Raw genomic sequence first — 56,313 nt, 5'->3', positions numbered from 1 at the left:
CGCGGGACACCGGTTGGTCGATCGTAGTCCGTGCTGGTCGTGATCGGGATGGAACGTGAGCAAGCGTCCACATCCCGGACCGGGGCGCCGACCCTCCCCCGGGTGGTGTTCGCGCGTCCCCTCCCCACTGCGGCGGGTTGCGGCGTACGATCGCTCGTCGGGGACAAACGCGGCGGCGTGCTCGCGGTGTCGTCACCTCCAAGCCTATTGTGGGGATGCGCCAATGTCGCGACGTCTGGTCAGCCTGACCCTCGACACCCTGGAAGACCTGCCCCGCCCGTGCCGGCAGTGCGTCTTCTGGGAACTTGATCCGGTCTCTGCCGACCGTGCGTGTGCCGCCGGCGACCCGGGTCTGGAGAAGGAGGCGTGGGTCTCGCAGACCCTGCTGGAGTGGGGCTCCTGCGGCAAGCTCGTCTACGTCGACGGCATGCCGGCCGGGTTCGTGATGTTCGCCCCGCCGGCGTACGTGCCCCGCTCGATGGCCTTCCCCACCTCTCCGGTCTCCGCCGACGCCGCGCTGCTGATGACCGCGCACGTGGTGCCGTCCTTTGCCGGGGGCGGGCTCGGCCGGATGCTGGTGCAGGGGGTCGCCCGGGACCTCACCAAGCGTGGGATCAAGGCGATCGAGGCGTTCGGGGACGCGAAGTTCGGCGACGTCGACGACCTGACCTCCGGCGGCTGCGTCGCCCCCGCCGACTACTTCCTCTCCGTCGGCTTCAAGACGGTACGGCCGCACCCCCGCTATCCGCGCCTGCGGCTGGAGCTGCGCACCGCGCTGTCCTGGAAGTCCGACGTCGAGTACGCCCTGGAGAAGCTGCTCGGTTCGATGAGCCCGGAAACCCTGCTCCGGCCGGTGCGGCCAGCCACCAGCACCACCACCGGCTGACGCCCCCGACACGGGACGGGCGCGGCTGGCGTGGCGGACGCGCGGCAGGCGGGGGCCTCCGGCACGTCGGGTTCGGCGGTCAGCTCTGGGGAGCGCGGCCGGCGGCCACCACAGCGCGCAACTCGCTGACGTCGATCGATCCGGTCGGCACGTCCCGCTCGATCGGGAAGTACATCCGCTGCACGGCGGCGACGATCGCCTCGACGACCCGGTCCCGGAACCGGGGGTCCACCAGCCGGCGGCGGTCCCCGGGCGAGGTGAGGTAGCCGACCTCGACGCGGACCGCCGGCATCCGGGTGAGCCGGAGCAGGTCCCAGGCCTTGGCGTGGGTACGGCAGTCCCGCAGCCCGGTCCGGGCGACGATCTCCCGTTGCACCAGCCCGGCCAGCCGTTCGCCGGTGGCCGAGGTGACGCCGTTGTTCGTCCCGTAGTGGTAGGTGGCCACCCCCTCGGCGTCCGGGTTGCGGTGACCGTCGAGGTGCAGGGAGATGAACACGTCCGCGCCGAGGGAGTTCGCCAGCTCGGCCCGGTCGGTGTCCGGCAGGCACCGCCGCGGCGACGGCCCCCGGGTGAGCTGCACCCGTACGCCCGCCGCGGCGAGCCGCCCCTCCAGCCGACTGGCCAGATCGTGCACCAGGTCCGCCTCGTTCCAGCGCAGCGGCCCGTCCTGCACCACGACACCGGGGTCGGTGCCCCCGTGCCCGGGGTCGATGACCACCGTCCGGCCGACCAGCGTCGGTCCGGACTGGCGGATCGCGTCGGACTCCCGCAGCCACTGCGGACGACCACCCACCACCTTCCGGCCGAGCCGGCGCAGCGCGTCCAGCGTGTGCGGGCCGCAGGAGCCGTCCGGGGTGAGCCCCACCTCCCGCTGGAACTGGGCCAGTGCGCGAGCCGTCCGCGCGCCGTAGATGGCGTCCGCGCGGCCGACGTCGTACCCCATCTCCAGCAGCCGTTCCTGCAACGACCGCACGTCCTCGCCGGTGATCGGCTCGGGCACGGCGTGGTAGAGCGTGCGGGCGCCGAGCCGCCAGCGGGCCGCGTCCAACGCCCGCCAGGTCTCCGCGCCGACACGCCCGTCCACGCTCAGCCCACGGGACTGCTGGAACGCCCGGACGGCCCGTTCGGTGGGCGGGTCGAACGCGTCGGCGGTCCGCCCGTCCGCCGGGGCGAGCAGGTCGAGGTCGGCCAGGACCCGGCGGATCTCGCGTACGGCGGGTCCCCGGTCACCGGGGCGGATCGGACGCACGGACGACCCCCTTAGCGGCTGCTGACTTCTCGCCACCCACCGCGGTCGTACGCAGGGGCTCTCTTCGTCGAGGATGCTTACGGAGCGTACCGTGGCCGGCGACGCCGCGTTCCCGGTTGACGGAAGCGGTCCCGGCGTACGTCAGCCGGGCCCGGGGGCGGGCACACCGCCCGGGAAAGGGCGGAGCCCCGCACCCGGGACGGGTACGGGGCTCCGGACAGCAGCGTCGGTCAGAGCGCGGCCTGGATCAGCTTGACCAGTTCGCCCTTTGGCTTGGCACCGGCGATCGACTGCACCGGCTCGCCGTTCTTGAAGACGGTGAGGGTCGGCACGGACATCACCCGGTAGGCCCGGGCGGTCTCGGGGTTCTCGTCGATGTTAAGCTTGACGATCCGAACCTGGTCGCCCATCTCGTTGGCGATCTCCTCCAGCAGCGGTGCGACCTTGCGGCACGGCACGCACCACTCGGCCCAGAAGTCCACCAGTACCGGCTTGTCGGACTTCAGTACGTCAGTGGCGAAGTTGGCGTCGGTGACCGCCGTCGTTGTACCCACTATGACCCTCCTCCGGGGATGTCTACAGGGTTGTCAGCTCAGGGTGGCGATGAACCGCTCGGCGTCGAGCGCGGCGGCACAGCCGGTGCCGGCGGCGGTGATCGCCTGCCGGTAGGTGTGGTCGACCAGGTCTCCGGCGGCGAACACACCGGGGATGTTGGTACGGGTGCTCGGCGCCTCGACCTTGACGTAGCCCTCGTCGTCGAGGTCGACCTGCCCCCGGAAGAGTTCACTGCGCGGGTCGTGGCCGATCGCGATGAACACGCCGGTGACGTCGAGCACCTTCGTCTCGCCGGTGTGCACGTTACGCAACCGGACGCCGGTCACCTTGTTGTCCGCGCCGAGGATCTCCTCCACGGTGGTGTTCCACTCGACCTTGATCTTCTCGTTGCTCAGCGCCCGCTCGGCCATGATCTTGCTGGCCCGGAACGAGTCGCGCCGGTGCACGATGGTGACCGACTCGGCGAACCGGGTGAGGAAGCTCGCCTCCTCCATCGCGGAGTCGCCGCCGCCGACCACCACGATGTGCTGGTTGCGGAAGAAGAAGCCGTCGCAGGTGGCACAGGACGACACGCCGTGGCCCAGGTACTCCTGCTCGCCGGGGACGCCCAGTGGCCGCCACGCCGAGCCGGTGGCCAGGATGACGGCACGGGCCCGGTACGCGGTCTCGCCGACCCAGACGGTGCTCGTCGCACCGGAACCCGGCGTGCCGGTGTCGACCAGCTCCACCCGGGTCACGTCGTCGGTGAGGAACTCCGCGCCGAACCGCTCGGCCTGCTTGCGCATGTTGTCCATCAGCTCAGGGCCGAGGATGCCGTCGGCGAAGCCGGGGAAGTTCTCCACCTCGGTGGTCGTCATCAGCGCGCCACCGGACTGCACGCCCTCGATGACCAGTGGCTTGAGGTTGGCGCGCGCCGCGTAGACCGCGGCCGTGTAACCGGTGGGTCCTGAGCCGATGATGATCAGGTTGCGGACCTCGTCCACTGCCGTCTCCCGAGTGTGTGTGTTCGGCACCGGCGCGCGCACCGATGTCGATCCGAGTGCCGACGCCTGGCATCGTCGGCAACTGCCATGCAGAACGTCATCGTACGAAGTGGGGATTCCCGGGCCGGTCGTCCGGTGGGTGACGTCACGTGGATGATCGGACGTCCGGTGACCGCGACCTCACCCTACCTGCGCGCGGTAGCGGGTGTCCGCGCCGGATCCCGGCACCCCGCACTCCGGCCCGGTCACCACGACCCAGCGATCGCCTTCGGCGTCGACGAGGCCGATCACCAGCGCCGGTGCGCCCTGGAACGCCGCGTACTCGACCCGGTCCACGGTGATCCGCCCCCGCCCGTGTGCCGCGCCGACAGCCCCGAGGCAGGTGTCGAGCGCCGTACGGTCGGTGAGCCGGTCCAGGCCGGCGACGGGTGCCTGGACGCGCGGCTCCGACTCGCCGTCGGGCTGCCCGGCGGAGCTGGGGCTGTTGTTGGAGAGCACGCCCGGCCCGCCGGACATCGTGCCGACCGTGTCCGGGGTGTAGCTGGTGCCCGTCCGGGTGGGGTCGGTCGTGAGCCGGAACGCGTCGCGCGGCGCGCTGCCCGCGACCGCGGTGTCCCGGGCCGATCCCGCCTCCTGCTGCCCGACCCCGGACCCGACGAACTGGGTGACGCCGAAGCCGGCCGCGACCATCGCCGCTGCGGCGACCAGCACCGGGGCCGTCCGGCGGGGCCAGCGCCGCCGGCCACGCCCGGCCGGACGTGGGGACGCGCCGACCACGGCCACCGTTCGGCTCGACCCGCCGCCGGAGGTGCTGCTGACGGCGACGGTCGGCGACGGCGACGCCTGGGCGGGCACGGTGGCCGGTGCCGCCGGACCGGCCCCGGCGAGCGCGGCGGTGAGGCGGTCGGCCACCGTCTCCGGCATGGTGGGCGTCGACCCGCCCCAGGCGGCCAGAGCGGCGCCGACCCGGTCCATCGCGGCGGCCAGTTCGTCGTGTGCTCGTGACCAGGCCGGATCCTCCGCCACCAGTCGGGCGACCGTGGTCTCGTCGGATGTGCCGTCCAACGCGCCACCGACGTAGTCGGCGAGCAGGTCGTGGTCGACCTCCCCGAACCGCCCGGCCGTCACGTGTTCTCCCTCTGGTCGGTGGGTTTCCGGGACCGCCCCGGCCCTGATCCGACGTCCCCGGGTGCTCCGGGGTTCCCGCTGGTGATGCCGGGCACGTCCGGCTGGGCCGACCGGGAGGCACCGGCACGGTCCGACGGCCCGTCACCGCCGGTGCGGAGATGCCCGAGCAGGACGGCCAGTCGCGCCCGGCCCCGGGCGCACCGGCTCTTCACCGTGCCCTCGGCCACGTCGAGGATGCGGGCCACCTCGGCCACCGGGTAGCCCTGCACGTCGACCAGGACCAGCGCGGCGCGCTGTTCGACGGGCAGTTGCGCGAGGGCCTGCCGGACCACCAGCGCGGTGTCGTGGTCCGGGGCGGGGGCGGCCGGCTCGACGCCGCCGGTGGCCGCCGGGTCGTCGGACCGGTTGCCGTCCGGCAGCGGGACGGTGGGGTGGGCCTGCCGGCGTCGCATCCGGTCCAGGCAGGCGTTGACCACGATCCGGTGCAGCCAGGTGGTGACCGCCGAGTCGCCCCGGAACCGGGCCGCTGCGCGGTGCGCGGAGAGCAGCGCGTCCTGGAGGGCGTCGGCCGCCTCCTCCCGGTCGCCGATGGTGCGGACCGCCACTGCCCAGAGCCGGTCGCGGTGTCGCCGGAACAGCTCGGTGAAGGCGTCGCGGTCCCCGGCGACGTGGGCGGCGAGCAGGTCGGCGTCGGTGGCGACGGTGTCGGCGGCGAGCAGGGGTGGCGGACCGACCGGCACACCACCCGCGCCCGTGCCACGCCCGGTCATCGCCACGTCCCGTGATCGGAGTGGTTGGATCGCCGTGCGCGCCGGTTCACTGCACCTGGACCGTGATCTCCTGGACGATGAGCTTGAACTTGCCCGCGTCGATCTCCGGCAGGTCGGTGACCCAGAAGAGGAGGTACTGGTACTTCTGGTCGGCCTCGAAGCCGTCGAAGACCATCTTCGCGCCGTGGTTCTCCAGCGTCGGGCCGATCTGCTTGCTCTTGAACGCCTGGACGAGGGCCTTGTCGCCGGCCGAGGTGGACGGGTGGTCGGCGGTGCCGACGTAGATCTTCCCGGTGGCACCCCGGTTGGACAGCAGCGCCTCCACCGACTTCACCGTCTGCGGCTGCTTGAGGTCGATCAGGATCCCCATGCCGCCCTTGAGGTTGCTGAACTTGGCGTTGTAGTAGCTGTCGGTCTGCCACGCCTCGTCCTGGTCCCCGTCGACGACCTTCTCGATGCCGTCGAACTCGTCCCGGGCCTTGCTGTCCGGGTCGATCACGCGGACCTGGTCGGTGCCGAGCTTCAGGGTCCGGACGGCGGCCGGTGCCGGTGCCGGGGCGTCGTCGCTGGCCACCGGGCCGGGCGGGTTCGCGGCCTGACCGCCCGGGTCGTCGTCGCCCCGCAGGGTGGTGACGCCGATGAGGAGGCCGACCAGGGCGACCACGAGCAGGCCGGCGATACCGAGGACCACCTTGCGGCCACCGGCCGGGGAGAGCGGGGTGCGCTCGTCCTCGTTGTCGGCGGTGAACCGGAGCGGGCCGGCCTGTTCGAGGTACTGCTCGTCGGCGGGCACCTCCAGCCGGCCCAGCTCGGCGGCGAGCACGTCCGACGAGGGCGGTGGAATCTGCCGGTCGAGCAGGTCCATGGTCAGGTCGTCCAGGTACGCGGGCACGCCCGCGCGGACCTGCCGGGGGGCGGCGAGGCCGCCGCCCGCGTCGCGGACCGCGTCCGGGATGACGGCCCGGCCGTGCCCGGCGGTGGCGCCGTGCAACGGCGCCTCGCCGTGCGGCCAGTGCCCGGTGAGCGCGTAGTAGAGGACGCCACCGACCGCCCGGAGGTCGCTCTCCTGGCTGTCCGCGCCGTCGGTCCGCGCGTCGGCGAGGACCACCCGGCCGTCGTCGCTGATCATCACGGTGCCCGGGTGCACGTTGCCGTGCACCATGCCGGTGGCGTGCACCGCGGCCAGGGCGCTGGCCACGGAGTGCCCGATGCTGGTGGCCCGCGCCGGGTCCAACGGGCCCTCGGCGGTCAGTTCGCGCAGCGACCGGCCGTCCACCCACTCGCGGACCACGTACGCCCGCTCGGCCTCGTCGATGGCGTCGTAGACGCCGGCCAGGTTGGGGTGGATGACCCGGCTGGCGGCGACCGCGGCCTGGAGCATCTCGGTGGCCGAGTCGCCACCGGGGTGCCGCAGCACGACCGCGACCGGGCGGCGCAGGATGACGTCGACCCCGCGCCAGACCTGCCGGCCCGCACTGTCGTCGTTGATGTGCTCGACCAGTTCGTACCGTTCGGCAAGGATCTCACCGACCGTGGGAGCACCGAAGGTCATGACGGACGGAGCGCTTTCCTCCGCCTCCTGACCCTCGCCGACCTGGGTCACCCGTCCTCCCTCGGTGATCGTGTCGATCGATGGACCCGAACTGCTGGGCATGTGGCTTTCCGCTCTGCCTCGTCAAGGAACCGGCTCGTGTCGTCGACGCGGAGCGCCGCCGGCGGCCGTACCCGTCGAGAGCGACCTTACCTGGGTTGCGTGTCTCCCCGACATGTCATCTTGCCGCCGTACCCGCACAGGCTGCCGGTTACGGGTGGCGTGTCCGGTTACGACCGTTGTCAGCCACGTTGCTGGTACATGTACGTGCCAAATCTAGAGGCTGTCCGCAAGCGGTGACCGGAGGGGCCCGCCGACACCGACCCGAGCAGGTCGACTGCCGCCGGGTTCCCCCCGATCGTCTGGCCATGCTCATCCGTACGGCTGGTTATCCACAGGCCGAACCGGTAGGTGAGCGGCGGCTCGCTGAGTTATCCACAGGTACATCCCCAGGTGGTGATCCACCGTCACGCACTGTCCACAGGCTCGGGATCACCGACCGAGCCGGCGGCGGACCATGCCGACCACCTCGGTGATCTCGCCGATCCGCAGCAGCATGGCCAGCCCGAGGTACGTGCCGGCGATGACCGCTCCGCCGATCACGAGCTGGACGATCGCCTCCAGGCGGCTCGGCGTGTCGTCGCCCGGCAGCAGCCAGACCACCAGCACGCCGACCAGCGCGGCACCGGCGGCGGCGACCAGGACGCGGCCGAGGGTACGGACGATCGCGCCGAGTCCGATCCGCCCCACCCGGGGCCGCAGCAGCCAGGCCGAGCCGATCGCGGCGGCCAGGTACGACACCGCGTTGCCGATCATCATGCCGGCAGCGGCGAAGCTCGCCGAGAACGCGGCGAAGAGGACGACCTGCACCCCGATCCGGAGGGCGACCACCGGGATGTTGATCAAAGCCGGGGTGCGGGTGTCGGGCAGCGCGTAGAAGGCGAAGGTGAAGAGCTGGCTCACCGCGAACGGCACCAGCGCGACGGCGGCGACCATCAACACCAGGGCGGTGGCCTCGACGTTCTTGTCGGTGAACGCGCCGTACCCGAACAGGGTCCTCGCCAGCGGGGTGGCCAGCACCGCGTAGCAGACCGCGATCGGGGCGAGCACCGCCGAGACGGTCCGGGTGGCCCGGGACAGGTCGGCGGCGAGGTCGGCGTACCGGCCGTCGGCGGCGGCGGCGCTCATCCGGGGCATCAGCGCCGTGATGATCGACACGGCGATGATCCCGTGCGCCATCATCAGCAGCAGGAAGACGTTGTTGTAGATCAGCGGACCGGCCTTGTTGCCGCCGCCGGCCCGGTTGAGCAGGTTGAACAGGACGACCAGCCCGATCTGGCTGACCGTCACGTAGCAGAACATCCAGGCACCGAGCCGGCTCAGCTCGGCCAGGCCCAGAGCCCGGAAGTCGAACCGGAGCTTCCACCGGAAGCCGACCTTGCGGAGCGCCGGGAGCAGCCCCAACGACTGGATGACCACCCCGAGCAGGGTGCCGCCGCCGATCAGCAGGATCCGGCCGCCGGTCATCTCGTTCGGTTTGATGATCTCCGCGCCGAAGATGGCGATGTAGAGCCCGGCGGTGGTGATCACTACCAGGTTGTTCAGGATCGGCGCCCACATCGGGGCGGCGAAGTGCCCCCGGGTGTTGAGCACCGCGCTGATCAACGCACTCAGGCCGCTGAAGAAGATCATCGGCAGCATGAGATACGACAGCGTGGTGACCAGTTTCGGATAGCCCTCGCCCGACTGGTCGCCCCCGTAGAGCGCGGCGAGCTGTGCGGCGAAGACCAACGCCAGCAGCACGGCGACGCCGAGCGCGAGCACGGCCAGGGTGAGCAGCCGCTGGGCGTACGCCTGGCCGCCGTCGGCGTCGGACTTGCGGCGGCGGACCAGCACCGGGATCAGGACACTGGTCAGGATGCCGCCGAGCAGGAACTCGTAGACCATCTGGGGGAGGATCTGCGCGGTGGTGTACGCGTCACCGACCAGCGCGCCGCCGAGCGCGGCGGTCAGCGCCAGCGTGCGCAGGAAGCCCGTGCCCCGGCTGACCAGGCTGCCGATCGCCATCACCGCGCTGTTCGTCGCGGCACTGGTCTCGCCGACCTGCTCGGCCGGCGGGGCGGTCGACTCCAGCGCGGGCTGGTTCAGCGGCTCGGCGGAGATGTACGTGGCATCGTCCGGCCGGCGGTCGTCCCCCCAGCCGGCGTTCGCGCTGCGGTAGAGCCCGCCGCTCATCGAGCCTCCCAAGGGGTACGAGATGGCCGGGCACGGGCCCGCACACGACCAAGACCTTAGTCAACGTCTGCCCGAGCCGCGCCCGGCGGACCAGTTCGGACGCCGGACCGCTAGGCTGGCGCTCCGATGTCCGAAGCCTCCGTACCCCACGCCGCCGACCGCCGCCAGCTCACCGCCGCGCAGCGCAACGCCGTCGCCGAACTGCTCCGCGTCTCCCCGGTCGCCGACGAACTGGGCCGCCGGTTCGCCCGTGCCGGCCACGAGCTGCACCTGGTGGGCGGTTCGGTCCGGGACGCCCTGCTCGGCCGGCTCGGCGAGGATCTCGACTTCTGCACCGACGCCCACCCGGACCAGACGCTCAAGGTGCTCAAGGGCTGGGCCGAGTCGATCTGGGAGACCGGACGCGAGTTCGGCACCATCGGCGCGCAGCGCGGCGGCCTCCGGTTGGAGATCACCACCTTCCGCGCCGAGTCGTACGACCAGGTCAGCCGCAACCCGGTGGTGGCGTACGGGACGAACCTGACCGACGACCTGAAGCGGCGCGACTTCACCGTCAACGCGATGGCGGTGAGCCTGCCCGAGCATCGCTTCACCGACCCGTACGGCGGCCTGGACGACCTGGCCGCCCGGGTGATCCGTACCCCGGGGACGCCCCGGGAGTCCTTCGGCGACGACCCGCTGCGGATGCTGCGGGCGGCGCGGTTCGCCGCGCAGCTCCGTTTCGCCGTGCACCCGGACGTCCGCGTGGCGATGACCCGGATGGCCGCCGACCTGGACCGGATCACCGCCGAGCGGATCCGGGACGAGTTCACCAAGCTGCTCAGCGGCGCCGACCCGGTCACCGGGCTGCGGCTGCTGGTCGACACCGGGCTGGCCGAGCGGTTCCTCCCCGAACTGACCGGCCTCAAGCTGGAGATCGACGAGCACGCCCAGCACAAGGACGTCTACGAGCACACGCTCACCGTGGTCAGCAACGCGGTCGCGCTGGAGGAGGACGGCCCCGACTTCATCCTCCGGATGGCCGCCCTCATGCACGACGTGGGCAAGCCGGCGACCAAGGCGATCGGCTCGGACGGCCGGGTGAGCTTCCACCACCACGAGGTGGTCGGCGCGCGGCTGACCAAGGCCCGGATGAAGGCCATGCGCTACCCGAAGGACGTCACCGCCCAGGTCACCAAGCTGGTCGGCCTGCACCTTCGCTTCTACGGGTACGGCCGGGGCGAGTGGACCGACTCGGCCGTCCGCCGGTACGTCACCGACGCCGGTGACCTGCTGCCCCGGCTGCACAAGCTGACCCGCTCGGACTGCACCACCCGCAACCGGCGCAAGGCCGCCCAGCTCGCGTCGGACTACAGCGCGCTGGAGGAGCGGATCGCCCGGATCGCGGCCGAGGAGGACCTGGCCCGGGTCCGTCCCGACCTGGACGGCAACGCGATCATGGAGTTGCTCGGCGTGCCGCCGGGGCCGATCGTCGGGCGGGCCTGGAAACACCTCAAGGACGTACGTTTGGAGCACGGCCCACTCGACCGGGACGCCGCCGAGGCGGAGCTGCTGCGCTGGGCGCGCGCCGGGGGGATCGTCGACTGATGGCGCCGACCTTCGTCTTCGTCCACGGCGCCGGCTGCAACTCGTTCACCTGGGCGCCCATGCAGCGGGAGCTGGCCCTGCACGGTCACCGGTCGCTCGCCGTCGACCTGCCCGGGCACGGGTTCGGCGCGACGTTCCCGGCGGCGTACCAGGCACCACAGGACCTCGCCGCGCTGGCGACCACGCCGAGCGCGATGGCCGGCATCGGCCACGCGGACAACGTGGCGCACGTGCTGGACGTGCTGCGGCGGGTGCGCACGCACGGCCCGGTGATCCTGGTCGGGCACAGCCGGGGCGGCATCACCCTGACCGGGGTCGGCAACGCCGCGCCGGAGCTGGTGGACCGGCTGGTCTACATCTCGGCGTGGTGCTGCGTGAACGACACCCCGGCCGGTTACCAGACCTCGGCCGAGAACGCGTCGAGCGTCCTGCACGGCGTCGGCGGCCTGCTCGCCGCGAACCCGATGGAACTCGGCGCGCTGCGCTTCAACTGGCGTACCGCCGATCCGGAGCTGCTCGCCCTGCTCCGGGAGGCATGCCTGGCCGACGGCACCGACGACGAGTTCTACGGCTACCTGAACACCCTGGAACCGGACGAGAGCCTGGACCCCGGCGAGGAGCGGGCCGACGCGGCGACGTGGGGCACCATTCCCCGCACCTACGTGCGGCTCACCGCCGACCGTTCGATGCCGGTCGCCCTCCAGGACCGGTTCATCGCCGAGGCCGACGCGCTGACTCCCGACAACCCGTTCGACGTCCGGTCGCTGGATGCCAGCCACGTCGGGGTGCTGGTCCGCCCGGCCGAGACCGTGGCCCTGCTCTCATCGCTCGTTCCGGGGTGACGAAGCGGTCCGGCTGGCGGAAGGTCGGACGGGCCGTGCCGTACCGGTGGAGGCGTGCCGTCCCGAGTTGGGGACCCGACGGGGGCGTGGAGCGCTGACCTCGGTCAGCCTTCGCAGCCCCGCCGGCTGTACGAAGATCGACCGTCGGGCCACGGCGTCTCCCTTGGCGTCAAGCTGGTAGCCGTCGAGCCAGATCCACCCGTCGAAGGTGACCCAGTCGAGCACCCGGATCAGCCGGAACACGATCGGCCGGACGGTGAACTGGACGCTCGCCGCTGCGGTGACCTCGAAGAGGTCACCGGCCCTGAGCTGCCGTCCGACTGGTGGCTGGTTGCCGGGGCGGCGGTTCACGGCCTGCGGTAGCGACGCCACGCGATGATCCGGGTCCGGGCCACCGCGACCTCCGGGCACCAGCCGCTATGCGTGCAGCGCGGGCAGTCGTGGTGGCGGTGGTACTCGAGGACGTACCAGGCGGTCTGGACCAGGGACGGCGTCCTTCTCCCAGGCACGGGCGGACCCCCTGTCGGAGCGTTTACCTGCACCTACAGAAGGTAACCCAACCCGTCCATCCTGTATAGGGCGGGTAACTCGTTCATCCTGTTCAACCCGTTCCTGAACCTCCTATCCAGGTTTGTCGTCCATAAGGTCCGGCACATGGTTGACGAGATGTCCCCGGTTGCGTTCTACGTCCAGCTCGCAGACCTTCTCGCCAAGCAGATCGAGGAGGAGAAGCTCAAGCCGCGTCAGCCGGTGCCGAGTGAGAGCCAGCTCCAACAGCAGTACGGCGTCAGTCGCGGCACGGTCCGAGCGGCGATCCGCCTGCTCCGGGAGCGTGGACTGGTCGTGACGTTCACCGGCCGGGGAACGTACGTGGCCGACCGCAAGTAGGTCACTGGCGCGGGCGGTGCTTCGGAACGCTGGGATGGCGGGGCGGGACGCATACCCTCTGTCACCCCGTCCGATCGACACCGCGGCGCAGACCCTCGTTGACGACGAACCGCAGCGGCTCGGGCACCCCGTCGGAGGCCAGCTCGCCGACGGCGGTGTGACCCAGCGCCTCCCGATAGAAGCGGTACGACTCCCGGCGGTCGGCGATCGGCAAAGCGACCACCACGGGCGAGTGGATAAGGTACGGCAGCGTCCATGTCGGGATACGTACCAGACAATTGTGACGAGGCCCCGCCCACCGCGCGGGTGGGCGGGGCCTCGAAGCGGGCTGTGCTACCTGCCGGTCTCGACCGCCGTGGTCGTCACCGGGGCCGTGCCGTCGGTCCGGGCCGCGCCGAGCCGGGCGAGCAGGCCGGGCAGGTCGATACCGGTCAGGTCGGAGCCGAGCTGGAGGCCCTGGGCGACGTTGCCGGCCACCGACTTCGTCAGCGACGACGCGCCGTCGGTGGAGATGACGGTCATCTTGTCGATCGCGCCGATCGGGGCGCTGGCCGCCTCGACCACCTGCGGCAGCACCCGGACCAGCAGGTCCAGCACGGCGGCCTCGCCGTACGCGGCGAACGCCTCGGCCTTGCGGGCCATCGCCTCGGCCTCGGCCTGCCCCTTGGCCAGGATGGCCTCGGCCTCGGCGCGGCCCTCCCGCTCGACCGCCTCGGCGATCGCGCTCCGGCGGCGCTGCTCGGCCTCACCCTCCTTGGCACCCTCGATCGCGTTCGCCTCGGCCAGCGCGGCCCGGCGGGCCCGCTCACCTTCACCGGTCAACCGGGCCTGCTCGGCGGCGGCCTGGGCGGCGGCGATGGTGGCCTGCCGCTGCGCGTCGGCGTTCAGCACCGCCGCGTTGCGCGCCGCCTCGGCCTCCTGCTCGACCTTGTACCGGGCCGCGTCGGCCGGCTTGCGGACCTCGGTGTCGAGCTGACGCTGCTTCAGTTCGGCGTTGCGCTCGGCGACCTTCTGCTGCTCGGTGAGGATCGCCTGGTCCCGCTCGGCCTGGGCGAGCGGCCCGGCCGCCGCCGACTTCGCCTTCGCCGCGTCGATCTCGGCCTGAATGCCGGCCTGCTTCAACGCCAGGTTCCGGTTCGCCTCGGCGATGACCTCCTCGGCGAGCAACCGCTCCTGCTCGGCCTGCTGCCGGGCCCGCGCCTCGGCGATGGAAGCGTCCTTGAGCACCCGCGCCGCCTCCGGCCGGCCCAGGTCCTGGAGGTACGACCCCTCGGCGAGGATGTCCTGGAGCTGGAAGGTGTCCAGCACCAGGCCCTGGTTGGTCATCGAGTGCTCGGCCTCCTCGGCGACCGCGCTGGCGAAGGCCGCCCGGTCCCGGATGACCTCCTCGACGGTGAGCCGGCCGACGATCGAGCGCAGCGCGCCGGCCAGCACCTCACGGGTGAAGTCCTCGATCTCGTCCTGCTGGTGCAGGAACCGCTGGGCGGCGGCCCGGATCGCGTCCTCGGTGCCGCCCACCTTGACGATGGCGACGCCGTGCAGGTCGGTGCGGATGCCCTGCTTGCTCACCGCGCCCTTGATGCCGACGTCGATCCGCCGGCTGGACAGGTCGAGGGACTGGAGCTTCTGCACCACGGGCAGGACGAAGACCGACGCGCCGAGGACGACCTTCTGCCCAGAGTTGTCGGTCAGCCGGCCGCCGTCGGCGGTCTGGGTGGTGCGGCCCTTCCGGCCGGTGACGATGAACGCCTCGTTCGGTCCGGCCACCTTGATCCGGGACAGCACGAAGAGCACCAGGACGAGGAGGAGCAGTACCGCTCCGCCGATGGCGATGAGGAGGGGCATGTAGGGGTCCGTCTCTCTGCGAAAAGGTTCAGTACGGCTCGACGTGCACGCTGGTCTCGCTGAGGGTCTCCACGACGAAGACCTGGGTGCCGCCCGGGAGCGGCCGGTCGGCCCGGGCGTTGAGCTTCACCGGCTGCCCGGCGAGGCGTACCCGGACCTCGCCGTACCCGGTGGTGGGGATCGGGGTGACGACCACGCCGAGCGTGCCGACCAGGTGCTCGCGGGTGGGGGTCGGGTCGGTGCGCATGGTCCGGGCGGCGCGCCCGAGCCGGGCGGCGAACCATGCGGCGGGCACCGCCGCGAGGACGCCGACGCCGGCCGCACCGGCGATCAGGCCAGGGCTGCCGCCCCCGATCAGCTCATTGGCGATGGCCCCGCCGAAGCCGAGGGCACCGGTGAAACCGGCCACCACCTCCAGGGAGACCGGCCCGTCGACAGTGGGGTGGACGACGTGCAGCAGTTCCCCGCCGAGCAGGGCGAACGCCAGCACCACGACGCTCACCGCGCCGACGACGAGGAAGACGAGCGTTCCGGTGGCCACGACCTGCAGGCTAGTTACCTGAGGCAACCTCACGGAACCACCGGTTGGACGACGGCTGAACGCCGGTGATGGCGCGGGTTCCCCGTCGAGGGGCATTCCGCAGCCAGGACGATTGTGCTGGCCCAGCGACACCCCGCCGCCGTGGTTGACGGTGCGGTCGGACCCCCGACGGCGTCGCCGTGCTCGATCGGCGGCAGCAGTATCTGCGGTTCAGGTGGAGATTGGGTGGTGTAGGCGAAGGTCGGGGTCGACGGCGTACATGCGGGCCTGGGCGAGGTCGAAGTACATGCCGGTCAGGTTGAGGCGGCCGGCCGCGACGGCGGCGCTGACGGCGGGATGGGTGCGCAGGTTCGCTAGTTGCTGCGTGACGTTGGCGATGCAGCAGGCTTCTTCGTCGGCCGGGTCCTGGAAATGCACGCCTGACTGGGCGAGCCAGCGGCCCAGTGCCGAGTCAGCGGCAAGTGCGCCGCTCGTCAGGGCTCGCACTGCACTGCAGCCGGAGTGTCCGCAAACGGTGATGGTGGTGATGCCGAGGACGTTGATCGCGTACTCGATCGCCGCGCTGACCGAGGTGTCGGGGGCACCCTTCGGAGGCACGATGTTGCCGATGTTGCGAACGCAGAACAGGTCACCCGGGCCGCTGCCGGTGATCAGGTTGGGTACCAGGCGGGAGTCAGCGCACGTGATGAACAGCTGGTCGGGGGCCTGGCCGGTGTGGGCCAGGTCTGCGAGTTCGGGCCGGACCAGCGGCGCTACGCTGCGCTCGAACTCTTGGATGCCGACTGTCATGGCATCCTGGCGGTCGCGGTCGGCACCCTGCCAACGTGACCACGAGCCGAGGAGGCGGGGGATGCGTTTGCCGATGCCGAGCCCGTCGGATGCCGCACGGTGGAACCAAGAGTCGTTTATCTCGCTGATGTGGACCTGACCGCCGGCTCGCGTGTAGGACTCCTGCCAGTCGCGGATGGTTTCGTAGGCGCCGTGATCGAGATAATCAAGGTGCAGTTCGAGTTCGACGTACTGAGCGGGGGGTAGCGCGGCAAGTCGGCGGGTGAGCCGCTCGGAGGCGATGAAGGCGAGGGTTCCGGTGATCGACACGAGCCAGGTGCCGGATGCCGGTTGGGTGGTCCAAATTTCGCACCGGGCCAACCGCCACAGCATGAAGAGCACTGCCGTCGCCATGCCCAGCCCGACCCCGGTGAGCAGATCCGTCGCGGTCACGCCGACCGCGGTGATCAGATAGATGGGCAGTTCCCGGTGCCGGGCATACGTGCGGATCTGAGCGAGGCTCACCAGCCGCAAGCCGACCAAGACGAGGACGGCGGCGAGCGCGGCCATCGGGATCATTTCCAACCATGCGGCGCAGACCAATACGAACCCGGCGATCCAGACGCCGTGCAGGATGGCGGAGGCGCGGGTGCGGGCGCCGGCCGCGACATTGGTCGAGCTTCGCACGATGACGCCGGTGACTGGGAGACCGCCGAGCGTGCCGGAGACGGCGTTCGCGGTGCCCTGAGCGATGAGTTCACGGTTGAGGTTGGCGCGGGGGCCGTCGTGCATCCGGTCAACGGCTACCGCTGAAAGCAGGGATTCCACGCTCGCCACCAGTGCGATGGTGATGACAGCCACGGTGATTTCCCGCAGCGGCGCGTCCGGCCAGCGGGCGAGGGTCAGTTCGCTCAGCGGCTCGGCGGGCAGGTCCACCCGCTCCACGTCGGCGCCCAGGGCCGCCGCGACCACAGTGGCGGCAACCACGGCGATTAGCGCCGCCGGCAGTAGGGTGGTTTTGACTAGACGTGGCCAGATCAGCATCAGCGCGATGGTCAGGGTGCCGAGCATCACGGACACACCGTGGTGACCGACGATCTGGCCGGGCAGGTCACGCAGATTCGCCCACGCAGAGCTTTGTGGCGCACCGCCGAGTACCACGTGGATCTGGCTCAGCGCGATGACCAGACCGATGCCGGCGAGCATGCCGTGCACGACTGCTGGCGACAGAGCGAGCGCTGCCCGGCCGAGGCGGGTGATGCCCAGCAGGATCTGCATCAGGCCGGCGACGGCCACGATCGCGGCGGTGCCGGCGAAGCCGAATTCGACGATGGTGCCCGCGACGATCACGGTGAGGCCGGCCGCCGGCCCGCTGACCTGTAGCGGGGCGCCGCTGAGCGCGCCAGCGACAATACCGCCCACGACGGCGGCGACCAGCCCGGCCAGCAGCGGCGCCCCGGAGGCCGCGGCGATACCCAGGGATAACGGGATCGCGATCAGAAAGACCACGATCGACGCAGGGAAATCGTGCCGAAGCAACTTAAAGACCGGCATCTTCGAAATGTACTCATCCAGTATTAACACATGATTACGACTGATTTCTTCCCGTTAAGCCGCACCAACCGGAGGCCCAGACGCGGTCGGCGTACCGGGCCTGTCAGGTGCCCGGCCTGCCTGGATTCCCGCCACGGTTGGGTGGGGGCAAGGCCGCTTTGCCCCCACCGCCGGCCCTGAACGTGCGAACCCACAAGACGTGCGAACCACCGGGACCCCCGTAGACCCGGAGGGCCGCCCGACCGTGACCCGTCAGTGACCCCGGCCAGCCCCTCAGGCAGGCGTGAGCCAATGGGAGACCGCGTCGGTCAGGACGCGGTGTAGGTGCCCGGGTACGGGCGCCAGCCGGCTTCCTGGCTGCTCACTGTCCCACTCCCGAAGTTCCCGCGATCGCTCCTGCTGATACTTGAACAAACCGTGCCACCTGATCACCGGTTGCGGCCATCGCTGGGGCAGCGGCGGATCCTGTCGCCGCGAGCTGGACAATGAGGTCATGCGCTGGACCGTGCTCGACACCCCGATCGGCGAACTCTCCGTGGCCGTGGACGACACGGCGGTCTGCGGCGTGCACTTCGGACGGGTGGAGTCGGCCGGCCCGGCCCGGAGCGAGCTGTCCCGGCGGACCGTGGCGGAGTTGGACACGTACTTCGCGGGGGAGCTGGTCGAGTTCACCGTGCCGGTGGTCGCGCGCCGGGGTTCGGAGTTCGAGCGGGCGGTGTGGCGGGAGATGACCCGCATCCCGTACGGGGAGACGGTAACCTACGGCGAGGTGGCGAAGGCGGTCGGCGATCCCGGTGCGGCGCGGGCGGTCGGGGTGGCCTGCAACCGGAACCCGCTCCCGGTGATCGTGCCGTGCCACCGGATCGTCGGGGCGGGCGGGAAGCTGGTCGGTTTCGGTGGCGGCCTGCCCCGCAAGGTGCACCTGCTGGAGCTGGAGGCCCGGGTGGCACTCCAACGCGCCTGGTCCTGACCTCCAGTTCCAGCAGCTGCCCCGCGATCAGACCGTGGCAGGAGGCGATGTCTCTACGGCTGTCTCAGATCCACGGCAACCGACGACCCGCCGGGCGGCCGGTGCCGGGTCCGTCAGGAGGGTGATTCCCCGCCCGCACGTAGACCGGCGACGAAGGCCGTCCAGGCAGTCGCGGAGTAGACCAGGACCGGCCCGCTGCGGTCCTTGCTGTCGCGTACGGCGACCCGCCGGCTGCCGTCGAGCACCGGCCCGGCCTCTACGCAGTTACCACCGCCGTTGCCACTGCGGGTGCTCACGTGCCAGGCCACCTCGCCCAGTTCCTGCGCTCCGGGCCGGTCGACACTCGCCATGCGTTCACTCCAGACGTGCTTCCAGATCGAAGAGGAACCGTTGCGCGGCACCGTTATGCAGGGCCGCACGCCGTAGCCGATCGTAGCGCTGGATGAGCGAAGCGGCCTTCTCTCCTTCCACCACTACCGTGCCGACGGCGGTGGAGATGCAGCCGGCGGGTGGGTAGGGCCGGCGCATCCGGAAGACGTCGAAGGGCCCGTCCGGGCTGGCGTGCGCGCCCGCGACGGACGGCAGAACCGTGATCTCCACGTTGGGCCACCCGGCCACGCTCCGCAGATGGGCGAGTTGCGCACGCATCACCTCGGGGCCGCCGACCAGCCGGCGCAGTGCTCACCCGCGCGTGGCGGTGGCGGCTCGGGCTGGCGATGAGCTGATGCGGCTCACGTTCGACCCGGCGGACCCGCCCGCCGAACCGCCGGTCGAGTGCGTGTCACCGACCGTCTGGCGGTTGAGCCACCGGCTGCACCGCAGCCACCGGCTCGCGGACGCCGGCCGCTGCGTGTGTGGCGACCCGTTTCCGTGCCCGTACCGACGGCTGGCAGAGCGTGGCTTCCTGGCGGCGCTCGGCATGAACGTCGGAGCCGTTCAACAGGATCTGCTCGACCGACTCACCAAGGAGGAGCAGTAGTGCCGAGCGTGGTTGACGTACAGCGAGACTATCCAACCGTGCTGCTGGGGACGTTGGCCTGAGCCAGACGGCGAGGGCCGGGTCCGATACGGACCCGGCCCTCGACGGTGTGCGGTGGTCAGCGCGTCAGCGCTCGACCTCGCCGGCGATGAACGCCTCGACGGCGGCGTGCGCGTCGTGGTCGGCGTACTGCACCGGCGGGGACTTCATGAAGTACGACGAGGCCGACAGGATCGGGCCGCCGATCTTCCGGTCCAGCGCGATCTTCGCGGCCCGGACGGCGTCGATGATGACACCGGCCGAGTTCGGCGAGTCCCACACCTCGAGCTTCAGCTCGGCGTTCAGCGGGGTGTCACCGAAGGAGCGGCCCTCCAGGCGGATGTACGCCCACTTGCGGTCGTCGAGCCACGGTACGTGGTCGGACGGGCCGATGTGCACGTCGCTCTTGGCCATCTCGTGCGGCACCTGGGAGGTGACCGACTGGGTCTTCGAGATCTTCTTCGAGACCAGCCGGTTGCGCTCCAGCATGTTCATGAAGTCCATGTTGCCGCCGAAGTTGAGCTGGTACGTGCGCAGCAGCTCGACCCCACGGTCCTCGAACAGCTTCGCCAGCGCCCGGTGCACGATGGTGGCACCGACCTGGCTCTTGATGTCGTCACCGACGATCGGCAGGCCCGCGTCCTCGAACTTCTTGGCCCACTCGGGGTCCGAGGCGATGAAGACCGGCAGGGCGTTCACGAACGCGCAGCCGGCGTCGATGGCCGCCTGGGCGTAGAACTTGTCGGCCTGCTCGGAACCGACCGGCAGGTAGGAGACCACCACGTCGACCTGCGCGTCGCGCAGTGCCTGCACGACGTCGACCGGCTCGGCGTCCGACTCCTCGATGATCTCGCGGTAGTACTGGCCCAGGCCGTCGAAGGTCGGGCCGCGCTGCACGGTGATGCCGGTCGGCGGCACGTCGCACAGCTTGATCGTGTTGTTCTCGCTGGCCACGATCGCCTCGGCGAGGTCCATGCCCACCTTCTTGGCGTCCACGTCGAACGCCGCGACGAACTGCACGTCCGAGACGTGGTAGTCGCCGAAGGTGACGTGCATGAGACCCGGGACGCGATCGTTCGGGTCGGCGTTCCGGTAGTACTCCACGCCCTGTACGAGGGACGAGGCGCAGTTACCCACACCGACGATGGCGACGCGGACGGAGCCCATAGCGTCTGCCTCCTTCTTCTTCATCACGGCCGCTCATTCCTGGACTCTCCAGGCGGAGGCGGGCTGGTGTCTTCTCGTGGACCGTCGACCGTCCCGGTGCCCGGGGCGGTCGGGGCCCGGCCGGAGCGCTCGTTGGCGATGAGCTCCTCCAGCCAGCGGACCTCGCGCTCACAGGCGTCGAGGCCGTGGCGCTGGAGTTCCAGGGTGTACGCGTCGAGACGCTCGGCCGCCCGGGCCAGCACGTCGCGCAGACCCTCGCGGCGCTCCTCGATCTTGCGTCGCCGACCTTCCAGGATCCGCAGGCGGGTGGCCTGGTCGGTGCGGGCGAAGAACGCGAAGTGCACGCCGAAGCCGGTGTCGTCGTAGGTCTCCGGACCGGCCTGGGCGATCAGCTGGGCGAAGCGTTCCTTGCCCTCGGCAGTGATCTTGTAGACCACCCGACCGCGTCGGCTGGTCAGCGCGGGAACCTCCTCGGCGGTCGCCGGTGTCTCGTCGGCTTCGGTGATCCATCCCGCCGCCTGGAGCCGGCGCAGCGTGGGGTAGAGCGAGCCGTAGCTGATGGCCGCCCGGATCGCGCCCAGCTTGGCGGCGAGCTCCTTGCGCAGCTCGTAGCCGTGCATCGGGGACTCCTGAAGCAGGCCGAGGATGGCTAGCTCGAGCACGGGCCATCCTCTCTCTTCCCTGACCACGGACCGGTGGCCGACGCGATGTATCGGACCGATACATCGCAACTTAGCGGCTCGCCCTCAGCGGGGCAAACCCCTTGGGGGATTCGTGTCGTGACCGAACGTGAGCGTTGTCGCCCGGTCCGGCCGGAGCGCGTACCCTTTGCCGCATGCGTACGCAGCGCCAGGTGGTCGACTACTCGCTCCAGAAGCGGGCGGTGCTGCGTGAGGTCCTGTCCGGCCGGGTCGGCACGTACGACGTCTGCGACGCGTCGCCGTACCTGAAGAACGCGGCCCGGTTCCATGGCGAACCGACCGACCAACGGTGCCCGATCTGCCGACGGGAGAACCTGACTCACGTCCACTACATTTACGGGGACGAACTGAAGCAGTCCGCCGGCCAGGCGCGCACCCGGGACGAACTCCCGGTCCTGGCGCTGACTCTGCGTGAGTTCCAGGTCTTCGTGGTGGAGGTGTGCCTCGGCTGTGACTGGAACCATCTCGTCGAGCAGTTCCAGCTCGGCCGGGACGGCCTGGTCGCGGGCATGGACGACGGGCAGGAACAGGACGCGGTCGGTGGTCCGGCCGTGCGACGGAGGCGAGAGGCGCAACGGTGAACCCCGCGCCTCGGCGGCCGCCGACAACGACGACGAGCGGGACGATCGGCAGCCATTCCGGCGGATCGCCCCGGTCGGCGCAGATACCGCGGCTCCCGTCCCGAGATTCTCGGGCGGAGAGACCACGTGGCACAGCTCACGGCAAACCGGTGGTGGCGTGTTCGCGTCCCACCGCGACCGGCAGGGTGTGAGGAATGAACTCGTACGGCGATCCCAGTTCCCCGCATGGGCGGGCCCGGATTCCGGGCTCGGACGGTGACCCCGGGCCGGGGGCGGACGACGCGTACCGCCGCCCCGGCGCGGAGAGCCGGGGAACCGGATGGTCTTCCGGGCGCGATGGCGCGACACCCAGCGGCCGGGCCACCCCGACACCCCGGGCGGCCGGGTCGAGCGGACGCGCGTCGGTGTCCGGTTCCGCCTCCGTGCCGCGTCCCGGCATGGCCCCCCCGATCAGCCCGCCCCCGTCCGGCTCGGCCTCGGTCGGTCGGGCCGGTTCGGGTCGGGCGTCGGTGCCGGTGCCGCCCGCGGCCGGCGGTGCCCCGGCCGGTCGGGCCCCGGTGGGGAACGGCTCCAGCGGCCGGGCCTCGGTCGGCTCGGCGCGCCCGGTCAGCCCCGCTTCGGCCGGTCGCGCCTCGGTCGGCGGCTCCAGCGGTCGCGCCTCGGTCGGCTCGGCCGCAGTCGGTGGTGCGGCAGCCGGCGGGATGGCCGGCCGGGCCACCGTCGCCCGGGCCAGCGTTTCCCCGCCGGGAGGATCCGGCCCGGACCTGGACGGCCCCGGCGGGCCGACCGGCCCCGGCCGGCGCAGCCGCAGCCAGGACCCGGACACCCGGCGGCGGGCGAAGAAGCGCAGGCGAGTGAACATCCTGATCGCCAGCTTCGCGGTCCTCATCATGCTCGTCGGTGGAGGCGTGGTCGGCTTCACCTACTACTCAACCAACGTGGTCCTCCCCAACGAGGTGCCGCTGCCCCTGGCGACGACCGTCCTCATGAAGGACAAGAAGGGCGTCGTCGCCAAGCTCGGCAGCGAGAACCGCGAGTTCGTCACGATCAAGGACATCCCGCCCTACGTGCAGCACGCCGTGGCCGCCGCCGAGGACCGCAACTTCTACGAGCACTCGGGGGTCGACTACAAGGGCATCGCCCGCGCCGCCTGGAACAACTTCACCGGCGGTACCAAGCAGGGCGCCTCGACGATCACCCAGCAGTACGCGCGGAACGCCTATGACGGCCTGAAGGACGACTCGTACGCCCGGAAGGTGAAGGAGGCGATCCTCGCCTCCAAGCTGAACGAGCAGTACTCCAAAGACCAGATCATGCAGCACTACCTGAACACGATCTACTTCGGTCGGGGAGCGTACGGAGTCGAGGCGGCGGCGAAGGCGTACTTCGGGAAGTCGGCGAAGGACCTCGACGTGGCGCAGGCGGCGGCGCTGGCCGGGGTGATCAAGCAGCCGCAGGCCAGCGGCACCCATCCGGGGTACGACCCGACCAAGGGCCCGGAGGCGGCCAAGGCCGCACAGGACCGGTGGAACTACGTCCTCGGCGGAATGGTGGAAGAGGGCTGGCTGAAGCCCGCCGAACGGCCGACCGAGTTCCCGAAGATGCAGGCCGAGAAGTCGAACGGCTTCGGCGTGGACTCCCCGACCGGCAACGTGGTCAACTACGTCCGCAAGGAGTTGGAGCAGTGGGGCGTCTGCTCCGAATCCGGCGCGGCCGGGAAGGTGAGCTGCGTCGACGCGCTCCGTAACGGCGGCTACCGGATCACCACCACCATCGACCCGAAGATGCAAAAGGCGGCGGAAGATACCGCGCGCCAGGCGGTGAAGGGCTCCGAGCTCTACGACCAGCCGAAGAACCTGATGGCGGCGGTGGTCTCGATCGACCCGAAGACCGGCCGGGTGCTGGCCTACTACGGGGGCGACAACGGCACGCACATCGACTACGCGGGTTTCAACACCGACGTCAACGGTGAACTGTCGGGGGGCCACCCGCCGGGCTCGACGTTCAAGATCTATACCCTCGCCGCAGCGATCAACGAGGGTATCTCGGTGAACTCGCACTGGGACGCCAAGCCGTTCAAGCCGGAGGGCTTCGCCGACGAGATCGGCAACGCGGGCCGGGACGTCAGTGCCAACGGCCGCTGCAACCGGTGGTGCACGCTGGAGGAGTCGACCGTCCAGTCGTACAACGTGCCCTTCTACCACGTGGCCAGCAAGATCAAGCCGGCCAAGGTGGTCGAGATGGCTCGGCAGGCCGGCATCACCACCATGTGGACCCGGGAGCCGGTGAAGGCCTACAACCTGCTGAAGAGCGAGCCGGAGAAGCTCTCCCCCTCGAAGTTCGACGAGGTCATCGCCTACGGCCAGTTCCCGGTCACCGTGCTGGACCACGCCAACGGCCTGGCCACCCTCGCCAACGACGGCTCGTACAACAAGGCACACTTCGTGCTCTTGGTCGAGCAGCAGAACAAGGAGACCGGAAAGTGGGAGAAGGTCCCCGGCACCGGTGAGAAGCTCCTTGGGCAGCAACGGATCAAGCGGGAGGTCGCTCGCGAGGTGACCGCCGTGTTGAAGAAGATTCCCGGCAGCGTCGACAACGCCCTCGACGGCCGGGAGGCCGCTGGCAAGACCGGCACCTGGCAGTACGGCAACACCAAGAACAACGCGGACGCCTGGATGGTCGGCTACACCCCCCAACTCGCCACCGCTGTCTGGGTCGGTAGCAAGGATCCGCAGAAGCCGAAGATCCTCGACAAGAACAAGAACGACATCGGTGGTGGAGGTCTGCCCGCCGACATCTGGGAACGCTACATGGAGACGGCGCTCAAGGGCGCTGACAAGATCGATCTGCCGGAGATCACGGGCCGTGGTGACGTGAACGCGGGCAACGGCGTCGAGCCGCCTCCGCCGCCGACCACCCCGCCGCCCGGCCAGAACCCGCCCTGTGTTGACCCGCTGAACATCCGCTGCCAGGACCCCGGGGGTGGTAACCCCGGGCCGACCACCCCGCCTAACCCGACCACCCCGCCCAACCCGGGCAACCCGCCCGGTCCGGGCGGCGGTGGCGGCGGTGACCTGGTGTCACCAACACCCCGGTATGGCGACGACTGAGGCGCCACCACGTACCCTTCTCGGCCTGTGCCGTCGAAGCACTGTCCGACTGAAGTCGCCGGTTGAGCGGAACACCCTCCGCTCAACCGGCGACTTCTTTCGGCGCGGCTGCTCGGACAGCCCGTATGCGGGGATTGCGGAGGCTCTCCCGGCGGGCGCACCCCGCCCGGGCCGGTGCCGAACATCGGGCGATGAACCACGGCCGGCAGAGCCGGCAGGTGTGGCGGGATGATGGGAAAACGGTGACGGCTCCCGGCACGATCATCGAAGCGGCTACCTGTCCTGTAACGGCAAGGACCCGGTGGCGTTGGGCTGCTCCACCGCCACCACCGTGGACTACGTCACCGCGAAGAATGGTGTTTTCATCGAGCTCCGATACTCCTCGGCGTGCCAGGCGTACTGGACGCGCTATACGAACTACCCCGGCAGCACCGGGGAGGCGCGGATCAAGAGCACCATCGGCTCCACGGTGTACCGGAAGACGCTGGCGGGCTATGCGGGTGAAGAGGGCTGGACGCCCATGATGGCCGCGAACCAGAGTCCTGAGGCCTGTTTGTTCTTCTACGACTCGTCCGCTGGCCGGCCCGGTCCCCGACTTCGCGACCCGGCCGACCGGGTGGCTGGAAGCCTGCACGTAGCTGCTGTGCGTGACCGAACGGCGTGGGACGGATCTACCCCGATCCGTCCCGCGCCTACGTCAACCGCTGGCGATCGTGGAGTTGAGCAGCTTGAGGGCCCGTGAGGTCTCCATCAACACCTGGTGAAGTGCTGCCGTAACGTGCGGGGCCAACTCGATGGAGAGCCCCTTCCCGTCCGCAGAGGCCAGGAGGCGGCGGTACAGACCTTGCACTTCTGTGCCCGCACTGATTCCAAGGTCCGTGTGTCAACGACATTCGAAATTTGACCCTTTAGCGGCGGCCGAAATTTGACCCCCTGGTTGTTCATCGGTCGTCGTTGGTGGCTGCGGGGACGCGGCCGAGGTCGCGGTCTTTGAGGCGGTAGCTGTCTCCTTTCAGGCTGATGACTTCGGCGTGGTGGACGAGGCGGTCGATCATGGCGGCGGCGACGGTGTCGTCGCCGAAGACCTCGCCCCAGCGGCCGAAGGGTTTGTTCGAGGTGACGATGAGGCTGGCGCGTTCGTAGCGGGCGGAGATGAGTTGGAAGAACAGGTTCGCGGCTTCGGGTTCGAACGGGATGTAGCCGACCTCATCGATGATAATCAGTGGGATGCGGCCGAGTTTGGTGATCTCGTCCTGTAGTCGGCCGGCGTTGTGCGCGGTAGCCAGTCGGGCGACCCATTCGGCGGCGGTGGCGAACGCGACGCGGTGGCCGGCTTGGCAGGCACGGATGCCCAGGCCGGTGGCGAGGTGGGTCTTGCCGGTGCCGGGAGGGCCGAGGAACACCACGTTGTCTCGGGCGGCGACGAAGTCGAGGGTGCCCAAGTGGGCGAGGAGGTCGCGTTTCAACGAGCGCTGGTGGTCGAAGTCGAACTCTTCCAGGGCCTTCCGGGCGGGGAAGCGGGCGGCGCGGATGCGGCCCTCACCGCCGTGGGACTCCCGGGCGGCGACCTCACGGTGGAGGCAGGCGGCCAGGAATTCCTCGTGTGTCCAGTTCTCGGTGCGGGCGCGGTCGGCCAGTCGGGTGACGGCGTCACGCAGGGTCGGCGCCTTGAGCGCGCGGGTCAGGTAGGCGATCTCGGCGGTGGTGTCCCGGCTGGTCGGCGTGCCGGTGCGGCCGGGGTGGGTGGTGGTCTTGGTGGGCATCAGGCCATCGCCTGTCGCGTGGCCGGTTCGACGTCGGCGATGGTCCAGACGTGGACCGGGTGGCCGGCGATGGTGCCGTGGGCCTCGATCCACGTGTGCGGGCCGCCGGCGCGGCGCTGCACCGGCGTCGACAACGCGTGGGCGTAGGCGGCCACGACCGCCGCCCGGGCCGCTTCGGTGCCGGTGCGGGCCGGGACCTGGATGTCGATGTCGATGTCGGCCACGGTCACCGACACGCGTTGCGCGCCGACGGCGTCCATCAACGCGGCGGTGGCCAGCAAGGACGCGGCGGCGGTCAGCGCACTCGCCTGCGCCGCCGTGGTGGTGGGGGTCATCAGGCCACCTCCGCCAGGTCGTCGCCGCTGGTGCCGAGGATCCGGTCGTAGTCGGCCAGGTCCCGACACGCGACCTGGGCCGCGGCGCGGCCTCGGGGCCGGTCTTGATACGCCTGCCGCATCACCGCGGCCGCCTTCGTGTGCTCGGGGTCGGTGATGGTCTGCTGCCGGGCCCAGCACCGCTCGTGCTCGCCGACCAGAACACCGGAGCGCAGGACGCGCACGGTGTGCAGATCGGCGGTGACCTCGACCCGGTGCCCCACGGCGTTCGGGTGCACCGAGTAGTCGCAGCTGTCGAGCCGGACGTAGTGGTCACGTCCGAGTCGTACCGTGTGCCGCCAGCCGATCGCCGTGGCCTCGATCGGCGGCAACGCGCCCATCGCGGCCCGGTCCGCGCCGATCCGATCGGCCGGCGCCGCCGCATCGAGTGCCCGCTTCGGCCGGGTGTTGGCCAGGGCGATCCAATCAGCCAACTGGATGTTGAAATCGGCCACGCTGGCGAACCGGCGTCCGGGCAGGAAGGAGGTCTCCAGATAGCCGTTGGCACGCTCGACCAGGCCCTTGGACTCCGGATCCCGCGGGCGCAGGATCCGCACCCTGGTGCCCACCATCCCGCGTAGCACGCTGAACTGCGCGGTGAGTTTGGGCTGCGCGCCACCGTAGCGGCCCACCCCGGACTCGTTGTCCCACACCAACTCCCGCGGCACCCCACCCAGCTGACCCAACACCGCCCACTGCCCCAGGACCAGATCCTCCGCGGACCGCGTCGGGATCGTCGTCGCGCACAACCAGCGGGAATAGCCCGACACCATCACCAGCACCGGCGGGGAGGCCACCTGCCCGAACCCCAACGGAACCGGCGCCGGCGGGAACCACAGATCACACTGCGCCCGCTCGCCAGGCCCGTAGACAGTGCGCGAAGCCGGATCAACCGGCGCATACACCGGCCGCAACTCACGGACCCGTTCCTTGAGCACCGTCAACGACCGCGTCCAACCGATACGCTCCGCGATCACCGTCGCCGGCATGTCCGGAAACTCCTTCAACAACGCCCGGATCCGCGGCTCGGCCGCGTCCACGATCGAGCCCTTCGCCGCCCGCACGTACTTCGGCGGCTGCACCGACCGAACCGCGCTACGGACCGTGTTACGCGACAGCCCGAGCCTGCGTGCGATCGCCTTGATCGGCATCTGCTCGGCCAGGTAGAGCCGGCGGATTTCCGCCCAATCCTCCACTTTGATCACCCTCCATGTCTTAACTCAAGATCACTGAAGGGGGTCAGTTTTGACCCGTCGACACAGGGTCATTTTTCACGCGTCGTCGACACCGTGGTCATCCTGGCCATCAACTGGCGCAGCACCTCCAATGCCTCAGCTGTGCGACATGCCATGTGTAGCGCTTCAGCCAGCCGGCAGTGCAGGGCCTCGTGGTAGGGATAATGGTGGATCCAGCCTTGCAGGTCACCGGTTACGGCGCAGTGTCGAGACCGGGTGAACTCCAATTCGATGAGGGTTTCGATGACCTTGATTCGGTCTTCTTCCCATCGGACCGCTTGCGCTCTGAGTTTCTGGGAATCGATGTCCTCGAGAGCTGACCCTCGCCAAAGGCTGAGACTGTCACGCAGGAGCTTGATAGAGTGATCAAGCCGGCTCGAGCGTCGAGCCCGGTCCGCGTCCGCCCAGAGCGCCCGGAACTTGTGTCCGTCGATCCGATCTTCGTCAACCTCGAGGCGATATCCTCCGCCGACGCGCACTATCTGCTGATTCGGGATCGGCGCGAGCAGGCGGCGAAGCCTGCCCAGCCGGTTCTGGACCTGTTGACGTGCTGTGGCGGGCGGCTGCTGATTCCATACCGCGTCGATCAGGCGATCCACGGAAACGGTCTTGTTGGGCGTTATCAGTAACGCCGCCAAGAGATTTCTGGTGCGGGGGCCGGGTAGGGATATATGAGCCCCGTCTATCTTTATCGATGATGGGCCCAGAAAATAGTAATCCATTAATCCCCCGTGTCGCCGATTGAAGTGCGCCCAGCTATAATAGCTAAACTTCGATCTTTGTCAAGGATATTTAAAATGTTTGACAATGGAGTTAATTAGGCGGAGGCGCAAAGGTCGGGTGAGTGCCCGAACTGACCATCGCGTCCCTTGAGAGGGGTGCCGGGAGTCCGGCCAGGTGTCATCCGGCTCAGCCGGAACAGATCCGCAAGGTCCGGCCGTGTCCGGCACGTGCGGCGTGCGTGATCGATTGGAAACTCGTTGCCGCGGAGGCTCAAGGGCGCGACGTGGCGCTGACGTAGTGCAGGATGCACCTTATGAGCACGCAGGCGACCCCTGGCATCGACGACGCCGAGCGCAGCGACCATCCGTCCCGGTCCGACGGGTTCGTCCGGGGCGCATCCCAGCTCATCGGCGGCCCGCTCGGCGACCACGCGGTCGCCCGAGACCGGCCGGCTGGCTCGGAGCGTCGCTTCTGGACGGCGGTACGGATCGTGCTCGCCCTGACCTGCCTCACCCTGGCCCTGCACTGGGTGCAGAAGTCGCCCTGCCAGGACGGCGCCTGGCAGAACAACATCCAGTACACCCGGTTCTGCTACACCGACGTGCTCGCCCTCTACTACGCCGAGGGCATCAACGAGGGCAAGGTCCCCTACCGGGACCACCCGGTCGAGTACCCGGTGCTCACCGGGTACTTCATGGGGGCGCTGGGCCTGCCGGTGCACGCCGTCGGGGTGGACGATCCCGGCATCAACCAGGGCATGTGGTTCTACAACCTGAACGCGCTGGTGCTCGGCGCGCTGGCCGTCGTCACGGTCGCCGTCATCCTCGCCCTGCGCCGCCGACGACCGTGGGACGCCGCGCTCTTCGCCCTCGCCCCGGCGCTGCTGCTCACCGCCACCGTCAACTGGGACCTGCTCGCCGTCGGCCTCGGCGCGCTGGGGCTGCTGGCCTGGGCCCGCAGCCGGCCGGCCCTGGCCGGGGTGCTGCTCGGCCTGGCCGGCGCGGCCAAGATGTGGCCACTGTTCGTCCTCGGCCCGATCCTGGTGCTCGCCCTCCGCGCCGGGCGGGTGCGCGCCGCAGTCACCGCCCTCGGTACGGCGGCCCTGACCGTGGTCGCGGTGAACCTGCCGGCGGCCGTGCCGTACCGGGAGAACTGGGACCGCTTCTTCGAGCTGAACAGCACCCGGCCGATCGACTGGGGCACGCTCTGGTACATCGGGCGGTACCTCGACGGAAAGATCAATCCGGGCAGCCCCACCGAACAGGGGCCGTTCGAGTGGTTGAACGCCAACATTCCCACGCTCAACTACCTCTCGTACGCACTCTTCGGCCTGGCCTGCCTCGGCGTGGCCGGGCTGGCGCTGCTGGCCCCGCGTCGCCCGCGCCTGGCCCAGCTCGCGTTCCTCGTGGTCGCCGCCTTCCTGATCTTCAGCAAGGTCTGGTCCCAGCAGTTCGTGCTCTGGCTGCTGCCCCTGGCGGTGCTGGCCCGACCGCGCTGGGGGGCATTCCTGGCGTGGCAGGTCGCCGAGGTCTGCTACTTCGTCGCGTTCTACGGCGAACTGCTCGGCTCGGCGACCAGCCGGCCGGTCTTCCCGGAGGGCGTGTTCGTGCTGGCCTCGACGCTGCGGCTGGCCACGGTGGTGCTGCTCTGCGTGCTGATCGTGCGGGACGTCCTGCACCCGGAACGTGACCCGGTCCGCGCCACCTACCCGGACGATCCGGACGGGGGGATCCTCGACGGGGCACCGGACGCGCCCTGGTACACCCGCTGGCGGCAGCGCACGACGGCGCCAGCACCGGACGGTGCCGCCGCGACCTGACTGACCGTCGGCCCCGGTGGCTCCGGACGTCTCCGCAGCTCTGGCCCCGGGGTTGCTCCGCGGAGGTGCTGGCCGACGCGCGAACCCTCCGAGGGGCGTGCGACCCCTAGAGGCAACGCCGCTCGGTTAAGGCGTTGTGGTGGCTGTCGAGGGGTGTGTCGTTCGGGCATGAGGAAGCGGAGTTCCGGTATTGAGGTGAGTCACTCCAAGACACCCTCGAGACCAGGAACTCCGCTTTGGTTGATCAGATTGCCATAACCCGTACGGTGAGGGTAGCCGCGGGTGTGTTCGCACCGGGTCATCTGGGTGAGTTGACCCAGTTCATACCCTTCGAGATGGTCGATGAGATCCTCGCTGCGACCCGCCGTACGCAGCAGCGGATCCGACTGCTGCCGGCCCGGGTGGTGGTCTATCTCGTTCTGGCAGGTTGTCTGTTCGCCGAACTCGGCTACGGGCAGGTGTGGCAGAAACTGACCGCCGGTCTGGCCGGGCTGGGCCTGGCCGAGCCGTCCTCGGGGACGTTACGTGAGGCACGGCAGCGGCTCGGGTCCGCGCCGCTGCGGGCGTTGTTTGATCTGCTCCGTGGCCCGGCCGTCACCACGGCGAACCATGCCGTGCGCTGGCGGGGGCTGCTGGTGACCGCGATCGACGGGACCATGATGTCGGTAGCCGACGCCGAGGCGGTCCGGGACCGTTACCGCAAACAACGGGGTAACCACGGCGGGGCCGGCTACCCGGCAGTGAGGCTGAGTGTCCTGCTGACCTGCGGCACCCGCTCGATCATCGACGCCGTGTTCGGCCCGGTCAGCACCGGTGAACTCGACCAGGCCCGCACCCTGGCCCGTAGCCTGCGGGCCGGGATGCTGTTGCTGGCCGACCGTAACTATGCCGCCGCCGACCTCATCACCACACTCGCCGCGACCAGGGCCGACCTGCTGATCCGCTGCAAGAACGGCCGCCGCCTGCCCGTGATCACCCGCTACCGCGACGGGTCCTGGCTCTCGACGATCGGCACGGTACGGGTGCGGGTCATCGACGCCCAGATCAGCGTCACCACCACCGACGGCATCCGCACCGGTGGCTACCGGCTGATCACCACCCTGCTCGACCCGCACACCCATCCCGCCGGCGAATTGATGAAGCTGTATCACCGCAGATGGGAGATCGAAACCGCCTATCTGGAGCTGAAATCCAGCATCCTCGGCGGCCGGGTCCTGCGTGCCCGCACCCCCGGCGGCATCGACCAGGAGATCTACGCCCTGCTCACCGTCTACCAGGTCCTCCGCACCGCTATGACCGATGCCACCGACAGCCAGCCCGCCACCAGCCCCGACCGGGCCAGCTTCACCATCGCCCTGAACACCGCCCGCGACCAGATCACCAACGCCGCCGGCGTCATCGCTGACACGGTCATCGACCTGGTCGGCGCCATCGGCCGCGTGGTCCTGGCCCACCTGCTACCCGACCGCCGGATCCGGGTGAAAACCCGGATGATCAAACGCTCGAACTCCAAGTACCAAGCCCGCGGACCCAACATAGACCGGCGCAGCTACAAAGCCACCATCGCAATCGACATCATCACAAACCATTGCGAAACACCCGCCGGACCTTAACCGAGCGGCGTTGCCCCTAGAGGTGGTAGACCACGGCGTCGCCGATCTCCTCCCGACGGATGCCGAGCCCGTCGACCGGCAGCTCGACGGCGGCCTCGAACGGGGTACCGGCGGCCTGCGTACGGGGGACGACCACCGTCCGCACCCCGAGCCGCCGCAGGTGGTCGATGCTGACCGGGTCGGGGAAGGTCTGCGTCGCCTGCCGCGTCTCGGTCAGCTTCATCGGGGTGAAGCCGCTGCCGCCGTTGACCACGTCCGGGAACCGGGTGGTCGTCCAGAGCATCACCGGCTGGTCGAGGTTCTGCCCGCTGGGCAGCACCAGCACCGGTCCCTCCACGGTCCGCATCGCCGCAGGCTGGGGCGGCACCACCGGGTGCGGCGTCGCGTTCAGTCCCTCCACGACCACCAGCAGCAGCGGCAGCAGGGTCGCCGCCCGCAGCCACGGGCCGGGCCAGGGCGGGATCCGCTGGGCGGCGATCTCACGTACCCGCATGGCGAAGGTGGTGAGGGTGCCGGCGGCGAGCAGCCCGAGCAGCAGGGTGGTCCAGAGCATCAGCCGTCCCGGCGTCCGGATGCCGTCCCAGCCGGGCAGGTGCTCGACGAGCGGGACGTAGGTGAAGGTGCCGCCGAAGAACCGGGTGCCCATAGCCAGCACCATGCTGACCAGCACCCCGGCGAGCAGCAGCAGTCGGTGGCGCACCCGCCACACCGAGAAGAACAGCCCACCGAGGGCGAGCGCGTAGAGCACGAAGCCCGGTAGCAGGGTCATCTCCGGGTGCCAGGGCAGCGCGGCCCGCGCTCCTTCGTGCAGGCCACCCCAGATCCGCGACTCGGCGGGCGCGGTCAGGAAACCGAAGGCCGGCGGCGAGTAGATGTCGATGTCGCCGATGCTGCGCCGGGCGTTCGGGTGCTGCTCCGCCACGGTGAAGTACGGGATGGCCAGCAGCGCGCCGGTCGCGGCGAAGACCAGACCGCCGACCACGTCGGTGATCAGCAGCCGGGCGCCGAACGGGTGGCGGACCGGGCGGATCCAGTACCGGCGCAGGTACCAGGTGAGCGTGGCGACCAGCACGACTCCGGCCAGCACGTACGCGAACGGCAGGCCGATGCCGAAGCCGAGGCTGAGCTGCCAGGCGGCGACCAGCCACCCGGCCAGCGCCCAGCCGGCGTGCCGCCGCTTCGGGCGGTAGCCGTACCGCAGCGACCAGCCGTGCCCCCGGGCCAGCATGGCCAGTGCCAGCGGGATGCCGCCGTTGGAGATGACGTGCAGGTGACCGGCCTGCGCCAGCAGCCAGGGCGCGTACGCGTAGCCCACCCCGGCCGCCGCCGCGCCGATCCGGCCCGCGCCGAGCTGCCGGGCCAGCGCGTACGCCCCCAGCGTGGCCAGCGCGTGCGCGAGCACGAAGAGGATGTTGTAGCGGAGAACGGCGGCCTCGGGGCCGGTACCGATCATCCCGGCCGGGGCGTACCCGAGGAGGGTGTCGGAGAAGGCGAAGCTCCACGGCTCCGGGTAGAAGGTGTTCGCCTGCCACAACTGGGCGGGGTCGGTCAGCAGGATGTGCCCGGACCAGGCGACCTGCCAGGCCTGGAGAGCCGGGTCGTAGTAGTCCTGCGGGAGCGTGTAGAGCGGGTAGCGCAGCGTCGGCCAGGTCAGCAGGACGGCCAGCACCAGCGAGCCGAGGGTCGCCAGCGTCCACTCGTGGACCAGGAACCGGCCGACCGCGCGCGCCGCCCGCCGGAGCCGCCCCGGCACGCTCTCCGGGGCCGGCCCGAACGCCTGCCAGGGGTCCGACGGCTCATCGCCGGTGGCGTCGGCGCGCTCCGTGGCGTCCTTGCCGTCCGCGGCCTTTCCGGTGTCCTTGCCGTCCTTGCCGTCCGCGGCCCTTCCGGTGTCCTTGCCGTCCTCGACCTTCTTGCTGTCGTTGGCCTTGCCGTTCTTGGCCTGCCCGCCGTCCTCGACCGTCTGGCTGTTCTCCGCCTTCTCGCCGTCCCGGGGGTCCTCCCGTTTCCCGGTGACGTCCGGGTCCACGGCGTCGCTCGGCTTCCCGGCGTCCTCCGGGGGCGCGGTGACGGTCGTGGTGTTGGCGGCGTTCGTGGTGCCGGCGGCGTTCGCTGCCGTTCCGGCCGGTGCCGGGTCGGCGTCCGGCGTGCTCCCGGGACCCGTCGGGTCCGGGGCGGTCACTCCCGTCGCGGTCCGGTCGACGGCGGTTCCCGGCTCGGGGCCGGTCCGTGTCGTGTCGGACGTCCCGCTGCTCATGCCGACGTCCCGCCCAGCCGTTCCCGGAGGAAGGCGATGTCGGCACCCTGCCCGTCGACCCCGCCCGGGGTCTCGACGATCACCGGTGCGCCGGCCGCCCGGATCACCGCCACCACCAGTTCCGGATCGATCGTGCCGCCGGTCAGGTTGTCGTGCCGGTCCCGGCCGGAGTCGAAGGCGTCCTTGGAGTTGTTGGCGTGGATCAGGTCGATCCGTCCGGTCACCGCCTTGACCCGGTCCACCAGGTCGAGCAGTTCCTCCCCACCGGCGTGGGCGTGGCAGGTGTCCAGACAGAATCCGACGTCGTAGGCGCCCACCGCGTCCCAGAGCCGGGCCAGCGCGTCCAGCCGCCGGGCGCAGGCGTTCTCCCCGCCGGCGGTGTTCTCGATCAGGACCGGCACGCCGAACCCGCCGTTGTCCGCGGCGTACGCGAAGGTCTTGCGCCAGTTGTCGAAGCCGGTCGCCAGGTCGTCGCCGGCGTTGACGTGACCGCCGTGCACGATCACCCCCTTCGCGGCGATGCCGGCTGCGGCAGTCGCGTGCCCGAGCAGCAGCTTCCGGCTCGGGATCCGGATCCGGTTGTTGGTCGTGGCGACGTTGATGACGTACGGCGCGTGGACGTAGATGTCGACCTCCGCGGCGCGCAGGCGGTCGGTGTCCTCTCTCGGCTTCGGTGCCTTCCATCCCTGCGGGTCGGAGAGGAAGAACTGCACGGCGTCGGCGGCTCGGGACGCCGCCTCCGCGAGCGGGTCGGCCGAGTCGACGTGGGCTCCGATACGCATGCAGGCGAGCCTACGTGGCGGTCGTCGCCGTCGGGTGACGGCAAGGGCCGTCGTGCGGCCCGCGTCGCGTCGTCCGTGGGGCCCCGCCCCGGCCGGCGTCACCCTGCTCCGGAGTGGTCGTTGACCTGGTGGGAGCCCGAATCACCCGCGTGGACCGGGCCACCCACCGTCCTACGGCCCGGCGGGCGACGGGAGCGCCCCCGGAGGCCCAGATCCCAGCAATTAGGGCATTTCGCTCAGCAGGTGGCAACACATGCTGTAGCTTCAGATAACAACACGATATAGCTCCGCGGGGTGCTTCCGGTCCAACCTCATCGGTGTGGTCGTTCCTCCCCAGGTCCCACCCAAGGAATGCGGACCGGGCGCCCCGCGGCCCCAGTGGACCGGGGCCCACTCCCGTCGTGTGCGACGAGCGGGAGAGGGCCCCGGTCCCCTTTCCGCCCCGGCCCCCGCCGGTACGCCACGCGATGTGTCCGGCCGTCGCCGGCATGATCGTCGGGACCGGGTATCCTTGCCCGGTTGCCCGTCGCCGGCTGGGTTCCCCCAGGCCGGACCGGGCACGACGCACGACCTCCTGCCACGGAAGGACCGTGGCCGCCTAGCCCACAGGAGGTGAGCACGTCTTGCGTCATTACGAGATCATGGTGATCCTCGACTCCAGCCTCGAGGAGCGCACCGTCGCCCCGTCGCTCGACACGTACCTGAACGTGATTCGGACTGCGGGTGGCTCGGTGGAGAAGACCGACGTGTGGGGCCGCCGGCGCCTCGCGTACGAGATCAACAAGAAGACTGAGGGCATCTACGCCGTCATCGACCTGCAGGCGACGCCCGCAGCGGTGGCCGAGCTGGACCGTCAGTTGCGTCTCAACGAGTCCGTGCTGCGCACCAAGGTCATCCGGCCGGAGATGCGCTAAGCGTCCACCCCCCGGTTCGCCCGGATCGAACTCGTCGGCTCTGTCGTACGGCTCTGCGAGCCTGTGCAGCGTCTGACGAGTGTGCGAGGAGATGGTCATGGCAGGAGACACCACCATCACGGTCATCGGCAACCTGACCGATGACCCTGAGCTGCGTTTCACCCCCTCGGGTGCGGCGGTCGCCAAGTTCCGGGTCGCATCCACGCCCCGGTTCCTGGACAAGGCCTCCGGCGAGTGGAAGGACGGCGAGCCGTTGTTCCTCTCGTGCACCGTCTGGCGCCAGGTCGCCGAACACGTCGCCGAGTCGCTCCAGCGGGGCGCCCGGGTGATCGTGTCCGGCCGGCTGCGGCAGCGGTCGTACGAGACCCGCGAGGGCGAGAAGCGCACCGTCATCGAGCTTGAGGTCGACGAGATCGGCCCGTCGCTGCGGTACGCCACGGCGAAGGTGCAGAAGATGTCCCGCTCCGGCGGTGGCGGCGGCTTCGGCGGCGGCGGTGGTGGTGGTGGCCAGGGCGGCGGAGGTAACTTCGACGACCCCTGGGCATCGGCTGCACCGGCCCCCTCCCGCAGCGGTTCGGGCGGCGGAAACTTCGACGAGGAGCCCCCGTTCTAATGGCGCCGAGCGCCCGCGATCGCAAACCAGGAGCACGAGCAATGGCCAAGGCTGCGGCACTGCGCAAGCCGAAGAAGAAGGTGAACCCGCTCGACAAGGACGGGATCAACTACATCGACTACAAGGACACCGCGCTGCTGCGCAAGTTCATCTCCGACCGCGGCAAGATCCGCGCTCGGCGGGTGACCGGCGTCACCTCGCAGCAGCAGCGCCAGATCGCTCGTGCGGTCAAGAACGCCCGTGAGATGGCGCTCCTGCCGTACACGGCCACCACCCGCTGAGAGGAGGCACCGAAATGAAGATCATCCTGACGCAGGAGGTGTCCGGTCTCGGTGCCCCGGGCGACATCATCGAGGTCAAGGACGGCTACGGCCGGAACTACCTGCTTCCGCAGGGCTTCGCGATCGCCTGGACCAAGGGTGCGGAGAAGCAGGTCACGGTGATCAAGCGGGCCCGCTCGGCCCGTGAGATCCGCGACCTCGGCCACGCCAGCGAGGTCAAGACGCAGCTCGAGGGCCTGAAGGTCAACCTGACGGCCCGCGCCGGTGACGGCGGGCGGCTCTTCGGCTCGGTCACCCCGGCCGAGATCGTCGACGCCGTCAAGGCGGCCGGCGGCCCGACCCTCGACCGGCGTCGGCTGGAGCTGCCGGGTCACATCAAGTCGCTCGGCTCGTACCCGGTGCGGATCAAGCTGCACCCCGAGGTCACGGCCAAGTTCGACCTGAACGTGGTCCAGAGCAAGTAACCACGGCACCACCTGCGAGAGGCCCGCACCGAGCCGGTGCGGGCCTCTCGGCGTACGGGGGTGCCGCGGGCGGCGGTCCTCCTCCGGGCAGTCCACCCAGAGAGGTGGCCGGATCAGCCGATCGGCTCGCCGGTCACCGCGCTGATCAGCACCGTGGACAGCCCCCGCCCACCACCGACGACGCCAACGCCAGCGTCGCCGTACGCCACGTCGTCCCGATTCGCCGTAGCAGCACCGCCACCAGCAGACTCGTCGCCAGCGCCAGCCCGAACCGTGGCCCCCCGGAGACGAACGACTCGATCGCGTGTGACTGCGGCGAGTCGCAACCGGCACCGGTGAGGTCCGTGACACAACCGGCCGGGGCCTGACCGCTCAGCGTGAGCAGCCAGACGAAGACCGCCAGCGCCGGCAGCAGGTAGCAGCCGACGGTGTAGAGCAGCGATCGGATCCCGCCGGCCGGATCCGGATCGAGCAGGTCCTCCTCGATCCGGCGGGCCTGAGGCACCGCGACCACCCGACCCGGACGCGGCCGTGCCCCGGCAGCTGGATGACCCGGCAGCCCACCGGGCGACAGCACCGGGGCCGGGCCGCGCGAGGTCACCGGCGCACCCGACGACACCGGTGCGGGGGCGGGACGATGCTGCGGCGCCGGACCCGACCCGGGCCATGCGGGCACCGCCGGGGACCGGGGCGCGGACTGCGGCGTCCCCATCCACCGGGGGTCGTCGCCGGAGAGCCGGGTACCGGGCCAGAAGCCCTCGGATGACTCCGGCGAGGACCAGGCCCCCGGCTCACGGTCCCGCCGCCGGGGCTGGCCGCTCGCCCACTGCCCAGTGTCGGTGAACTCCGACCACCGGTGGCCGCCGTCCGACCACCCGCCACGCCCGGGAGCCAGCGGCCGGTCCCAGCCGTGGACACCCGAGGCATCCCACGGATCCGGCGACACCGCCGGCTCCCGGTCCGGCCGGTGCCACGCTCCAGGATCCCGGGCCGCCCACTCCGGATCGGCCTCCCGTGACCGGGGCCCGTCCGCCGAGTGCCGGCTCCGTCGGGTCGGTTCTCCCGTGGCACCCCGCTGATGTCGCAACCGGGGCGGCTGCCAGGGCATTTCCTCGGGCTGTCCAGCCGGCCCGAGCGGACCTTCCACCCCGGCCGGCCACACCGCGGAACGGGGCGACGGCGGACCACTGTGCCGGCTCGGTGGTGGACCCGCAGGAGGATCGTCCCGTACAGGCTCCGCCCGGCGGCTTCCGACGTACCCGGACGGGTCTTCCACCCGCCGCCCCCGATACTGCTCCGACCAGCCGGCACCGGGAATCGACACCTCACCGCCCGCCGGCTCCTGCCAGCCCGTCGGCCCGGCGCCCCACCGCCCGTTGCCCCGCCAGCCGAGATCGACCGGGACCCGCTCCTCGCCCGGCGCGTCGTGCCGGTGCCGGCCGCCACCACCCGGATCCGGGACGGACCCGTCCCGCGCCCACCGGGGCACGTGCTCGCCGACCACCCCCGCCCGCTCGTGCTCCGCAGTGGGGGGTCGGCTGCTCGTCCAGTGGTCGGCGGGGAAGGACGGCTCCGGCTCGGCCGGATCACTCCAGGGGAACATCGGCGCACGCTCACGCGAGCTGACCTCATGCGCCCAGTCCCGGTTGCTCACGGCCGGAGCGTGACCCTTCTCCACGAAGTGCGATCCGCTCCGCCAGGCGGAGCCGATGTCCGAGATAGTACGGGACGATGCCGGGCCCGATCGGCCGGGAAAATCTTCCTCCACAGGCTGTGTGCAGAGTTCTCGCAGCTCAAGGCGATTGTGACCTGGATTACCCGCGAGTTATCCACAGTTTGTGCACAAGCTGCACACACCCAGAGGCGTCCTGTCCACAGGTTGTCCCGAGGCTCGTCCACCGGGTTGCTTGAGCCCTTCACCTCGGGTTCCGTATGGTTGGCCCCCGACCGGCCCCACGATGGCCCCCGATCGCCGGACCGGTCGGCGGCGAGCCGCCACGCCGGTGGCCGGCCGGACGCGATCCGACGCAGCGGAGGGGGGAGCCGGTGTCGGTCACCGACGACAGGCGAACAGAGTCCCGGGCCAACGGGCAGCCACCCACTCCGGCCCCGCGGGACGGGCAGTTCGACAAGACCCCGCCCCAGGACGTCGCCGCCGAGCAGTGCGTACTCGGCGGAATGCTGCTGTCCAAGGACGCCATCGCCGACGTCGTCGAGATCCTCAAGACCCACGACTTCTACCGGCCGATCCACGCCACCATCTTCGACACCATCCTGGAGATCTACGGCCGCGGCGAGCCGGCCGACCCGATCACCGTCGCCGCTGCCCTGGCCGACTCCGGCGACCTGGTCCGCATCGGCGGTGCCCCCTACCTGCACAGCGTGATCGCGAGCGTGCCGACCGCGGCCAACGCCGCCTACTACGCCCGGATCGTCGCCGAGCGGGCCGTGCTCCGCCGGCTGGTCGAGGCCGGCACCAGGATTGTCCAGCTGGGCTACGGCACCGCCGCCGGCGGCAGCCGCGACGTGGACGACGTGGTCGACCTCGCCCAGCAGGCCATCTACGACGTCACCGAGAAGCGGGTCAGCGAGGACTTCGCCGTCCTCGCCGACATGCTCCAGCCCACCCTCGATGAGATCGAGGCGGTGGGTGCGCAGGGCGGCGTGATGACCGGCGTGCCGACCGGCTTCAGCGACCTGGACCGTCTGCTCAACGGCCTGCACCCCGGCCAGTTGATCATCGTGGCAGGAAGGCCCGGTCTGGGCAAATCAACGGCAAGTATGGATTTTGCCCGAAATGCTGCTATTCGGGCGAACCAGGCTGCCGCGATCTTCTCGCTGGAAATGAGCAAGGTCGAGATCGTCATGCGACTGCTCTCGGCCGAGGCGCGGGTGCCCCTGCACGTGCTGCGTAGCGGGCAGCTCTCCGACGACGACTGGACCAAGCTGGCCCGCTGCATGGGCGAGATCAGCGAGGCGCCGCTCTTCGTCGACGACACCCCGAGCATGAACCTGATGGAGATCAGGTCCAAGGCGCGACGGCTCAAGCAGCGGCACGACCTCAAGATGATCGTGGTGGACTACCTCCAGCTCATGACCTCGCCGAAGCGTACGGAGAGCCGGCAGCAGGAGGTCGCGGACCTGTCCCGAGGGCTCAAGCTCCTCGCCAAGGAGGTCGAGTGCCCGGTCATCGCGGTGAGCCAGCTGAACCGTGGTCCCGAGCAGCGTACCGACAAGCGTCCGCAGTTGTCCGATTTGCGTGAGTCGGGATCAATTGAGCAGGATGCGGACGTTGTCATACTTTTGCATCGGGATGACTACTACGACAAGGAGTCGCCCCGGGCCGGGGAGGCGGATTTCATAGTTGCCAAGCATCGGAATGGACCGACCGATACCGTGACCGTGGCCGCACAGCTCCATCTGTCGCGGTTCGTCGACATGGCGATCGTCTGACGGATCGTTTCCGTGCCCGGGATGCGATTCCGGGTCAGCGCACACCGAGCTGCCGGGTCGCCGCCTCCACCGTCTGGGCCAACAGAACCGCGATGGTCATCGGCCCGACCCCGCCCGGGACCGGGGTGATCAGGCTGGCCCGCTCCCGGGCGGACGCGAAGTCGACGTCACCGACGTTGCCCGGGTTGTAGCCGGCGTCCACCACCACCGCGCCGGGTTTGATGTCCGCACCGGTCAGGAGACGCGGTCGGCCGACGGCCGCGACCAGGACGTCGGCCTCCCGGGTGAGCGCGGAGAGGTCGGTCGTACGGGAGTGGCAGTAGGTGACCGTGGCGTCCCGCCCGAGCAGGAGCAGTCCGGCCGGTCGGCCCAGGATGGGGCTTCGGCCCACCACCACGGCGTGCTTGCCGGCCAGATCGACCCGGTACTCGTCGAGCAGCCGGAGGATGCCGCCGGGCGTGCAGGAGACGAAGCCGGGCAGCCCGAATCCCATCGCGGCGAAGGAACGCGTGGTGACGCCGTCCACGTCCTTCATTGGGGCGATGGCCTCGAAGGCGGCGCGTTCGTCGATGTGCGCCCCGACCGGGTGTTGGAGCAGGATGCCGTGCACCTGCGGGTCCCGGGACAGGGCGGTGATCGCCCCGACGAGTTCGTCCGTGGTGGTCGAGGCGGGCAGGGCGACATGTCGTGAGCGGATGCCGGCCTGCTCGCAGCGGTTGCGCTTCATCCGGACGTAGGTGGCGGAGGCCGGGTCCTCGCCGACCAGCACGGTGGCCAGGCACGGGGCGGTGCCGGTGCGTTGCCGCAGGTCTGCGGCGGTGGCGGAACTGGCGTCGATGATGCGCCGGGCGAGGTCACGGCCGTCCATCAGCCGGGCCGGATGCGTCTGGGCCATGGGGCACTCCTGAGCCTCGTGGAGGGTCGCCCAGGCGTACGGCATCGACGGTCGTCGGGCCGCTCCCCGGTGGTGCTCCACCTCAACGCCAGTAACGGACCGTCCACACTGTACTCGCCGGTGGGGCCTTGTTCAGCCCAGCAGCGGGAACCAGCCGGCGACCTCGCCCAGGTCCGCCCGGTCGGCGTCGGTGAGCGGGATCCGGCCGGTCGCTTTCAGCAGGTACTCCTCGTCGGTCCAGCTGGCGGGCCGGACCGCGTCGTCGCTGAGCAGGCCGTCCATCGTCGTCACCGCCACGGTACGGGCCAGCGGGCCGGGGCCCGGCGCGTCGGGCAGGTCGACGGTCAGGTCGAGGTGGTGCACCGCCGCCTCGGTGGTCAGGGTGGCGAGCAGGTCGGCGACGCGCAGCACGTGCCCCTGGGTGGTCACCAGGTGCTCCGGGTCGGCGGCGGTCGCCGCGCGGACGGCGGCCGGGGCGGTCTCGGTCCAGAGCCGGACCACTCCGACGGGACGGTCGAAGGCGGCGGCGGACCGGCGGGCCCACCAGGCGTGCCGGGCGGATTCGCCGTCGTCGGACGGGAACGACCGCCAGTAGCTGACGTCGTCGGAGTCGACTGGGCCGTCGGCGGGGCTGGCCAGGGCGACCAGGGCGCGTTGGGCGTCACAGAGCAGGTGGAAGAGCAGGTCGGCGACGAGCCAGCCCCGGCAGCGGGTGGGCCGTTGCAAATCGTGGTCGTCGAGGTGACCGACGACCGCGCTGATGCCCGCGTACGCCTCGGCAAGCGCCTCGTGCGGCCGGAACTCGGTCATGGTGCCGAGCGTCGCACGGCTGGCGGTGCTCCGCGCGGCGGCGGGGCGACCGGACCGGCGGGTTCCGGTCCGGTCGCCCCGGCGTGGGTCGGTCCGCAGGACCACGGGGTGGGTCAGCCCGGGAATGCCGGGCGGGTGGGCCGGCGGAGCGCCGGATGGATCAGCCGAAGAAGTCGCCGAGGAAACCGTGCTGCTTCTTGCGGCGGTAGTGCCCGTGGTAGCCGTAGTGCTGGTGGCCCTGGCCGCCGTAGGCGGGTGCGGGCGCGGCCGGGTAGCCCGGCGGCGGGGGTGGGGGCGGGGGCACGGTGCCGTAACCGGGCTGGTGTGGCGCGGCACCGGGCGGCGGGGGTGGCGGAGGCGCGTACCCGCCGGGTTGGCCGGGGGTGTGCCCCGGTGCCGGGCCGGGGGGTGGAGGTGCGGCCGGGGTGGTGGCGTGCTGCTTGTTCCAGTTCGCCTCCGCCTCGAACAGCTTTTCGAGTTCGCCGCGATCGAGGAAGATCCCCCGGCAGTCGCCGCACTGGTCGACGATGACTCCGCTGCGCTCGTACTGGCGCATGTCTCCTTGGCACTTGGGACAGGTGAGCTGCATTTCTCGACGGTACCCGCTGGGCGTCAGGATGCCGCGGCGAGCGCTCCGGTGACTTCCTGGTCGGAGACCTCGTGGAAGTCGTCGTAGTAGCGGCTGACCGCGCCGAAGTCGGGGGGTGTCCGGACGGAGACCACCTGGTCGGCCTCGGTGGCGAGCATGTCGCACGCCTCCTGGGAGCCGACCGGGACGGCGACCACGACGCGGCGGGCACCGAGGTGGCGGGCCACCTGGACGGCGGCGCGGGCGGTGGCGCCGGTGGCGAGGCCGTCGTCGACGACGACGGCGGTCCGGCCGGTCAGGTCCAGCGGTGGCCGGTCGGCCCGGTAGAGCTGTTCCCGGCGTTCCAGTTCGGCCTGTTCGCGGCGGACGACCTCGTCGACCTCGTCGGGGTCGAGGCGGCCGGCCACCGCGTCGTTGAGGACCCGCACGTCGGCGGGGCCGAGTGCGCCGAACGCCACCTCGGGTGCCCAGGGCATGCCGAGCTTGCGGACCACCAGTACGTCCAGGGGAGCTTCCAGCCGGGCGGCGACCACCTGGGCGACCGGGACGCCGCCCCGGACGAGCCCGAGCACGATGACGTCCGGCTGGCCGGCGAGCCCGTCGAGCCGGTCGGCGATCGCCTCGCCGGCTTCGGCGCGGTTGCGGTACGTGGTCATGCCTCCGGTCTACGCCCTGTCGGCCGCTTCCGCAGGAGAGTCGGCCGAACCGGGGCGATCGGATTCCGCCAGACCGGGGCGATCGGACTCCGCGAGTCGGAGGGCGGGTGCCCAGATCAGGAAGGCGAGCGGGTAGAGCAGGTACCCGAAGCGGGTGGCCGGCATCAGGGCGATCGCGGCGAGCAGCCCGTACCCGCAGACGAGGGCGCCGGTGGCGGCGGTGCGGGGCGGTCGGCGCAGCAGGTGGACGGCGATGGCCAGTCCGGCCGCCACCAGGAGGCCGGCGGCGACGGTCCGGCCGGCGGGAAGGCCGGTGGCGACGAGGTGCCCGGGGAAGGGGGACGCGGCCGGACTGGTGACGAGGCCCTGGCCGAGGGGGAAGCGCAGCACGTTCTCGACCAGGGCGTCCCGGTCGACGAGGAGGGCGGGCAGGAGGGCGGCGGCGGGCAGGCCGAACGCGGCGGCGGCGAAGCGTCCGGCGGCGCGGCGGGTGACGGCCCAGAAGAGCAGGACGAGGGCGACCGGCCAGGCGAACAGCTTGAGTGCTCCGGCGAGGCCGACGGCGAGGCCGGCACGGCCGGGTCGGCCGGTGGTGGCGTGGGCGAGGGCGAGCAGGCAGAGCGCGAGGACGGGTAGGTCGTCGCCGCCGGTGGCGAGGGTGAGCGCGCAGATCGGCAGGACGGTGGCGGCCTGGACGGCGCGCAGCAGGGCGGCGTCGCGGCGGGCGCGGTGCCGGGGGGTGCCGCCGGCGAGGGTGCCGCCCCCGAGGCCGCCGCCGGCGCCGAGGGCGCCGGTGCGGAGGGCGCGGACGGCGAGAGCGAGGACGAGCGCGGTGGCCAGGGCGAACCAGATCCGCGCGTCGGTCCACCAGGCGTCGAGGGCGGCCCGGGGCAGGCCGAAGAGGGCCATGCCGGGTTGGTACGGGGTGTAGCCGAGCAGCTGTTCGGCCGGTGGCAGGGCGGCGATGGCGTCGTGGCCGAGGTAGGGGGTGCCATCGTGGAGCAGCCGCGCGCCGGAGTGCTCGACGACGACGACCTCCTCCTGGGCCCGGTCGGTTCGTCCGGCCGACCGCTGCACGGCCTGCCAGCCGAGCGGGAGGAGTGCGGTGGTCGTCCAGGTCAGGACGGTGACCGCCGAGCGGGCCGTGGTGCCGGCCAGTGGGCTGTCGGGGTGGCGTCGGTGGGCGAGGAGTTGACCGGTCGCGAGGAGGGCCGCGACCAGGTAGCCGATGGCTGCGACCGCACCCCAGGCACGGTGGGACGGGAGGGTGGAGGTGACGGCGGTGATTCCGGCGAAGGCGGCCGAGACGGCGTAGAGGCCGAGGTCGAGGGGGAGCCCGCCGGCCGCGCCGTCGATCGCCTGCCAGGTCCGGCGGGCGCGTGGGGCGGCTGGCCCGACGGCGGGTGTGGAGCTGCTGCGGGGCGCGGGCCGACTGGTCACCCGGGAGAGTGTGGCAGACGGTCGGTCCGGTTCCGTCCGTTCGGTCGGCGGCCGGGGGCGAGGCGGATCACCGCACCGGCGTCGTGCAGGGGCGGGGCGAGGGTGCCGGGTCGGCCGCCGGCCCCACGGTGCAGGGCGGCGAGGAAGCGGTTGGCGGGCATCGGGCGGGCGAAGAGGTGGCCCTGGCCGGCGAGGCAGCCGAGTTCCCAGAGCGCGCGGCGTTGCGGCTCGCTCTCCACGCCCTCGGCGACGACGGTGAGGCCGAGGCTGCGCCCGAGGTCGAGGGTGGAGCGGATGACGGCGGTCGCCTCGGCGGAGCTCTCCATGTCGGTGACGAAGGTCCGGTCGATCTTGATCTCGTGCACCGGGATCCGGGACAGCAGGGAGAGCGAGGAGTAGCCGGTGCCGAAGTCGTCCAGGGCGAGGCGGACGCCCTCGTCGCGGAGCCGGCCGAGGACCCGGTCGACGATGTCGAGCTGGCTGAGGGTGAGGTTCTCGGTCAGCTCCAGCATCAGTCGGTCGGGGGGGAGGTCGTGGGCGCGCAGCCGGGTGAGCACCGCGCCGGCGAAACGGGCGTCGAGCAGGCTGCGCGGGGAGACGTTGACCGCGACCGGAATGTCGAAGCCGGCTTCCCGCCAGCCGACCAGGGCGAGGAGGGCCTGGTCGAGGACGCTCTCGGCGAAGGCGGGGAGAAGACCGGAGCGTTCCACGGCCTCCAGGAAGCGGGCCGGGTCGACGGTGCCGTTGGTGGGGTGGTGCCAGCGGGCGAGTGCCTCGGCGCCGACCACCTCGCCGGTGGCGAGGTCGACGATGGGCTGGAAGTTGACCGCGAACTCGTGGTCGGCGACGGCCCGGGGCAGGTCGCCGCCGAGGGCGAGCCGGCCGAGGTCGGCCGTGTCCCGGGCGGGGGTGTAGCTGGCGATCCGCTGGCCGTTGCGTTTGGCCTGGTACATGGCGACGTCGGCGCGACGGAGCAGTTCGGCCATGCCGCCGGTGCCCGGTGCGGTGGCGATGCCGCCGCTGGCTTCGACGCTGATCCGCATGCCGTCCAGGTCGAAGGGTTCGTGCAGGGCGGTGAGCAGGGCCTCGGTGCGGTGGGCGGCCATCGCCGGGGCGGGTAGTCCGCGCAGGAGGACGGCGAACTCGTCGCCGCCGAGCCGGGCGACCAGGTCGTCGTCGCGGGTCGCGTCACGTAGCCGGGCGGCCACCTGCACCAGGATCCGGTCCCCGGCGGCGTGGCCGAGAGTGTCGTTGATCTCCTTGAAGTGGTTCAGGTCGATCAGGGCGAGGGCGGTGACGCCGTCGGCGTGGCGGCCGTTGAGCTGTGCGCTGCCCTGGTCGAGCAGGTGCCGACGGTTGGCCAGGCCGGTGAGGGCGTCGTGGGTGGCGGCGTACGCGTGGTCGGCGGCGGCCCGGGCCAGTTCGGCGTACGCCTGGGCGTTGCGGACCGCCGTGCACAGGGCCGAGGCGAAGGTCCGCAGGGTGTACTGCTCGCGTTCGTTGAGGCGTACCGGGCCGCGGAAGCGCAGGCGCAGCAGCCCGACGTCGAGGGTGCGGTCGTGTCCCTCCAGCGGGATGGGGATGACCGAGCCGTCCACGGTGGTGGGCTCTCCGCCGGGGCCGTCGTAGGTGATCTTGTGGCTGTTGCCGCGGACGCTGCGCGGGCCGTCGTGCAGTTCGACCTCGACCTCGTCGGCGGAGAAGAGTTCGGCTGCCTGGGTGACGGCGGTGGTGAGGACACGGTTGAGGTCCACCGAGTTGAGCGCGTCGGTGGTCCGGGCCAGTCGCTGCCAGGCCTGCTGCTCGGTGCGGGTCTGGATGCGGTGCGAGTAGGCCAGGTGCAGGCTGAGCACGAGCGGCGGGACGGCCAGCAGCAGCCGGGTGTCGGCCTGGAGGATGACCAGCGTGCAGAGGGCGACCGCGAAGCGCACCGCGAAGCCGGTGAGGCGTAGGTCGAGGTTGCTGCGGAACTGGCGGGAGACGCGGGTGCGGGAGGCGAGCGCGATGACCGGGATGGCCAGCAGGTCGTCGACGAGGGCCGCGGCGAGGTAGGCGACGGCCACGGGTACGACGAGGTTGGCGAGGCCGGCCGGGGGCCACGACCAGTCCAGCGCGACCAGGACGAGGCCGGCGGTGCCGGCGACGAGCACGTTCTTGCCGATGCCGAAGGCCCGCTTGATGGCCGGCAGCTTGCGTGAGGCCAGGGCGACGGCGAGGCCGGTGCAGAAAATCACCCACGGCGTGGGGGCGATCGCCACACCGATGATGATTGCCGTTTCGTTCCAGCTGATCGAATGCGTGGTCGACCGGATACGAATTCGTGCCTTCGTCGATGCGCTGACGAAGATCATTAGGGTGAGCATGGCCAGCAGCGCGACGTCACCGGCGGTCGTCGGGACTCGGGTGAGCACGGCGGCGCAGACCGCCGCCACCTCGACACCCAGGGCCACCACGACGACGAGACCGACAAGCAGTCGAAGCTGCCGATCGGTCTCATTGACGTGTCGCCTGAGAACAGCCACAGTTCGTCCCCGGGGTTCGCTGGCCTGTGCAGCGTACCGCAGGGAATCGTCGCTTCCCGGGTCTAATTCACTCCCACTCGCTGCCACGCATGGCCCGACCCTTTCTGCCCCTCCGCCCCGGTACGGGGCCGGCTCCTGCCTGCTCCAGGTGCAGCCTAGGCAAGGGTATGGCAGTTTAGGTACGATAAATGTCGCTATATGCAACATTAGTTAAGAGTCCGACCTTTTGTTACTTTCTGTCCATCCAAGATGAACGGAGCGGCGCGAGCCGCTTTCGCTGCGCATTCAAACTGTCGCTTGTCGCCGCCGATTGCACACCGGCGGGGTGGCGGGGTGGACCCGCCCTTCCGGTGGATCCTTCGGTGACCGGATGGTCACTCGGGCGGAAGAAGTCGGTCGACGTGACTCGCCAATGACGGTCATTGTGGGCACTTCTGGTCCTCCGGAATTGCCCGAGGAACGGAGAGTAATCGTGGCGCGGTCATCGGGGAGTGGTCGGGTCCGTGGCGCCACCGGTTCGTGGACGCCTTTGCTGTGCATCTTCGGGGAATGCCCAGGCATTTGGAAAGCCCACCGGGAGTGAGCAAGTCCACCGTCGCCATGTGCCGCCCGGGTGACCGCGCCGGGCGTCGTGGCGGGGTTAGGCTCACCGGCGTGACCGATCCCGCGCAGTTGACGCACCTCGACCCGGCGGGCGCGGCCCGCATGGTCGACGTCTCCGCCAAACCGGTCTCCGGCCGCCGGGCCGTGGCCGCCGGTCGGCTGCGGACCACGCCCGAGGTGATCGGGCTGCTCCGGCGGGACGGCCTGCCCAAGGGCGACGCGCTCGCCGTGGGTCGCCTCGCCGGCATCATGGGCGCCAAGCGGACGCCGGACCTGATCCCGCTCTGCCACCCGATCGCCCTGCACGGGGTGACCGTGGACTTCGAGTTGACCGAGGACACGGTGGAGATCACCGTCTCCACGCGGACCGCAGACCGGACCGGCGTGGAGATGGAGGCGCTCACCGCGGTCGCCACCGCCGGGCTCGCCCTGGTCGACATGGTCAAGGCCGTCGACCCGGCGGCTTCCGTCGACGGGGTACGCGTACTCCGCAAGGAGGGCGGTAAGACCGGCGACTGGCGGCGGCCGGAGGACCGGCCGTGATCCGGGCCCGCGTGATCGTGGCGTCCAACCGTGCCGCCGCCGGGGTGTACGCCGACACCAGCGGCCCGATCCTCGTCGCCGGCCTGCGGGACCTCGGCTGCGCGGTCGACGGCCCGGTGGTGGTGCCCGACGGGGAGCCGGTCGGCGAGGCGTTGCGAGCCGCCGTCGCCGACGACGTCGACGTCGTGCTGACCAGCGGCGGCACCGGAGTCACCCCCACGGACCGGACCCCGGACGTCACCCGGGCGGTCCTCGACCACGAGATCCCCGGCATCGCGGAGGCCATCCGCGCGCACAGCCGGGCCACCGTACCGACCGCGGTGCTCTCCCGGGGGCTCGCCGGGGTGGCCGGACGGACCCTGGTGGTGAACCTCCCCGGCTCCACCGGCGGGGCCCGGGACGGGCTGGCCGTGCTCGGTCCGATCCTCGCGCACACCGTCGACCAGCTGCGGGGCGGCGACCACTGACTGGCCCCACCGGGACGCGCGCCGGCCCTCTCCGCACCCCGATAGGGTGGTCCGCGTGAGCGTGCGCAGTGAGTCGACCGGGTCCACCGCCGTCGGGGAGCCGACCGGCGCACCCCCGCCGGCCCGCTGGGAGGAGGCCCGCGCCCGGGTCTACGCGGTCGGCCTGGCCGCCGCGCTCCCCGTGGTCACCCGGCCGCTCGCCGAGGCCGACGGCCACACCCTCGCCGAGCCGCTGACGCCCCGTACCGACCTGCCCGCCTTTCCCACCTCCAGCGTGGACGGCTGGGCGGTGCGCGGGCCGGGACCATGGCGGGTCGTGGGCCGGGTCCTCGCCGGCAGCGCCCCGGAGCCGTTGGCGGGGGACGGTACGACGGTCGAGATCGCCACCGGCGCGATGGTGCCCGAGGGCACCTCCGCCATCCTGCGGATCGAGGACTCCACGCGCACCGCCGACGGCCGGGTGGACGGCACGCCCCGACCCGCCCCCGAGTGGCGGCCGACCGGCGAGGAGGCCCGGGCCGGTGAGGAACTCCTGCCCGCCGGCACCCCGGTCGACCCGGGGCTGATCGGGTTGGCCGCCTCCTGCGGCCACGACTCGTTGCCGGTCCGCCGGCCACCCCGGGCCGCGCTTATCGTCTTCGGCGACGAACTGCTCACCACCGGCCCGCCCGCCGCCGGCCGGGTCCGTGACGCGCTCGGCCCGGCGGTGCCGGCCTGGCTGCGGCGGTACGGCTGCCAGGTGCGCCCCGCCGACGTCGTCGGCCCGGTCGCCGACACGCTCCCGGCCCACGTGGCCGCCCTGCGCGCCGCCCTGACCGGTGCGGACCTGGTCTGCACCACCGGCGGGACCATGCACGGGCCGGTCGACCACCTGCACCCCGCCCTCCAGGCACTCGGTGCCGACTACGTGGTCAACACGGTGGCGGTCCGGCCCGGCTTCCCGATGCTCCTGGCCCGGCTGGTCGGCGACGACGGCCGGGCCCGCTTCGTCGCCGGACTGCCCGGCAATCCGCAGTCGGCGATCGTCGCGCTGGTCTCCCTGGTGGCACCGTTGCTCGCCGGACTCCAGGGCCGACCGATGCCGGTGCTGCCGTCCGCCACCCTGGCCGAGCCGATCCGGGGTCGGGGCTCCTACACCCACCTGGCCCTGGTCCGGCTGGACGCCGCGGCCGGCACCGCCCACCCGGTCCACCACGTCGGCTCCGCGATGCTGCGCGGGCTGGCCGGCGCGGACGGGTTCGCGGTGATCCGTCCGGACACCACCGGGGAGGCGGGGGCGCGCGTACCGGTCGTGCCGCTGCCACTGCTGCCCGGGGAGCGTCCGTCGTGACCGCCCAGCCGGCCGCCGGTCGCACGGTGATCGCCGAGGTCACCACCGCGCCGCTCGACGTCGCCGCGCACGAGGCGGCGGTCGCCGACCGGCGGGCCGGTGCGGTGGTCACCTTCCTGGGTGTGGTCCGCGACCACGACCACGGCCGGTCGGTGGACGCGCTGGAGTACGAGGGGCACCCCAGCGCTGCCGAGGTGCTCCGCACGGTCGCCGCCGAGGTCGCGGCCGACCCGGACGTGTACGCGGTCGCCGTGTCGCACCGGATCGGTCCTCTGGAGATCGGGGACGCGGCTCTGGTGGCGGCGGTGAGCACCGCCCACCGGGCGGCCGCCTTCGCCGCCTGTGCCCGTCTGGTCGACGAGGTGAAGGCGCGGCTGCCGATCTGGAAACGGCAGGTCTTCGCCGACGGCACCGAGGAGTGGGTCAACTGCCCCTGACCGGGCGGGAGGCCGACCGGCGCGCCGAGACGACGGTCAGCGGCGGGCGGCCAGGTCGGGGCGGCCCCGCCGCTCGGCGTAGAAGGCCGGCTCGGCACCGGGCCGCCACGGCAGGGCCGCCACCAGCACGATCAGCGCCAGCGCCAGCGAGTTCTCCATCAGCGCGCCGAACAGTCCGTCGGCGTAGTGCGACACCTCGGGGAGCTGGTGCTCGTACGGCCAGATCGGCGAGACCAGGAAGAGCAGGTAGAGCAGGACGGCGACGGCTCCGTGGCGGAACCCGGTCATCGTCGGGTACCAGATCGGCGGGCGCAGGCCGTTGACCCCGGGTGGGCCACCGTACGACGATGCCGGCCCGGACCGCTGCAACGGACCCCGGCTCGCCTCCCGTCGCCGCAGCGCGGCGTCGGCCAGCACCACGATCGCCGGGATGACCCAGACCAGGTGGTGCGTCCAGGAGATCGGGCTGATCACGTTGGTGGTGAGCCCGACCAGGGTGAACGCGGTCAGCTCGTCGCCGTCGGCACGGGCGTTGGCCGCCCGGGAGAGGCCGAGCGCGAGCACCAGCACCGCGAACGCCAGCCAGAGCAACCCGGGCGTCTCGATCGAGTCGTAGAGCCGGGCCAGTAGCCCGGCCAGCGACTGGTTGGGGGTCATGTCGGCCGCGCCGACCCGCTCGGTCTGCCAGAGCACCCGGGTGAAGTACGCGCGGGACTCCGTGCCGGCCAGCGTGAACATGCCCAACGTGACGCCGACCGCGGTACCGGTCGCGGTCGCGGCGGCCCGCCACTGCCGGGTGATCAGCAGGTAGACGATGAACAGCGCCGGGGTGAGCTTGATCGAGGTGGCCAGCCCGATGCCCGCACCGGCCCAGACGCCGCTGAACACGAAGCGGCGCAGCGGACCGTCGTCCCTGCGGTACCGGGTGCCCCGCCGGGACCGCCACCGCAGGCCCAGCAGATCCGCCGTGATCAGCGCGAAGAGCAGCAGGTTGACCTGGCCGTAGCCGAGCGTCTCGCGGACCGGCTCGATGGCGACGGCCAGCGGCACCGCGACCGCGACCACGAACCAGAGCGACTGCCCGATCCGGTCGACGACCGGCCGGAGCAGTCCGGCCAGGACGACCGCCAGCGCGGCGGTGCTGCCGAGGGCGTTCAGCCAGCCGGCGGCCCCGACCGGCAGGTGCGCCATGGGCAGCATGACCATCCCGCCGAAGGGCGGGTAGGTGAAACCCAAGGTGGTGTCGGGGGCGATGAAGTCGTACAACTCGTTGCCGTTGACCCACCAGACCATCGCGCCGTGGTAGATCTTCATGTCGAAGAAGTTGTACGGTCGGCCGAACGCGCCGACGGCGAGCCACGCGCCGTACCAGGCGGCGGCCACGATCCCCAGGCGTGCGGCCGCCCGGCGGTCGAGCCCACGGGCTGCACGGCGCACAGGGGCGAGACGGTCCGCCCGTCTCCCGACGGTCGCCGGCATGGCGTGGCCACCCCCGTACCAACTTCGTCCTGCCCGTCCAGGTCCCGTACGGAGCCTAGAACGGTGCCTCACGTTGATGCCTCCCGCGTTATGCGACCGTGTCCGATCCCACACCAGCTTTTGACGTTTCCACCGCGTTAACGCCTCGCGGGGGGTTCAGGTGATTGGTGGCCTTAGCGGGGGGTGAGGCCATGAAGGAGGGTGTGCCCGGCCTGCTCAGCCGGGCTGTCGGCCCTTCGTGCGCCGGACGTCAGGGGACGCCGTCAGCCGGGGAGCCGGCGGGCCGCCGCCGCCGACCGTACGGCCAGCCGCGTCTCCCGCCGGGCGGTCCGGACGGCGCGCTGCACGGAACGTCGGGAGTGGCCGATCCGGTGCCCGGCGCGCCAGCGCAGGCTCGGCCGGCCCTCGGTGTCCGCCGCGGCGAGCAGCAGCCCGCCGAGCAACCCGAGGTTCTTCAGGAAGTGCACCTGGTGGTTGGTGCGCGTCGCCGGGTCGTCCCGGCTCCAGAAGGGATGGCCGGCGAGGGTGGTCGGCACCAGCGAGCCGGCCAGCAGCAGCGCCGCAGGCCGGGTGAGGTGGCCGGTGGCGAGCATCAGCCCGCCGGCCAGCTGCGCCGCGCCGTTGGCCCGGACCAGCGCCTCGGCGTCGCTGGGCAGGCTCCCACCGGTCTGCTCGAGCAGGGGGGTGATCCGGTCGGTGACCGGCTTGGCCTGCGCGGTGAACTGCCCCGGGTTGCGCAGCTGCTGGACGCCGCTGGCCAGGAAGATGCCGCTCATCAGGACACGGGCGAGGGAACGTACGGGTTTCATGGGTCAGTCATACCCCGTGTCGGCCACGATCATGGCTGCAACCGTCGATCTGCCCGCAAGTCCCGTCCGGACGTGTCGGGGCGCGCCACGCGCACGGGGACGGTACGGCGGCACGCCGGTCGACGGTCCGTCCCGGGTGGACCGGCCCGACCGGGTAACGTCGCCGGGGTGACCACGCTGCGGCTGCGACCCGAGGGCCCCGCCGACGTCGACCCGATCCGGCGGGTGCTCGCCGGGGCCTTCGCCCGCCCCGACGTGTCGGTCCCGCCCGAGGTGCGGCTGGCCGACGAGCTGCGCGGCGGCGACGCCTGGCTCCCCGAACTGGCGATGGTCGCCGAGTACGGCGGTGAGGTGGCCGGCTACGCCCTGCTGACCCGGGTACACGTCGACCCCGGCCAGTTCCCGGCGTTGGTGCTCGGGCCGGTGGCGGTGGCGCCGCACCGGCAGCGGATCGGCCTCGGCACCTCTGTCGTGCAGGCCGCCCTGGAGGCGGCCACGGAACTCGGCGAGCGGCTGGTCGTGGTGCTCGGCGACCCGGCGTACTACCGGCGGTTCGGGTTCGACCGGGCGGACCGGATGGGACTGTCCAGCCCCTGGTCCGGCCTGGGCGAGCCGTGGCAGTCCCTGGTGCTGCCGCCGACCGTCAGCGGGGAGGCCGCGGTGCCCCGGGGCGAGGTGGTCTTCCCACCCCCCTGGTCCCGGGTCTGAACCACGGTGGCCGTCAGCCCGGTTGGGTCCGCAGGTAGCGGCCGAAGTGGGGAACGGTGAACGCCACCGTGCCCCGCTCCCCGGAGTAGATCAGCCCCTTCTTGATCAGCGCGTCCCGGGCCGGGGAGAGGCTGGCCGGCTTCCGGTCCAGGGCCCGGGCGATCTCGGCGGTCGGCACCGCCGCGTCCATGTCGTCCCGGGCCTCGCCGACGTCCGCGTCGACCCGGGACAGGGTCGCCATCGCCCGCATGTACTCCCGCTCGGCCGGGGTCGCCCGCTCGAAGCGGGACCCGAAGAAGCCCACCGCCAGCTCCGCCTCGGCCTCGGGAGCGGCCACCCGGACGTCGGCGGCGGTGATCGGCGAGCGGGGCGCATGGTCCCAGGTGGCCTTCCCGTACGCCTGGACGAAGTAGGGGTATCCGCCGGAGGACTCGTAGAGCAGGTCCAGCGCCTTCGGCTCGTACTCCACCTCCTCCCGCGCGGCCGGCGCGCAGAGCGCCTGGTCGGCGGCGATCCGGTCGAGCCGGTCGATGCGCTGGTAGCGGTAGAGCCGTTCGGAGTAGGACTTGGCGGCGCTGAGCACCGCCGGCAGGTGCGGCAGCCCGGCACCGACCACGATCAACGGTGCGCCGAGCTGGGACAGCTCGTGGCAGGCGGCGCAGAGGGCGCTGACGTCCTCCGGACCGACGTCCTGCATCTCGTCGATGAAGACCGCGATGCCGGTGCCGACGTCGGCAGCCACGCTCGCGGCGTCGGTGAGCAGTTCCACCAGGTCGATCTCGATGTCCCCGGAGTCGGCCCGGCCGCTGGCGGCGGGCACGTCGATCCCCGGCTGCCAGCGGTCCCGCAGACGCGGCGCGCCGGCCGCCCGGCGTCCGGCCGGGACGGACACACCCCGTTGGGCGAACGCCTTGAGCACGCCGAGGAAGGCGTCGATCCGCTCCGGCGCGCGGTGCCGGGGAGCGAGTTCCCGGACCGCCATGTGCAGGGCCGCCGCCACCGGGCGGCGTACCGACTGGTCCGGCCGCGCCTCGATCTTGCCGGTGCCCCAGAGTCGTCCGATGGCCTGGGACCGCAGGGTGTTGAGCAGGACGGTCTTGCCCACCCCACGCAGCCCGGTGAGCATCAGGCTCCGTTCCGGGCGGCCCCGGGCGATCCGCTCCAGGACGATGTCGAAGACGTCCAGCTCCCGCCCCCGGCCAGCCAGCTCGGGGGGACGCTGCCCGGCGCCCGGGGCGTACGGGTTGCGGACCGGATCCACGTCTCGCACCGTATCGGGCCGTCTAGCGTCGCAGCTAGACATACATAGAGGACGGCATCGGCGTGTCTCGCCGGGCGGCCGGATCGAGCGGAAACTAGGGCTGTCTAGCGCCCACGCTAGACAGCCCTAGTTTCTGTGATCGGTCACCGGCGGGCTGCCACCCGGTGCGGCTCCGGCCACCCCGGCCGGGATCAGCGCAGCTTCAGGCAGAGCACGAAGTCGAGGGTGTCCAGCTCGCTGTTGTAGAAGTACCAGTCGGTGTAGCCGTCGACGGCGGCGCACTTCGCCTCGGCGTCCTTCTCGCCACTGGTCGCCCCGTCGAACCGGCGCAGCACCTCGTAGGTCTTCGGCGCGCACTCGGTGACCAGCAGCTTCGGCCGGCCGTCGGCCGGTCCGGCGTTGCGGACGCACTGTCCCGCCCTGGCGAAGCGCGGATCTGCCGACGACTCGGGCGCCAGGGCGCTCGGTGAGACGTCCGCCGAGCCGTCCGGCTGTCCCGAGGGC

53 protein-coding genes, 1 pseudogene and 1 riboswitch (1 of these 55 running past the window's edge) are annotated in these 56,313 nt (G+C 71.3%); of the genes and pseudogenes, 21 read left to right on the top strand and 33 right to left on the bottom strand.

All coding sequences use genetic code 11. The features are described from left to right. The first annotated feature begins 223 nt into the window (after window positions 1-223). Entirely contained in the window at window positions 224-886 is a 663-nt protein-coding gene (locus GA0074694_RS06705; protein WP_091454060.1) for a GNAT family N-acetyltransferase, read from the top strand. 79 nt (window positions 887-965) lie between these two features. On the opposite strand, the gene GA0074694_RS06700 is transcribed toward GA0074694_RS06705, so the two are convergent. From GA0074694_RS06700 to murJ, 7 genes are all read right to left on the bottom strand, one after another. Next, complete coding sequence (locus GA0074694_RS06700) at window positions 966-2,135, bottom strand: N-acetylmuramoyl-L-alanine amidase (protein WP_091454059.1); 1,170 nt, start codon at window positions 2,133-2,135, stop codon at window positions 966-968. A gap of 230 nt (window positions 2,136-2,365) precedes the next feature. Next, window positions 2,366-2,689 (bottom strand): thioredoxin, encoded by a 324-nt coding sequence (trxA, locus tag GA0074694_RS06695; protein ID WP_091454056.1) that lies wholly within the window; start codon window positions 2,687-2,689, stop codon window positions 2,366-2,368. Between the two features lie 33 nt (window positions 2,690-2,722). Continuing rightward, a complete protein-coding gene (gene trxB, locus GA0074694_RS06690; protein WP_091454052.1) occupies window positions 2,723-3,673 on the bottom strand; it encodes a thioredoxin-disulfide reductase in 951 nt (316 codons plus the stop codon). Between the two features lie 180 nt (window positions 3,674-3,853). Beyond that, window positions 3,854-4,801 carry a hypothetical protein gene (locus tag GA0074694_RS06685; RefSeq protein WP_091454049.1) on the bottom strand — a complete coding sequence of 316 codons (948 nt, stop codon included), beginning with the start codon at window positions 4,799-4,801 and terminating at the stop codon, window positions 3,854-3,856. Further along, a complete protein-coding gene (gene sigM, locus GA0074694_RS06680; RefSeq protein WP_091454046.1) occupies window positions 4,798-5,571 on the bottom strand; it encodes an RNA polymerase sigma factor SigM in 774 nt (257 codons plus the stop codon). The genes GA0074694_RS06685 and sigM overlap by 4 nt, the downstream gene beginning before the upstream one ends. A gap of 46 nt (window positions 5,572-5,617) precedes the next feature. Continuing rightward, window positions 5,618-7,225, bottom strand: a complete 1,608-nt coding sequence (locus GA0074694_RS06675) for a protein kinase family protein (protein WP_091454044.1) — start codon at window positions 7,223-7,225, stop codon at window positions 5,618-5,620. A gap of 429 nt (window positions 7,226-7,654) precedes the next feature. Further along, a complete protein-coding gene (murJ, locus tag GA0074694_RS06670; protein WP_091454036.1) occupies window positions 7,655-9,397 on the bottom strand; it encodes a murein biosynthesis integral membrane protein MurJ in 1,743 nt (580 codons plus the stop codon). A gap of 126 nt (window positions 9,398-9,523) precedes the next feature. Here murJ and GA0074694_RS06665 point away from each other — a divergent pair, with 126 nt between their 5' ends. Together GA0074694_RS06665 and GA0074694_RS06660 are read left to right on the top strand one after the other, a co-directional pair. Continuing rightward, window positions 9,524-10,984 carry a CCA tRNA nucleotidyltransferase gene (locus tag GA0074694_RS06665; RefSeq protein ID WP_091454033.1) on the top strand — a complete coding sequence of 487 codons (1,461 nt, stop codon included), beginning with the start codon at window positions 9,524-9,526 and terminating at the stop codon, window positions 10,982-10,984. After that, the gene (locus tag GA0074694_RS06660; RefSeq protein ID WP_091454029.1) at window positions 10,984-11,826 is read left to right on the top strand and encodes an alpha/beta hydrolase; all 843 of its coding nucleotides are present in this window, start codon (window positions 10,984-10,986) and stop codon (window positions 11,824-11,826) included. The genes GA0074694_RS06665 and GA0074694_RS06660 overlap by 1 nt, the downstream gene beginning before the upstream one ends. Here GA0074694_RS06660 and GA0074694_RS06655 read toward each other — a convergent pair. Further along, on the bottom strand, window positions 11,806-12,177 hold the full coding sequence (locus GA0074694_RS06655; RefSeq protein ID WP_245714720.1) for a hypothetical protein: 372 nt from the start codon (window positions 12,175-12,177) through the stop codon (window positions 11,806-11,808). The genes GA0074694_RS06660 and GA0074694_RS06655 overlap by 21 nt on opposite strands. A gap of 303 nt (window positions 12,178-12,480) precedes the next feature. Between GA0074694_RS06655 and GA0074694_RS06650 the strand changes: the two genes are divergently transcribed. Continuing rightward, entirely contained in the window at window positions 12,481-12,714 is a 234-nt protein-coding gene (locus GA0074694_RS06650; protein WP_091454026.1) for a GntR family transcriptional regulator, read from the top strand. Window positions 12,715-12,775: 61 nt separating this feature from the next. On the opposite strand, the gene GA0074694_RS31480 is transcribed toward GA0074694_RS06650, so the two are convergent. The 4 genes from GA0074694_RS31480 to GA0074694_RS06635 form a co-directional block, all read right to left on the bottom strand. Then, window positions 12,776-12,940 (bottom strand): hypothetical protein, encoded by a 165-nt coding sequence (locus tag GA0074694_RS31480; protein WP_176737802.1) that lies wholly within the window; start codon window positions 12,938-12,940, stop codon window positions 12,776-12,778. A 107-nt stretch (window positions 12,941-13,047) separates the two neighbouring features. Further along, the gene (locus tag GA0074694_RS06645) at window positions 13,048-14,559 is read right to left on the bottom strand and encodes a flotillin family protein (RefSeq protein ID WP_091454022.1); all 1,512 of its coding nucleotides are present in this window, start codon (window positions 14,557-14,559) and stop codon (window positions 13,048-13,050) included. A 28-nt stretch (window positions 14,560-14,587) separates the two neighbouring features. Beyond that, entirely contained in the window at window positions 14,588-15,109 is a 522-nt protein-coding gene (locus GA0074694_RS06640; RefSeq protein ID WP_245714719.1) for a hypothetical protein, read from the bottom strand. Between the two features lie 201 nt (window positions 15,110-15,310). After that, the gene (locus GA0074694_RS06635) at window positions 15,311-17,422 is read right to left on the bottom strand and encodes a SulP family inorganic anion transporter (protein WP_091454015.1); all 2,112 of its coding nucleotides are present in this window, start codon (window positions 17,420-17,422) and stop codon (window positions 15,311-15,313) included. A gap of 493 nt (window positions 17,423-17,915) precedes the next feature. On the opposite strand from GA0074694_RS06635, the gene GA0074694_RS06630 reads away from it, so the two are divergent. Continuing rightward, window positions 17,916-18,392 (top strand): methylated-DNA--[protein]-cysteine S-methyltransferase, encoded by a 477-nt coding sequence (locus tag GA0074694_RS06630; protein WP_091454011.1) that lies wholly within the window; start codon window positions 17,916-17,918, stop codon window positions 18,390-18,392. A 113-nt stretch (window positions 18,393-18,505) separates the two neighbouring features. Here GA0074694_RS06630 and GA0074694_RS06625 read toward each other — a convergent pair whose 3' ends face one another. Then, complete coding sequence (locus GA0074694_RS06625) at window positions 18,506-18,742, bottom strand: DUF397 domain-containing protein (protein ID WP_091454008.1); 237 nt, start codon at window positions 18,740-18,742, stop codon at window positions 18,506-18,508. Window positions 18,743-18,746: 4 nt separating this feature from the next. Next, a pseudogene (locus GA0074694_RS06620) lies at window positions 18,747-19,073 on the bottom strand (Scr1 family TA system antitoxin-like transcriptional regulator); the annotation flags it as partial. Window positions 19,074-19,116: 43 nt separating this feature from the next. Between GA0074694_RS06620 and GA0074694_RS06615 the strand changes: the two are divergent. Next, window positions 19,117-19,371 (top strand): hypothetical protein, encoded by a 255-nt coding sequence (locus tag GA0074694_RS06615; RefSeq protein ID WP_091454006.1) that lies wholly within the window; start codon window positions 19,117-19,119, stop codon window positions 19,369-19,371. A gap of 126 nt (window positions 19,372-19,497) precedes the next feature. On the opposite strand, the gene GA0074694_RS06610 is transcribed toward GA0074694_RS06615, so the two are convergent. Together GA0074694_RS06610 and GA0074694_RS06605 are read right to left on the bottom strand one after the other, a co-directional pair. Continuing rightward, complete coding sequence (locus GA0074694_RS06610) at window positions 19,498-20,577, bottom strand: inositol-3-phosphate synthase (protein ID WP_091454004.1); 1,080 nt, start codon at window positions 20,575-20,577, stop codon at window positions 19,498-19,500. Between the two features lie 23 nt (window positions 20,578-20,600). After that, window positions 20,601-21,239 carry a PadR family transcriptional regulator gene (locus GA0074694_RS06605; RefSeq protein WP_091454001.1) on the bottom strand — a complete coding sequence of 213 codons (639 nt, stop codon included), beginning with the start codon at window positions 21,237-21,239 and terminating at the stop codon, window positions 20,601-20,603. A gap of 173 nt (window positions 21,240-21,412) precedes the next feature. Between GA0074694_RS06605 and GA0074694_RS06600 the strand changes: the two genes are divergently transcribed. The 3 genes from GA0074694_RS06600 (at window position 21,413) to GA0074694_RS06590 (ending at window position 25,711) form a co-directional block, all read left to right on the top strand. Then, window positions 21,413-21,859 (top strand): DUF5318 domain-containing protein, encoded by a 447-nt coding sequence (locus GA0074694_RS06600; protein WP_091453997.1) that lies wholly within the window; start codon window positions 21,413-21,415, stop codon window positions 21,857-21,859. A 194-nt stretch (window positions 21,860-22,053) separates the two neighbouring features. Beyond that, complete coding sequence (locus GA0074694_RS06595) at window positions 22,054-24,969, top strand: transglycosylase domain-containing protein (RefSeq protein WP_091453995.1); 2,916 nt, start codon at window positions 22,054-22,056, stop codon at window positions 24,967-24,969. Window positions 24,970-25,246: 277 nt separating this feature from the next. Beyond that, a complete protein-coding gene (locus GA0074694_RS06590) occupies window positions 25,247-25,711 on the top strand; it encodes a DUF2690 domain-containing protein (RefSeq protein WP_091453991.1) in 465 nt (154 codons plus the stop codon). Window positions 25,712-25,910: 199 nt separating this feature from the next. Here the strand turns inward: GA0074694_RS06590 and istB are convergent, their stop codons facing one another. The 4 genes from istB to GA0074694_RS06570 are packed head-to-tail and all read right to left on the bottom strand — an operon-like array spanning window position 25,911 to window position 29,063. Next, window positions 25,911-26,732, bottom strand: coding sequence for an IS21-like element helper ATPase IstB (gene istB, locus GA0074694_RS06585; protein WP_091453989.1), 822 nt, complete (start codon window positions 26,730-26,732; stop codon window positions 25,911-25,913). After that, a complete protein-coding gene (locus tag GA0074694_RS06580; protein WP_091453986.1) occupies window positions 26,732-27,067 on the bottom strand; it encodes a hypothetical protein in 336 nt (111 codons plus the stop codon). The genes istB and GA0074694_RS06580 overlap by 1 nt, the downstream gene beginning before the upstream one ends. After that, entirely contained in the window at window positions 27,067-28,311 is a 1,245-nt protein-coding gene (gene istA, locus GA0074694_RS06575; RefSeq protein WP_091453983.1) for an IS21 family transposase, read from the bottom strand. The genes GA0074694_RS06580 and istA overlap by 1 nt, the downstream gene beginning before the upstream one ends. Before the next feature lie 59 nt (window positions 28,312-28,370). Then, window positions 28,371-29,063, bottom strand: a complete 693-nt coding sequence (locus tag GA0074694_RS06570) for an AfsR/SARP family transcriptional regulator (protein WP_091453980.1) — start codon at window positions 29,061-29,063, stop codon at window positions 28,371-28,373. A gap of 314 nt (window positions 29,064-29,377) precedes the next feature. Between GA0074694_RS06570 and GA0074694_RS06565 the strand changes: the two genes are divergently transcribed. Next, complete coding sequence (locus tag GA0074694_RS06565) at window positions 29,378-30,883, top strand: glycosyltransferase family 87 protein (RefSeq protein WP_091453976.1); 1,506 nt, start codon at window positions 29,378-29,380, stop codon at window positions 30,881-30,883. A gap of 266 nt (window positions 30,884-31,149) precedes the next feature. Beyond that, window positions 31,150-32,496, top strand: coding sequence for an IS4 family transposase (locus GA0074694_RS06560; RefSeq protein WP_281189712.1), 1,347 nt, complete (start codon window positions 31,150-31,152; stop codon window positions 32,494-32,496). Between the two features lie 16 nt (window positions 32,497-32,512). On the opposite strand, the gene GA0074694_RS06555 is transcribed toward GA0074694_RS06560, so the two are convergent. After that, the gene (locus GA0074694_RS06555) at window positions 32,513-34,753 is read right to left on the bottom strand and encodes an ICP22 family protein (RefSeq protein ID WP_245714567.1); all 2,241 of its coding nucleotides are present in this window, start codon (window positions 34,751-34,753) and stop codon (window positions 32,513-32,515) included. Continuing rightward, window positions 34,750-35,535, bottom strand: coding sequence for a deoxyribonuclease IV (locus tag GA0074694_RS06550; RefSeq protein WP_091453971.1), 786 nt, complete (start codon window positions 35,533-35,535; stop codon window positions 34,750-34,752). The genes GA0074694_RS06555 and GA0074694_RS06550 overlap by 4 nt, the downstream gene beginning before the upstream one ends. 623 nt (window positions 35,536-36,158) lie before the next feature. Between GA0074694_RS06550 and rpsF the strand changes: the two genes are divergently transcribed. The 4 genes from rpsF (at window position 36,159) to rplI (ending at window position 37,807) form a co-directional block, all read left to right on the top strand. Then, a complete protein-coding gene (gene rpsF / locus GA0074694_RS06545; RefSeq protein ID WP_091453967.1) occupies window positions 36,159-36,449 on the top strand; it encodes a 30S ribosomal protein S6 in 291 nt (96 codons plus the stop codon). Window positions 36,450-36,546: 97 nt separating this feature from the next. Continuing rightward, window positions 36,547-37,062, top strand: a complete 516-nt coding sequence (locus tag GA0074694_RS06540) for a single-stranded DNA-binding protein (RefSeq protein WP_091458767.1) — start codon at window positions 36,547-36,549, stop codon at window positions 37,060-37,062. Between the two features lie 41 nt (window positions 37,063-37,103). After that, the gene (rpsR, locus tag GA0074694_RS06535; RefSeq protein WP_091453963.1) at window positions 37,104-37,343 is read left to right on the top strand and encodes a 30S ribosomal protein S18; all 240 of its coding nucleotides are present in this window, start codon (window positions 37,104-37,106) and stop codon (window positions 37,341-37,343) included. A 14-nt stretch (window positions 37,344-37,357) separates the two neighbouring features. Next, window positions 37,358-37,807 (top strand): 50S ribosomal protein L9, encoded by a 450-nt coding sequence (rplI, locus tag GA0074694_RS06530; protein ID WP_091453959.1) that lies wholly within the window; start codon window positions 37,358-37,360, stop codon window positions 37,805-37,807. A gap of 145 nt (window positions 37,808-37,952) precedes the next feature. Here the strand turns inward: rplI and GA0074694_RS06525 are convergent, their stop codons facing one another. Further along, window positions 37,953-39,461, bottom strand: coding sequence for a hypothetical protein (locus GA0074694_RS06525; protein ID WP_141713985.1), 1,509 nt, complete (start codon window positions 39,459-39,461; stop codon window positions 37,953-37,955). Window positions 39,462-39,853: 392 nt separating this feature from the next. Between GA0074694_RS06525 and dnaB the strand changes: the two genes are divergently transcribed. Beyond that, complete coding sequence (gene dnaB / locus GA0074694_RS06520; RefSeq protein ID WP_091453952.1) at window positions 39,854-41,260, top strand: replicative DNA helicase; 1,407 nt, start codon at window positions 39,854-39,856, stop codon at window positions 41,258-41,260. Between the two features lie 34 nt (window positions 41,261-41,294). Here dnaB and GA0074694_RS06515 read toward each other — a convergent pair whose 3' ends face one another. The 6 genes from GA0074694_RS06515 to GA0074694_RS06490 all read right to left on the bottom strand — a co-directional run bounded on the left by GA0074694_RS06515 (window position 41,295) and on the right by GA0074694_RS06490 (window position 48,172). Then, window positions 41,295-42,155, bottom strand: a complete 861-nt coding sequence (locus tag GA0074694_RS06515) for a bifunctional 5,10-methylenetetrahydrofolate dehydrogenase/5,10-methenyltetrahydrofolate cyclohydrolase (RefSeq protein ID WP_091453949.1) — start codon at window positions 42,153-42,155, stop codon at window positions 41,295-41,297. Between the two features lie 21 nt (window positions 42,156-42,176). After that, a riboswitch (ZMP/ZTP riboswitch) is annotated at window positions 42,177-42,261 on the bottom strand. Window positions 42,262-42,287: 26 nt separating this feature from the next. Further along, window positions 42,288-42,965, bottom strand: coding sequence for a maleylpyruvate isomerase N-terminal domain-containing protein (locus tag GA0074694_RS06510; protein WP_091458765.1), 678 nt, complete (start codon window positions 42,963-42,965; stop codon window positions 42,288-42,290). A gap of 160 nt (window positions 42,966-43,125) precedes the next feature. Continuing rightward, a complete protein-coding gene (locus tag GA0074694_RS06505) occupies window positions 43,126-43,554 on the bottom strand; it encodes a TFIIB-type zinc ribbon-containing protein (RefSeq protein ID WP_091453946.1) in 429 nt (142 codons plus the stop codon). A gap of 23 nt (window positions 43,555-43,577) precedes the next feature. After that, the gene (locus tag GA0074694_RS06500; protein ID WP_091453942.1) at window positions 43,578-44,210 is read right to left on the bottom strand and encodes a phosphoribosyltransferase; all 633 of its coding nucleotides are present in this window, start codon (window positions 44,208-44,210) and stop codon (window positions 43,578-43,580) included. Window positions 44,211-44,219: 9 nt separating this feature from the next. Next, the gene (locus GA0074694_RS06495; RefSeq protein WP_425413580.1) at window positions 44,220-45,650 is read right to left on the bottom strand and encodes a glycosyltransferase 87 family protein; all 1,431 of its coding nucleotides are present in this window, start codon (window positions 45,648-45,650) and stop codon (window positions 44,220-44,222) included. Next, the gene (locus GA0074694_RS06490) at window positions 45,647-48,172 is read right to left on the bottom strand and encodes a putative bifunctional diguanylate cyclase/phosphodiesterase (protein ID WP_245714566.1); all 2,526 of its coding nucleotides are present in this window, start codon (window positions 48,170-48,172) and stop codon (window positions 45,647-45,649) included. The genes GA0074694_RS06495 and GA0074694_RS06490 overlap by 4 nt, the downstream gene beginning before the upstream one ends. 654 nt (window positions 48,173-48,826) lie before the next feature. Here GA0074694_RS06490 and moaC point away from each other — a divergent pair. From moaC to GA0074694_RS06470, 4 genes are all read left to right on the top strand, one after another. Further along, a complete protein-coding gene (moaC, locus tag GA0074694_RS06485) occupies window positions 48,827-49,318 on the top strand; it encodes a cyclic pyranopterin monophosphate synthase MoaC (protein ID WP_091453933.1) in 492 nt (163 codons plus the stop codon). Further along, entirely contained in the window at window positions 49,315-49,785 is a 471-nt protein-coding gene (locus tag GA0074694_RS06480; RefSeq protein ID WP_091453930.1) for a MogA/MoaB family molybdenum cofactor biosynthesis protein, read from the top strand. The genes moaC and GA0074694_RS06480 overlap by 4 nt, the downstream gene beginning before the upstream one ends. A gap of 61 nt (window positions 49,786-49,846) precedes the next feature. Further along, a complete protein-coding gene (locus tag GA0074694_RS06475; RefSeq protein WP_091458761.1) occupies window positions 49,847-51,115 on the top strand; it encodes a molybdopterin molybdotransferase MoeA in 1,269 nt (422 codons plus the stop codon). Beyond that, window positions 51,112-51,552: a molybdenum cofactor biosynthesis protein MoaE gene (locus tag GA0074694_RS06470; RefSeq protein WP_091453927.1), complete on the top strand. Its 441-nt coding sequence runs from the start codon at window positions 51,112-51,114 to the stop codon at window positions 51,550-51,552. Before GA0074694_RS06475 ends, GA0074694_RS06470 begins: the two co-directional genes overlap by 4 nt. A 36-nt stretch (window positions 51,553-51,588) precedes the next feature. On the opposite strand, the gene GA0074694_RS06465 is transcribed toward GA0074694_RS06470, so the two are convergent. Further along, window positions 51,589-53,031 (bottom strand): glycosyltransferase 87 family protein, encoded by a 1,443-nt coding sequence (locus GA0074694_RS06465; protein ID WP_091453923.1) that lies wholly within the window; start codon window positions 53,029-53,031, stop codon window positions 51,589-51,591. Window positions 53,032-53,294: 263 nt separating this feature from the next. Continuing rightward, on the bottom strand, window positions 53,295-53,840 hold the full coding sequence (locus tag GA0074694_RS06460; protein WP_091453921.1) for a DoxX family protein: 546 nt from the start codon (window positions 53,838-53,840) through the stop codon (window positions 53,295-53,297). A gap of 168 nt (window positions 53,841-54,008) precedes the next feature. Between GA0074694_RS06460 and GA0074694_RS06455 the strand changes: the two genes are divergently transcribed. After that, entirely contained in the window at window positions 54,009-54,548 is a 540-nt protein-coding gene (locus tag GA0074694_RS06455; protein WP_091453916.1) for a GNAT family N-acetyltransferase, read from the top strand. A gap of 13 nt (window positions 54,549-54,561) precedes the next feature. Here the strand turns inward: GA0074694_RS06455 and GA0074694_RS06450 are convergent, their stop codons facing one another. Further along, window positions 54,562-55,809, bottom strand: coding sequence for an ATP-binding protein (locus GA0074694_RS06450; protein WP_091453913.1), 1,248 nt, complete (start codon window positions 55,807-55,809; stop codon window positions 54,562-54,564). A 191-nt stretch (window positions 55,810-56,000) separates the two neighbouring features. Next, window positions 56,001-56,313, bottom strand: the 3' portion of a protein-coding gene (locus tag GA0074694_RS06445; protein ID WP_176737932.1) for an LppU/SCO3897 family protein. It continues 209 nt past the right edge of the window; only the last 313 of its 522 coding nucleotides appear in the window; the start codon falls outside the window, past its right edge; the stop codon is at window positions 56,001-56,003.

Origin of the sequence: Micromonospora inyonensis (assembly GCF_900091415.1) — a bacterium.
Classification (GTDB): Bacteria; Actinomycetota; Actinomycetes; order Mycobacteriales; family Micromonosporaceae; genus Micromonospora; species Micromonospora inyonensis.
This window is presented reverse-complemented; position numbering and strand designations above follow the sequence as displayed.

Coding starts and splice junctions, on each gene's coding strand:
- GA0074694_RS06565 (WP_091453976.1), top strand. CDS start 29,378: ATGAGCACGCAGGCGACCCCTGGCATCGACGACGCCGAGCGCAGCGAC.
- GA0074694_RS06675 (WP_091454044.1), bottom strand. CDS start 7,225: ATGCCCAGCAGTTCGGGTCCATCGATCGACACGATCACCGAGGGAGGA.
- GA0074694_RS06580 (WP_091453986.1), bottom strand. CDS start 27,067: ATGACCCCCACCACCACGGCGGCGCAGGCGAGTGCGCTGACCGCCGCC.
- GA0074694_RS06705 (WP_091454060.1), top strand. CDS start 224: ATGTCGCGACGTCTGGTCAGCCTGACCCTCGACACCCTGGAAGACCTG.
- GA0074694_RS06625 (WP_091454008.1), bottom strand. CDS start 18,742: ATGGCGAGTGTCGACCGGCCCGGAGCGCAGGAACTGGGCGAGGTGGCC.
- GA0074694_RS06665 (WP_091454033.1), top strand. CDS start 9,524: ATGTCCGAAGCCTCCGTACCCCACGCCGCCGACCGCCGCCAGCTCACC.
- GA0074694_RS06500 (WP_091453942.1), bottom strand. CDS start 44,210: ATGACCACGTACCGCAACCGCGCCGAAGCCGGCGAGGCGATCGCCGAC.
- GA0074694_RS06540 (WP_091458767.1), top strand. CDS start 36,547: ATGGCAGGAGACACCACCATCACGGTCATCGGCAACCTGACCGATGAC.
- GA0074694_RS06600 (WP_091453997.1), top strand. CDS start 21,413: ATGCGTACGCAGCGCCAGGTGGTCGACTACTCGCTCCAGAAGCGGGCG.
- GA0074694_RS06505 (WP_091453946.1), bottom strand. CDS start 43,554: ATGCAGCTCACCTGTCCCAAGTGCCAAGGAGACATGCGCCAGTACGAG.
- GA0074694_RS06645 (WP_091454022.1), bottom strand. CDS start 14,559: ATGCCCCTCCTCATCGCCATCGGCGGAGCGGTACTGCTCCTCCTCGTC.
- istB (WP_091453989.1), bottom strand. CDS start 26,732: ATGCCCACCAAGACCACCACCCACCCCGGCCGCACCGGCACGCCGACC.
- GA0074694_RS06550 (WP_091453971.1), bottom strand. CDS start 35,535: ATGCGTATCGGAGCCCACGTCGACTCGGCCGACCCGCTCGCGGAGGCG.
- GA0074694_RS06595 (WP_091453995.1), top strand. CDS start 22,054: ATGAACTCGTACGGCGATCCCAGTTCCCCGCATGGGCGGGCCCGGATT.
- GA0074694_RS06465 (WP_091453923.1), bottom strand. CDS start 53,031: ATGCCGGCGACCGTCGGGAGACGGGCGGACCGTCTCGCCCCTGTGCGC.
- sigM (WP_091454046.1), bottom strand. CDS start 5,571: ATGACCGGGCGTGGCACGGGCGCGGGTGGTGTGCCGGTCGGTCCGCCA.
- rpsR (WP_091453963.1), top strand. CDS start 37,104: ATGGCCAAGGCTGCGGCACTGCGCAAGCCGAAGAAGAAGGTGAACCCG.
- GA0074694_RS06570 (WP_091453980.1), bottom strand. CDS start 29,063: ATGGATTACTATTTTCTGGGCCCATCATCGATAAAGATAGACGGGGCT.
- GA0074694_RS06650 (WP_091454026.1), top strand. CDS start 12,481: ATGGTTGACGAGATGTCCCCGGTTGCGTTCTACGTCCAGCTCGCAGAC.
- GA0074694_RS06610 (WP_091454004.1), bottom strand. CDS start 20,577: ATGGGCTCCGTCCGCGTCGCCATCGTCGGTGTGGGTAACTGCGCCTCG.
- GA0074694_RS06615 (WP_091454006.1), top strand. CDS start 19,117: ATGCGGCTCACGTTCGACCCGGCGGACCCGCCCGCCGAACCGCCGGTC.
- GA0074694_RS06460 (WP_091453921.1), bottom strand. CDS start 53,840: ATGAAACCCGTACGTTCCCTCGCCCGTGTCCTGATGAGCGGCATCTTC.
- GA0074694_RS06630 (WP_091454011.1), top strand. CDS start 17,916: ATGCGCTGGACCGTGCTCGACACCCCGATCGGCGAACTCTCCGTGGCC.
- GA0074694_RS06635 (WP_091454015.1), bottom strand. CDS start 17,422: ATGCCGGTCTTTAAGTTGCTTCGGCACGATTTCCCTGCGTCGATCGTG.
- GA0074694_RS06510 (WP_091458765.1), bottom strand. CDS start 42,965: ATGACCGAGTTCCGGCCGCACGAGGCGCTTGCCGAGGCGTACGCGGGC.
- rplI (WP_091453959.1), top strand. CDS start 37,358: ATGAAGATCATCCTGACGCAGGAGGTGTCCGGTCTCGGTGCCCCGGGC.
- GA0074694_RS06660 (WP_091454029.1), top strand. CDS start 10,984: ATGGCGCCGACCTTCGTCTTCGTCCACGGCGCCGGCTGCAACTCGTTC.
- murJ (WP_091454036.1), bottom strand. CDS start 9,397: ATGAGCGGCGGGCTCTACCGCAGCGCGAACGCCGGCTGGGGGGACGAC.
- GA0074694_RS06555 (WP_245714567.1), bottom strand. CDS start 34,753: ATGAGCAGCGGGACGTCCGACACGACACGGACCGGCCCCGAGCCGGGA.
- GA0074694_RS06515 (WP_091453949.1), bottom strand. CDS start 42,155: ATGGCCCAGACGCATCCGGCCCGGCTGATGGACGGCCGTGACCTCGCC.